Origin of the sequence: Mucilaginibacter sp. UYCu711 (genome assembly GCF_050433825.1) — a bacterium.
In the GTDB taxonomy this organism is placed as follows: domain Bacteria; phylum Bacteroidota; class Bacteroidia; order Sphingobacteriales; family Sphingobacteriaceae; genus Mucilaginibacter.
Window position 1 is genome coordinate 403,700 of sequence record NZ_JBNPWM010000002.1, and the last position, 57,671, is coordinate 461,370.

At 40.6% G+C, this 57,671-nt stretch carries 37 protein-coding genes (1 of these 37 cut by a window edge); 19 read left to right on the forward strand and 18 right to left on the reverse strand.

Going from position 1 to position 57,671, the window contains the following annotated elements; translation table 11 throughout:
• From ABIB50_RS05860 to ABIB50_RS05900, 9 genes are all read left to right on the forward strand, one after another.
• Window positions 1-145, forward strand: partial view of an SDR family oxidoreductase gene (locus ABIB50_RS05860; protein ID WP_429378050.1) — the end only. It extends 602 nt beyond the left edge of the window; the window shows 145 of its 747 coding nt (coding positions 603-747); its start codon lies beyond the left edge, outside the window; the stop codon is at window positions 143-145.
• Window positions 146-153: 8 nt separating this feature from the next.
• On the forward strand, window positions 154-3,378 hold the full coding sequence (locus ABIB50_RS05865) for a hypothetical protein (protein WP_429378052.1): 3,225 nt from the start codon (window positions 154-156) through the stop codon (window positions 3,376-3,378).
• 8 nt (window positions 3,379-3,386) lie between these two features.
• The gene (locus tag ABIB50_RS05870; protein WP_429378054.1) at window positions 3,387-3,848 is read left to right on the forward strand and encodes a hypothetical protein; all 462 of its coding nucleotides are present in this window, start codon (window positions 3,387-3,389) and stop codon (window positions 3,846-3,848) included.
• A 5-nt stretch (window positions 3,849-3,853) separates the two neighbouring features.
• Window positions 3,854-4,093, forward strand: coding sequence for a hypothetical protein (locus ABIB50_RS05875; RefSeq protein WP_429378055.1), 240 nt, complete (start codon window positions 3,854-3,856; stop codon window positions 4,091-4,093).
• 275 nt (window positions 4,094-4,368) lie between these two features.
• On the forward strand, window positions 4,369-6,351 hold the full coding sequence (locus tag ABIB50_RS05880; protein WP_429378057.1) for a hypothetical protein: 1,983 nt from the start codon (window positions 4,369-4,371) through the stop codon (window positions 6,349-6,351).
• A 173-nt stretch (window positions 6,352-6,524) separates the two neighbouring features.
• Window positions 6,525-8,831, forward strand: a complete 2,307-nt coding sequence (locus tag ABIB50_RS05885) for a hypothetical protein (RefSeq protein WP_429378059.1) — start codon at window positions 6,525-6,527, stop codon at window positions 8,829-8,831.
• Window positions 8,832-9,024: 193 nt separating this feature from the next.
• Window positions 9,025-11,043 (forward strand): hypothetical protein, encoded by a 2,019-nt coding sequence (locus tag ABIB50_RS05890; RefSeq protein WP_429378060.1) that lies wholly within the window; start codon window positions 9,025-9,027, stop codon window positions 11,041-11,043.
• Between the two features lie 534 nt (window positions 11,044-11,577).
• Window positions 11,578-13,299, forward strand: a complete 1,722-nt coding sequence (locus tag ABIB50_RS05895) for an ATP-dependent nuclease (RefSeq protein ID WP_429378061.1) — start codon at window positions 11,578-11,580, stop codon at window positions 13,297-13,299.
• A complete protein-coding gene (locus ABIB50_RS05900; RefSeq protein ID WP_429378063.1) occupies window positions 13,296-15,065 on the forward strand; it encodes a UvrD-helicase domain-containing protein in 1,770 nt (589 codons plus the stop codon). The genes ABIB50_RS05895 and ABIB50_RS05900 overlap by 4 nt, the downstream gene beginning before the upstream one ends.
• On the opposite strand, the gene ABIB50_RS05905 is transcribed toward ABIB50_RS05900, so the two are convergent.
• Genes ABIB50_RS05905 through ABIB50_RS05925 form a run of 5 tightly spaced genes read right to left on the reverse strand, consistent with a single transcriptional unit; the run spans window position 15,062 to window position 25,977 of the window.
• A complete protein-coding gene (locus ABIB50_RS05905; protein WP_429378065.1) occupies window positions 15,062-18,451 on the reverse strand; it encodes a TM0106 family RecB-like putative nuclease in 3,390 nt (1,129 codons plus the stop codon). The genes ABIB50_RS05900 and ABIB50_RS05905 overlap by 4 nt on opposite strands.
• A gap of 54 nt (window positions 18,452-18,505) precedes the next feature.
• Window positions 18,506-19,195, reverse strand: coding sequence for a M48 family metallopeptidase (locus ABIB50_RS05910; protein WP_429378067.1), 690 nt, complete (start codon window positions 19,193-19,195; stop codon window positions 18,506-18,508).
• Window positions 19,195-22,251 carry a type I restriction endonuclease subunit R gene (locus ABIB50_RS05915; protein ID WP_429378069.1) on the reverse strand — a complete coding sequence of 1,019 codons (3,057 nt, stop codon included), beginning with the start codon at window positions 22,249-22,251 and terminating at the stop codon, window positions 19,195-19,197. Before ABIB50_RS05915 ends, ABIB50_RS05910 begins: the two co-directional genes overlap by 1 nt.
• Window positions 22,252-22,291: 40 nt before the next feature.
• Window positions 22,292-23,524 carry a restriction endonuclease subunit S gene (locus ABIB50_RS05920; RefSeq protein WP_429378070.1) on the reverse strand — a complete coding sequence of 411 codons (1,233 nt, stop codon included), beginning with the start codon at window positions 23,522-23,524 and terminating at the stop codon, window positions 22,292-22,294.
• Window positions 23,521-25,977 carry a type I restriction-modification system subunit M gene (locus ABIB50_RS05925; RefSeq protein ID WP_429378071.1) on the reverse strand — a complete coding sequence of 819 codons (2,457 nt, stop codon included), beginning with the start codon at window positions 25,975-25,977 and terminating at the stop codon, window positions 23,521-23,523. The genes ABIB50_RS05920 and ABIB50_RS05925 overlap by 4 nt, the downstream gene beginning before the upstream one ends.
• Before the next feature lie 174 nt (window positions 25,978-26,151).
• Here ABIB50_RS05925 and ABIB50_RS05930 point away from each other — a divergent pair, with 174 nt between their 5' ends.
• Window positions 26,152-27,420 (forward strand): SMEK domain-containing protein, encoded by a 1,269-nt coding sequence (locus ABIB50_RS05930; protein ID WP_429378072.1) that lies wholly within the window; start codon window positions 26,152-26,154, stop codon window positions 27,418-27,420.
• Here the strand turns inward: ABIB50_RS05930 and ABIB50_RS05935 are convergent.
• The 4 genes from ABIB50_RS05935 to dinB form a co-directional block, all read right to left on the reverse strand.
• Window positions 27,417-27,863 carry a hypothetical protein gene (locus ABIB50_RS05935; protein ID WP_429378074.1) on the reverse strand — a complete coding sequence of 149 codons (447 nt, stop codon included), beginning with the start codon at window positions 27,861-27,863 and terminating at the stop codon, window positions 27,417-27,419. The genes ABIB50_RS05930 and ABIB50_RS05935 overlap by 4 nt on opposite strands.
• A 1-nt stretch (window position 27,864) precedes the next feature.
• Complete coding sequence (locus tag ABIB50_RS05940) at window positions 27,865-28,605, reverse strand: hypothetical protein (protein ID WP_429378075.1); 741 nt, start codon at window positions 28,603-28,605, stop codon at window positions 27,865-27,867.
• A gap of 667 nt (window positions 28,606-29,272) precedes the next feature.
• Window positions 29,273-32,215, reverse strand: a complete 2,943-nt coding sequence (dnaE, locus tag ABIB50_RS05945; protein ID WP_429378077.1) for a DNA polymerase III subunit alpha — start codon at window positions 32,213-32,215, stop codon at window positions 29,273-29,275.
• A gap of 5 nt (window positions 32,216-32,220) precedes the next feature.
• Window positions 32,221-33,378, reverse strand: a complete 1,158-nt coding sequence (dinB, locus tag ABIB50_RS05950; RefSeq protein WP_429378079.1) for a DNA polymerase IV — start codon at window positions 33,376-33,378, stop codon at window positions 32,221-32,223.
• A 145-nt stretch (window positions 33,379-33,523) separates the two neighbouring features.
• On the opposite strand from dinB, the gene ABIB50_RS05955 reads away from it, so the two are divergent.
• Both ABIB50_RS05955 and ABIB50_RS05960 read left to right on the forward strand, forming a co-directional pair.
• The gene (locus ABIB50_RS05955; RefSeq protein WP_429378080.1) at window positions 33,524-34,012 is read left to right on the forward strand and encodes a hypothetical protein; all 489 of its coding nucleotides are present in this window, start codon (window positions 33,524-33,526) and stop codon (window positions 34,010-34,012) included.
• A 3-nt stretch (window positions 34,013-34,015) separates the two neighbouring features.
• Window positions 34,016-34,825 carry an SOS response-associated peptidase gene (locus tag ABIB50_RS05960; protein ID WP_429378082.1) on the forward strand — a complete coding sequence of 270 codons (810 nt, stop codon included), beginning with the start codon at window positions 34,016-34,018 and terminating at the stop codon, window positions 34,823-34,825.
• A gap of 25 nt (window positions 34,826-34,850) precedes the next feature.
• On the opposite strand, the gene ABIB50_RS05965 is transcribed toward ABIB50_RS05960, so the two are convergent.
• A complete protein-coding gene (locus ABIB50_RS05965) occupies window positions 34,851-35,138 on the reverse strand; it encodes a helix-turn-helix domain-containing protein (RefSeq protein WP_429378084.1) in 288 nt (95 codons plus the stop codon).
• Between the two features lie 415 nt (window positions 35,139-35,553).
• On the opposite strand from ABIB50_RS05965, the gene ABIB50_RS05970 reads away from it, so the two are divergent.
• Together ABIB50_RS05970 and ABIB50_RS05975 are read left to right on the forward strand one after the other, a co-directional pair.
• Window positions 35,554-36,123 carry an RNA polymerase sigma factor gene (locus ABIB50_RS05970; RefSeq protein WP_429378086.1) on the forward strand — a complete coding sequence of 190 codons (570 nt, stop codon included), beginning with the start codon at window positions 35,554-35,556 and terminating at the stop codon, window positions 36,121-36,123.
• 89 nt (window positions 36,124-36,212) lie between these two features.
• The gene (locus tag ABIB50_RS05975) at window positions 36,213-40,901 is read left to right on the forward strand and encodes a sacsin N-terminal ATP-binding-like domain-containing protein (protein WP_429378088.1); all 4,689 of its coding nucleotides are present in this window, start codon (window positions 36,213-36,215) and stop codon (window positions 40,899-40,901) included.
• A gap of 103 nt (window positions 40,902-41,004) precedes the next feature.
• Here ABIB50_RS05975 and ABIB50_RS05980 read toward each other — a convergent pair whose 3' ends face one another.
• Window positions 41,005-41,694 carry a hypothetical protein gene (locus tag ABIB50_RS05980; RefSeq protein WP_429378090.1) on the reverse strand — a complete coding sequence of 230 codons (690 nt, stop codon included), beginning with the start codon at window positions 41,692-41,694 and terminating at the stop codon, window positions 41,005-41,007.
• A 247-nt stretch (window positions 41,695-41,941) separates the two neighbouring features.
• On the opposite strand from ABIB50_RS05980, the gene ABIB50_RS05985 reads away from it, so the two are divergent.
• The 4 genes from ABIB50_RS05985 (at window position 41,942) to ABIB50_RS06000 (ending at window position 49,602) form a co-directional block, all read left to right on the forward strand.
• On the forward strand, window positions 41,942-43,057 hold the full coding sequence (locus tag ABIB50_RS05985; RefSeq protein ID WP_429378092.1) for a FecR family protein: 1,116 nt from the start codon (window positions 41,942-41,944) through the stop codon (window positions 43,055-43,057).
• Window positions 43,058-43,219: 162 nt separating this feature from the next.
• On the forward strand, window positions 43,220-46,735 hold the full coding sequence (locus tag ABIB50_RS05990; RefSeq protein ID WP_429378094.1) for a SusC/RagA family TonB-linked outer membrane protein: 3,516 nt from the start codon (window positions 43,220-43,222) through the stop codon (window positions 46,733-46,735).
• Window positions 46,736-46,744: 9 nt separating this feature from the next.
• Window positions 46,745-48,130 carry a RagB/SusD family nutrient uptake outer membrane protein gene (locus tag ABIB50_RS05995; protein ID WP_429378095.1) on the forward strand — a complete coding sequence of 462 codons (1,386 nt, stop codon included), beginning with the start codon at window positions 46,745-46,747 and terminating at the stop codon, window positions 48,128-48,130.
• 14 nt (window positions 48,131-48,144) lie between these two features.
• Complete coding sequence (locus ABIB50_RS06000; protein WP_429378096.1) at window positions 48,145-49,602, forward strand: TlpA family protein disulfide reductase; 1,458 nt, start codon at window positions 48,145-48,147, stop codon at window positions 49,600-49,602.
• 41 nt (window positions 49,603-49,643) lie between these two features.
• Here the strand turns inward: ABIB50_RS06000 and ABIB50_RS06005 are convergent, their stop codons facing one another.
• The 7 genes from ABIB50_RS06005 to ABIB50_RS06035 all read right to left on the reverse strand — a co-directional run bounded on the left by ABIB50_RS06005 (window position 49,644) and on the right by ABIB50_RS06035 (window position 55,525).
• Entirely contained in the window at window positions 49,644-49,946 is a 303-nt protein-coding gene (locus ABIB50_RS06005) for a hypothetical protein (protein ID WP_429378098.1), read from the reverse strand.
• Between the two features lie 4 nt (window positions 49,947-49,950).
• Window positions 49,951-50,409 (reverse strand): MauE/DoxX family redox-associated membrane protein, encoded by a 459-nt coding sequence (locus ABIB50_RS06010; protein ID WP_428327902.1) that lies wholly within the window; start codon window positions 50,407-50,409, stop codon window positions 49,951-49,953.
• Between the two features lie 341 nt (window positions 50,410-50,750).
• The gene (gene mobC, locus ABIB50_RS06015) at window positions 50,751-52,706 is read right to left on the reverse strand and encodes a conjugal transfer protein MobC (protein ID WP_429378101.1); all 1,956 of its coding nucleotides are present in this window, start codon (window positions 52,704-52,706) and stop codon (window positions 50,751-50,753) included.
• A 10-nt stretch (window positions 52,707-52,716) separates the two neighbouring features.
• Entirely contained in the window at window positions 52,717-53,961 is a 1,245-nt protein-coding gene (locus ABIB50_RS06020) for a relaxase/mobilization nuclease domain-containing protein (RefSeq protein ID WP_429378102.1), read from the reverse strand.
• Window positions 53,928-54,338, reverse strand: a complete 411-nt coding sequence (locus tag ABIB50_RS06025) for a plasmid mobilization protein (protein WP_429378104.1) — start codon at window positions 54,336-54,338, stop codon at window positions 53,928-53,930. Before ABIB50_RS06025 ends, ABIB50_RS06020 begins: the two co-directional genes overlap by 34 nt.
• Before the next feature lie 216 nt (window positions 54,339-54,554).
• Window positions 54,555-54,818 carry a hypothetical protein gene (locus tag ABIB50_RS06030; RefSeq protein ID WP_429378106.1) on the reverse strand — a complete coding sequence of 88 codons (264 nt, stop codon included), beginning with the start codon at window positions 54,816-54,818 and terminating at the stop codon, window positions 54,555-54,557.
• A gap of 101 nt (window positions 54,819-54,919) precedes the next feature.
• Window positions 54,920-55,525, reverse strand: a complete 606-nt coding sequence (locus tag ABIB50_RS06035) for an AAA family ATPase (RefSeq protein WP_429378107.1) — start codon at window positions 55,523-55,525, stop codon at window positions 54,920-54,922.
• A 244-nt stretch (window positions 55,526-55,769) separates the two neighbouring features.
• Here ABIB50_RS06035 and ABIB50_RS06040 point away from each other — a divergent pair, with 244 nt between their 5' ends.
• On the forward strand, window positions 55,770-57,227 hold the full coding sequence (locus ABIB50_RS06040) for a HEPN domain-containing protein (RefSeq protein ID WP_429378109.1): 1,458 nt from the start codon (window positions 55,770-55,772) through the stop codon (window positions 57,225-57,227).
• The last annotated feature ends 444 nt before the right edge of the window (window positions 57,228-57,671 follow it).

Sequence of the window (57,671 nt, forward strand, 5' to 3'; positions counted from 1 at the left end):
TTTAGACCTTGAGGAGATATCCCAAACAGTTATTGAAATTGCCGAATTAAGTAATAATTTGGCTAACGGGAATGTCATTAATTGCTATAAATACAGTGATTCATACTACAATCAAGGATATTTTGAGCGAATTAAACAAAAGTAAAATATGAAATGAATGTTACTGCTGTACACAATATTCTTTTAATAGATGACAATCCTTATCCAACGGTTGAGTGTGTAAAAGTTTTGTCTGAAAAGTTACAGCGACATTTTGAAAAGCCAATTAGTGACTTTAAACTTAAGACCGCTAATGAGTTGACTGCTGGCGAAACAACCAAAATTTCTTTTTCTGATGATAACTGTTCCCTGTACTTTTATTTCTACAACGTAAACCATGATCGGGCTACCAATAATAAAATCATCCTTAAAATATTAATAGAAAACAACATAAATGTTTTGTGGATGGATAGAGGCCATTCTGCATTTATTGTCGACAATGACAATTTGTATGAAACAAATGGGTACACGTCAAAATCCGAAGAAATCTTTGACGATAAAACCATAGTTAAGCAGTTAATTAAAAATAAGATCCAGCAGATTGCTATTTATTCCTTTAACCCTTTGCTCAGGGAAGATGTAATTGATAATATTAAAGAAACAATTGCGAAAAAAATCTCTGATTGTGATAATAAATCTAAAAAGAAAATAAAGGATATTCATTCAAAAATTGACTTTTTAGAAACCTCTCCCATACTTAATTTGTATAATAAAAAGCTTACTTTATCTGCAGGAGCCGATCAAGATAATTATTTGGGACATATTTCTGCTTATGAAAAATATGGCAAGTTATTAGGTCAAATACTGTTTGATCTTTTTCTTCAGTTACCTGATTATAAAATTACACTGAGCAACAAAGCCAAACAATACAATTTTTTTAATAAGAATAATCGTCAGATACTTCGCTACATTAAATTTCTTAATGATCTCAATGAAAAGGAAGATAAGAATGAAAACAAGTTTAAAATAGGGTTGGTTTCATTTTCTACCAATGCCTTTGGAACAAAAAACTTTTTATTGGATGCGCCATATAAAGATTATTACGAGCAATACGACAATTTCCTTGAAGAAAGGAAGATTTTAGAAAATGTTTTTAATCCAAAATCAGATAAGCGTTTTATACATTACCAATATTTTGTGTGTAATGAAAATACTATCAAGTATTTAGTTAGGCATAACCTGGATACATTAAATGATGACCATATCATCGCTTTTTTGCCATTATTGCACACCGGCATTTTCTATGAACCTGATCCGGATTCAAATAAACCCAAAACTTTTGGGATCGAAAAAAAAAGCTCGTCCGAAAAGTTTCCTAATGATGCTGTCGAAATTTTTTATCTACTTAATTGTGTTAAGGTTGAAAATTTAGAAGGCCTACTCCATATTGCGTTTTGGCGTCGCACCGCGATGCTTAATACTAAACCGGAAAATACTGTAACAGAGTTTTGGCGTACCGAATATAAACTTATCGAACCAAAAGCAAAAGAAACTTTAATTCCAATCTTATTTAGTCAAATTAATCGTCAGGCAACTCGTGCAGCAGTTTCTCAGGTCAATGCTCGGACAACAAGCCACAACACCGGCAGTCACATACTGGCAAATGATATAGAAGTAGAAAAGTTTAAAGATTTAAGTGAATTTAAATATTATTTGCGTCAAAGAATGTTATATAATGCTGATTTGACTTCTAATATATCAAATGCATTTGCGCCTGCCACTTTTGGAAATGTCTTAAGTTCATTTCAAAAATTAGAGATTGTAAAAAAATATATTTCGGGATTGGAAAACAAGCGATTCAATAGCTTTAATGTTTCTAATGCAATTAAAAAAATAATTATTGCGATCCCTAATGATTCATTGGGTTATCAGGCGTTTTATATAATATTCGAGAATCTTATAAGAAACTATTTTAAACACGGAAAAAAGACTGGCGCTTTATATCAGAATAACAAATTAAACATCGCAATAAAACAACTTGACTTTGATAGCCTGTATTATTATTGTTTTGAAATTTCAGATGGGTCCCTAATTAATCAAAATATTTATGGAAGAATCCAAAAACTAATTGCTGATCCAATTTTGTCTAATGAATCATTAAGAAAAGAAGGATTAGGATATATTGAAATTAAAGCAGCGTTATGTTATCTTAATAATATCCCTCTTCATTGTATTGATAATCCAAACCTAAACGAATTAGGTAATCTTCCGATTTTCACAGTGCAACCTATTACTACGACTGACAAAACACTTAGATACAAGTTTTTCATAAAAAAGCCTTTTTTTTTAAAATTGTCGAAAAGTGACGTGCTAAATATCGATTTTCTAAAACAAGGAATTGTTGATTCAAAAAACCCAACTGAATTCGATACTTTATGCGGTTTTTATTCGGGTGATGATATTGAAGATAAAGATAAAGCATTGCTGACACCCCGGACAATTAGTGATTCAGATGATTTAGGCACTAACAAGTCAATAGAAACCTTAATAGATCTGTTTTATGATAAATGGATTTCCCCGAAAAAGTTTTCTATTTATAAAATTAATTTCAAAGATGCTTCCAATGAATTAAATTTCGACCGGATCAATTATTCGGCGGGACCTGATAACTTATTTGAAATCGTAGAAAACTCTACAATTGATCACCAATCCTTCAGTTTGTTTTTTGATGACCATAGCCTTAGATTAGATAAGGTTTTGGCATTAAAAAAAGGCCTAAATAGTGTTTTTTACGAGGATTATAAAAGTGATGTAGCTGCCGGTAAGATTATTAGAGATTTTACAATACAAAAAAAACCTTACCTACTAAAACAGTTTTACGAAGCAGCAAAAACTAACATTGTTGTTGTTGATGAAAGAATCCAACGGTTTGGAGATAAATATTATAAAGATGTAAATTCAAATTACAACAGCTGTAGTCCCCAAAGTAAGCTTACAACCAGGGAAGTTTTAGAATTGTCCTATATTTTTGTTCCGCATAAAAAAGATCTAAACCTAAATGTTGAAAATTTCAATGAAGATTTCAAAATAAAAATAAAAAACTATCTTACAAAAGCATTAAAAGACGATTTTTTTAATTTCATAGTAATTCATCTCGGCATTATTGAAAAACTAACCATTGACAAATCAAGCCTTTCTATATCAAATATCATAAGCAAAATAATTCCCAACGGTTTTGCGAATGATAGGGTCATTATAATTAGCGAACGCGGAACTCCCGACAACATAGAGCCGTATTATAGATTCTTACACTATTCAAATATCGCCAAACATATTATAGAAGAAAAATCAAAACTACATTTAGTCAACGCAATTTTCGATTCAAGGGCCTTAAAATAGATATCTCCATGAATACAATTATAGTCTTTACAAAAGCGGATGATACAACGAGGAATTATTTAAAAAATTATTTCTCGGGAGAACAAATTACTGATGAAGATTTCACATACCTTAGTGTTTGTTATGCAAATCAGGTATCTCCAGCGATCATCTTTATTAAAGATAACGACTTAGATAGTTTTGAGTATGCTTTAAGGGACTATCTCAGCAAATTGAGGAAAGCCAATAACTATTTTATTTATTACCACAAATCGGCGGATGAATACGATAAACATAAAAAGCTAATTAAAGAAATATTCCCAAATTGTTTTGAGTACAGAAAAGCAGATGTTCCAGTTGGGGATGAGGGCGATCATCATAATCGCGACGGTTTTCATTATTTACACGTATTAAATGCCTCATATTCGTTTAATGATAATAATGAGCAAGATTTTTTTTGCCATTTAAAAAACCTAACTAATCAAATATAATCAACATGGCCACTTTTACAAATGAGGCAGATAGGGAAGATTCTGATCTACTTGAGCTCAAATTGGAATTACTACACAACTGCCTCACTCTTAAAGAAGCGCAAAAGCAAACCCTGTCAGCTAAATTAGCAGCTAACAAAATTTATGCAGATGCATTTGAAAAATTTCAAAATGAACCTTTGGACGATCAGACCCATTCCAATAAGCTCAGTATCCTAAGAGATACCCTCCTTTCCGATTACTAACCTTTACTAACTATCGGTATCTTAACTTAAAATACTGTTCAATATTGACTTCCCTTTTGTAACACTGGAACTGATTGTATTAAACGGATCGGGCTTATATAAGTCGTGCTAATTGCAGACCAAATAGTTTCAAATCGTTTGCTAATAAAAGACTACTATTCGGGGTTTTCAATTATAACAAAGTTGAAAAATTTAGGAGATATTAATCAGCGCTCAAAAACTGCTATTAGATGTTAAAATATGTTATTACCTTTCATTAACCTTACCATTTGGCTATGAAGATTGTACTGTTATCTGATACCAAAATTCTATCCCGGTTTAATGGACTGGAGGTAGATTTTTTGGATACCAGTGGTCTTACAATTTCTCAATTGCTTTTTGGGTTAGAAGACGAAAATCCTAACTTAATTTTAATTTATTCTGAGTTGATTTTAAACGGGTCCAAGCGAATTGAATTCAAAGGGGCCGAAATTATAAAGCATGTTCGGCTTACCCCGTTAAAAGGAGATACCAACAATTGCCCCATCGTTTTTATCCATTGGATGCCCATCGAGCATTACATAGAACAGAATATCGAAAATCTCATCCTTTTTTCCCCAGGGATCAAACGAATTAAATTACCCATGAAGGGTTCACATATTGAATTACCGAATCCACTGACCGAAAATATCTGCCCATTTCTCTTTAATGTAGAAGGCGACAATGAAATAAGTGAACACCAGTTTAGAAATGAAATAGCGATTAGTCAATTCGAACAAGAAACAGAAACGGGGAAGGCAGAAATTAAACAGCAACCTGTTTGGTATAAAAAATTATATTATAGACAGGGCTATTTTTTTCAACCGGTACCTGGTCATAAAACCCAAATTAACGAAAAAATAAACATTCTTTTGATAGATGACCTTGGAGATAGATGGAAGTCGGCATTGTTAAAGCTAATGCCAAATGCGACTATTGATATTTGCTCAACTACCAGCGGCGCAGAAAAATTGATCGAGGAGATGAAAAGATCAATTATTAAATGCAGAAGCGACTTTAATAATTTTACCAATAAATGCATTGCCTTAAATGATCAGTATCAAGAACTAAAAGAAAACAAAAATACTTTAACAGCTCAAATACAGGTTGCTCAAAATGCTTGTGCAATCGCCAAGAAAAATCTGGCAACCTTTGAAAATGTAGTCATAACTAAAACCAACGAACTCCATAGTTTATTAAAAGACCTAATGAAGGAAAATGGGCTGTTGGAAGTGTTGATGTACTCTAAAACAGAAAATATTAATGCTCAGTCAAAACAAATGGCAGAGAAACTCACCGGTTTAATCACAAAAATAAGCAACGCTAAGGAAGAGATTAACATAGCAAAAACGTCTACTAATAAATCAGAAAAACAAATAGAGGAGTTATCAAAACGAAGGAAAGATGTCGACGATCAATTGAGAAATTTGATGAAAGATATTCAAATTGCAACAAAAAACGCAATGGAGCTATTAGAATCTTTATTTTCAGATCAATATGATTTTGTTCTATTAGACATGCATCTTTCTAAAGAATCTGAAAGTAAACAACCAAATGAGATGGATGGATTTTACGTGCTTAAGTTAATGCAGAATGCTGCTTTGGAAGTTCCTGTCCTTATATTTTCCTCTACAACTAAGAGAGTAGAAAAATTACATGAGCATTTTACCTTTATCCACAAGCGACAATTTATTAAAGGCCTTACCCATACACAATACCTCAAGGAGATCGTTGATCAACTGCAATTAGATTCGCTATCAAATAGAATAATAAATATTGTAAATGAGGTCAGTGTTTATCCTAAGTATAATAAAAGGATATATCCTGATTACCAATCCCCAAATTATCAGTTAACAACGATGGATACAACAACCCGACAACGGATAATTTTAGAGTTTAAAGCCATAAAGGAGGCGCTAATGATATATAAACAAACCCAAAGTAAAAAACAATTGGAAAATGTTGTGAAGAATTTGGGTAATATCTACGAAGCACGGATAACAGTAAAAAACCCTGAAAGAGGGCAGTCGCTACAATACTCAGCCAACGCAGTTTTAAATAGAATAGAATCCCAAGAGTTAACGTTGTATAATGCACGAAATTATGCAAGCCATTTTAATAGTTCGGATCAGAGAAAAAGGCAACAATACAACGATTGGTTTTTGAAATTAAATTTAGATGAGGTTGAAAAATATTTGAAAACGACATACAATATGCTCATGTTTGATCGACAACTTTAAAATTTTAAAGAATATACCAGTAGTCAATTATTTGCAGTTTACTGCTTTAATTGGAGCAATTAGAAGGAAAATATCAAAGAAACACAAAGAATTTTTTTCGTTCCTATGTGATGGCATGAGATTTACTATGAAATCAACTACACGATGTTCTTTGACAACAAAATAAATTAATCATGAATCAACTTATATTATGGAATAATCATGAATATACAAAGACCCTCACATCCTGGTTTGCTCATTCGGTGATCGTAAATTCTTATGACGACTTATTATTAAACTTATCGATTACAGACTTTTCATATATAGTGATCCTCTGCGAATTAAGCTGTCAGGAGAACGGGGCAACGGTGAAACTCCAAGCACTATACGGTATTGAACTTGCCAAAAAATTACGCAGGGCCGATATCAACCTGCCTATTATCTTTGCTTCTGTTTTTTCAAGAAAACAAGCTTACGCAAATAAATTAGATCGTGGCATAATTAACTCAATTGGCCACGGTTTTATCCAACTACCATTTTCAAAGGAACAACTATTGGAAGTATTCTCGATGGTTAAGCCGCTAAATGACCTGGAATTGTATGATGTTGTTCACAATTATTGCAGCCTGCCGGGAATGGTTAAAATGCTGCTGCATTCGTTGAACGGGCTTCAGAGCTCGGGCTTAGAATCGGGTGAAGAAAAAGACATTATCAAGGGGAAAATAAACAATGCGATTATTCAGATCTATAGTTTGTTCAGCCAAAAATCTGGCCAGGTTCTTCATGAATTTAACATCAGATTCCCGAACCTAACGAGAGAGAACCTCAATGATGCCATTCGCTTTGTTGAAAATATTGGCACTGAATTAATGGAAACATATGCTCCTTCTGAGCGATCTGGGTCTCTTGTAAAAGCAAAGGGTAATTGGGCATTGTTATTGTTAGACGACGAAATCACCAATTCACACACTATCGTTAAGAAACTCAAAGAAAGAGACGTTCGGGTATTTTGTGCCCAAACGGCTGAAGAAGCCCAATCATTTTTAATTTCTAAAAACAAGATTGTATTGGTGCTATCAGATTATCGACTCGAAGTTGAGGTGGATGGCTTAAAAATCCATCAACTGGTACAAGGCTATCAATTTTTAAAGGAGCTCTCCATTGACCGTCCAAGTTATTTGAGATTGGCGGCGCTATCATCCCTACCACGAAAGTTTCTAATGCAGAGTTTCAGGCATTATGGCATCAGGGTCGAGGTTTTCTCGAAAAAAGATTATCTCGAAAATTTCTCAACTATTGAAATTCTTTGCGATGACCTGGTAGACATGGGTAACGAAAATATGGAAGCAATAGTTCGGCTGCCAAGAATTACGTCTGACACCTGGGAGTTTTTCGAGCCTTACTATAGGCATCATAGAAATTCGTTTAACTATCAAACTGGTGAGGATTATGTAAACCTGCGATCAAAGCTCTATTGCGAAGGTATCGTTAAAAATGAGTACCCTTTTAACTTGAAAGGATATACTGCATTAAACTTTGATGCAAAAAAGGCAAAGGTCCAGCATTCACAAGATTCGATGGATGATGATCCACTTATTAGCGAGAAATACTACAAGATTTTTTTGGAAAAATGTATTTGTCGAAGGGTAGCAATATGGTATAGTCAATATAATCAAGATTGGCAGTTAAAAGACGTTTTGAAGATTATAAAAGGGAATGAATATACCGGGGACGAAAAGGAAACTACTGCCAAAAACCAAATTAACTATAACCTTGCTCTTTCACTTGCTGAATATCCCTGGAATATGACTGTCGAAGAAAAACAATGGCTGATCTACCAAATGAATATTAGGGATATTGAAGTTACTGAGGAACAGGAATCAGCCCTGCTTGGTCTGATCTCAGATAGTTTGGAAACATGGCTAAATATTCAGGAAGTATTAGATGAATTATTGAAAAACGAAGACTTTGATATTTTCTTTACTGGAGGACAAGGGAGATATAGTGCAAATTTTAGGATATTAAAGTCATTTTTACATCAACTTTATTTATTCCTGGTTGGTAAAGACGAATTAATTAAAAGCTTACAAAAGCAAATTATAGCATTACAGCGAGCAATACCCGATACAAAACATTCCGTCAACACTTCGCGATTTATTTCTTATTTGGAATTTTTCAGGACCCAGCTGATGTTCACGAAGTCAATAAAAAAAGATGCCAAAATCACCATCGGAAATATGGATGTTTTCTTTAAGGAAATCGTCCAAAAAGTAATTCAAAGAATCCCCGAGTACCAGCAAAAAGAATTTCCAGGAACGGCAGCGATCTTTTATGCCGAAAGATCTTCCCAACACCTCTACACCAGCAAGAATGAATGGGCGGAAGCCTTATTGAAGTTCCATGGCGATATGATGGGAAAGTGGTCAAGTTATGGCGTGTTGGAATATGACGAAAGTAAAGGAAGTAAAAAACAAGCCGGCGTGTATAAAGACGATTATTAGGCAATCCGATTTTGCTAACGCTTACCAACTCCATATCTGTAAAAGGTATGGAGTTTTTCATTTTATAACAGTTGGGACTTGAAACAGGAATATACCTGGTAAAAACATTATACAAAATTCCTAACTACTCATAACTCTAAAATTAATTAAGGCAAACAATTAACTGTATCCATTAATCTAAAATTATTTCAATATGAGCACTTTCTACAAATTCAATATCATTACAGCTATCAAGCTACGGAATGAGGCTAAACGTAATGACAAATTAGTATCCACTAAATCAGAGCAATTGCAGACTTCCTGTATAAACTCTTTAGAAAAATTAAACTATAAGTTTTTACACAAATTGCAAACTGCTCACAATGCCCTAAAAGCGCAGATAACCCGTCTTGATAATTTTTTGGAAGAAGGAGATAAATACGGCCGAAAAATCCCTATGCACTTTCCTATCTTATCTGCCTCGGAAATTTCACGTCATAGGAAAGCAGTAAGGATGAACTATCTATGGATGACCATGATGGTGTTAGCCGAAGTGGGATTATACTATATAGTAAGTCCCTTTTTCATACCAACCATTGGTGGCGAAACTTTAACTACCATATTACGGTTAGCCGCATCATTTGTATTTGCCATCGCAATTATGTTTGCTATTTCTATAGGATACAACCTAATCCTGGAATATATAGAAGCTAAACACCTTCATAAAAAGCAACTTATTGAAGACGATAAATTTGAAAATTTTAAAAGCCGGCAGCGTATAGGAATTGTACTTGTAGTTTTTGGTTTCGGTGCCATTCTTGTTATGGCCGTCATCCGCCATCTAATGTTAAAGTCTTCCGTCAACCCCAATTTGATATCCGATGATATTTTAAGAAATAGTACTATAAGAAAGGCATCTTCCGCGAGCTGGGCAGCAATATTTGCTTGTGCACTGGCAATCATTTTTGGTATTTTATTAGCCATATCAAAGAATGAAGCCCAGAAATATGCCATTTTATATAAGGTTATGCTTAAACATGGTAAAGAGTTAAAAATATTACATAAGCTTATAAAGGGAATAAATGAACAATTTGCCTGTTATAAAAAAGGGGTTTCAATCGCTATCAAAAAAGCGTGTGACCTGGTGCTACATTTAAAACGTTTAGCCAAACGCGATGTTGACGTTGAATTTAATGAGCTATCAGTGGAGTTTAATACTGAAAAAAGAAAATCAGGTTTTGTAGTTGATAAAGATGTTTATGGAAAATTCAGGGATATAATAAGCAAGGATAAAGATTTATTTTTATTTCCAATTCTTAATTCAGACAGTGATCTTACCAAAGGTAACCTGGACATAAAAGGGATTAAAGATGACTCTGAAGTTGAATACAAAAATGCTATCGCGCAACATTCTTCGAAGGGGAACAAGGAAGCGGCCGCCAATAGGTCACCGCTACCTGCAACTGCTTTATTTTTGCTGATAGGTTTTTTGTTTGCAGCATCTTCCTGTACAAAACCGGTCAAAAATCGTTTATTCCTGATGTTTCCGGATGCAAGTGGTAGCATTGATTACAATACCAAGATCGAATACAAAAACAATCTAAGACAAACAATTGCAGCTGCAAAACCAGGGGATAAGATAATTTTATTACCGATTGACGCCGGGACCGTAAATAATAGTACAGAGCTGGCCACCATTACAGTACCCGATCAGACTACATTTAAGGATGAAACTGATCCGCCGCAGGAAGCAGATATACTTCAAAAAGCGAGATTTGATTCCTATTTAAAAAATGAATTGGCCAAGTTCGATAGTTGCATTGTAAACTACTTAAAACGAAGCACGTATAGAAACGGAACCGACATTATCGGGGCCTTTGATGTGGCCATGTTATATAAGGTTGACACTTCAAAATTCATTCCTACAATCATTATAATGTCTGATGGCCTTAATTGTTCTCCGGAGTTGAATTTGGAAAAGGGATTTGGAATTACTCAACCAAACGCGCAGATTTTGGATAATCATAAGAATATTGACTTAAAAGATTGGCATGTATTTTTTCTTACCGGGAATAACCCTAAGATGAGTGCAAAAAGATACCTGTACGCAAAAACGTTTTGGTTAAATTTTCTGAAAGCAGATCATGCCAGAGAAGACAATGTATTTTATGCATCAGGAGCCAATACTGTACTCATTGAAAAATTAAAAGGCCTGGGGGAATCGCATTTATGAAAGATGAATTTGGGAAAGCCGCCTTAAATAACTTATAATATTTGAATTGTTAAAGTACGTCAATATAAATCAGTACGCCGCGCAAAGAGCCACAAATATGGAAAACATGAAGCGCCAATTAAAAGATAGCGGTTTGGTTCGGTCGCAGTCCGCCTCGAAGATCAAACGCGAAGGTTTGCTACACTTGAGCAAAAGCAAAGCAATAACCGATTTTGGGCAAAAAACTGATAAGTGGCTTTGGGTGTTTACAATTCAAAGACCTTGCAAGAATTTTTAAAATCAAAAGAATTGGCCGATTCTTTTGTATAGGTTCTATCACAAATACTGCCAAAGTCTTACTTCTCTGCACTTGGCATCCTACAAAATTGAGCGGAATATCTGACATAAATAGCATTATGCTAAGGTATCATGCTGCTCTATAGTACAAACTGAGTACTCCCAGATCTTTAGCTTTTTTTAAGCGGTCATTTAGGAGTATATTGCATCAATATTTAAGTAACCAAAATCATAATTAATTTTAGCCTAAACCGCGTTATGAAGATTCTCTCCACTGTAGTCAACAATTATCGCAACCTCGACCAGATTTCATTAAAATTCGATAGTGAATGCAATTTCTTGGTTGGGGAGAATAACTTGGGTAAAACGAATCTGCTCACTTTGTTAAATATTTTATTTACCTCCAGAGCCTTCCAATTCGATGACTTCTTCGACATTACCAAACCCATAGAAATCGCGTTTCAATTGTCTTTAGCCGAAGCTGAAATCGGGCATTTCCAGGATTTGTTTGACGCAGCGGACTATTCTCTTATCAATATATCGGCCGTTCAGGAAAGCCCAGAAGACTCCATTAGTTTTTACCACACCGAAACATCGACGTTCATTGCGCCCGCACAGCTTCGCAACCTAAATTTTATCTACTACAGTTCATTAAGAAACCCCGCGTCAGAAATCAATTTTACAAGCGGTAAGGGAATAGGAAAATTTCTGAGAAATATGATTGCGCAGCATTTGACGGATGAAGGTATTACCGATGCCGAATTCCTCGACGTAGCCAAGGTCAGCAAACTCTTGGTCGACATCAACAAGAAAGTATCAAAAATCAAAGCCTTCAAAGACTTTAATATTAGCGCACATGCAGACGATAACAAAGAAGATTTACTTTCAAAAATCATTGTATTTAACGATGACAAAGGAGACAGTTTAAGTAAGACAGGCTATGGTGTCCAATTCCTCATTTTGATCACGCTTTCCATTTTGGAAAAGCTGTATGCCATCAAAGAGTTCAGAGGCGAGAAGGGCATTTTCGTGGACGACGCTACAGGTAAGCGGACTATCTCCCTGGTATTAGGTCTGGACGAACCGGAGATCCATTTACATCCGTATATGCAAAGGTCATTGATCAAATACCTTTGTGCCTTAGTCGATAATAAAAATGAAGGATTCAGCGAGTTAGTGAAAGAGCTTTTTGATGTTGATCAATTTACCGGGCAGGTGATCGTCGTTACCCATTCCCCGAACATTATTCTTAATAATTTCAAGCAAATTGTTCGTTTTTATAACGATGACGGTAAAACACGTATCGTTTCAGGTAGTAACATAACGCTAGACGCGCAATTGTCAAAACATTTGTTGATTCATTTTCCGTTCATCAAGGAAGCTTTTTTCTCCCGTTGCGCGATATTTGTCGAAGGGGCATCAGAAATTTCATCCTTTCCGGGATTTGCCAGCAAATTGTCCGTTGACTTGGATGAGTTTGGTATTTGTGTCATCCAGGCCGGCGGCGACGCGGTTAAACAACTCATGGACATAGCGGCGAAATTTGCGATACCTTCTGTTGGGATCAACGACCGCGACGATAAAACGGGCGTGAGTACGGTCCCTGATCTTTTTTGGACCGATAAACGCAATTTTGAAGACGAACTAATTACCTTAATTGATCAGGGAAAGGAAAACATCCTGAGAGCTATTTTGGCTGGCCGTGATTCAGAAGGTGCTGAACGCATCATGGAAGTTGGCGCGTTGAATAAAAAGGCCATTGGCACTTATAAGATAACAGCTACACCGTTCACGGCCCCACTTAAATTAGCCGACATAGCTGCAGGTGATAATATTGTGTTCAAGTGTTACTATGCCACTTGGTTTACGATTAATAAGGGATTTCCGCTGGGTCTTCTCATAGGGCAGCATTTGGGCGAACCAGAAATCCCGACAGTTTATAAAAACTTAATCGCACTTGCTAAATCCAAAGCGATATGAACACGCAGATTGTTCAAATGATCAAAGAGCGGATCGAAGCGAAGCATTCCGGCGACGCGCATCAACTGGACGTTATTTTTGATCCGGTTTCAAGATTAATTGTTGAAGCACCTGCCGGGTATGGCAAGACAAACACCATGGTGAGCAAAATCGCCTATATGATCGCAACCGGACAAATCCCAAATCCCAAAAAATTGCTGGCGCTAACTTTCAGCGTAAATGCGGCTTACAAAATTAAAAAGGACGTTGCGCTTCAAATACCCATACTATTAAAGGAAACCGGTTTACATTTTATTGTTACTGACAAAATTCAAGTATCGAATTACCATGGATTTTCAAGGTCAATTTTGAGAAAGTACGGCCGCTTGTTACATACAAGCCTTGCAGCAATAGATACCATCAAACCATTTGATGATAGTGCTGCCACCGCGACAATGACTGCGGTAAACGGCCTTACCTATGAGGATGCTAAATTCATGGAAGATTTTGCAGCGGGTATTAAAAGTGCGGTAACAATTTCCAGAGCAAATTTTGATAGGTATTGCTCCATTTTGATCGCCAAAGTCTTACCGTTAGGATTGATAACTTACAGTGGCATCATTGCCTTAACCATTAAACTTTTTGATACACAGCCTAACATCCTTCAATTTTACCATAAATTCTATACCTGCGTCCTGATTGATGAGTTTCAGGATACTAATTACTTATGTTACGTACTCTGTAAGCGCCTCATTACGCTCGACCGAAAGGCCATATTAATGGGTGATCCTTTACAAAGGATTTATGGATTTATCGGTGCGGTACCGGATTTGATGAACAAAGCGCAAGCTGACCTTCAGTTGGATAAGAAGTTTTTGGTTAAAAATTACCGCTTTGCTTCAAATCCTCAAATGTTGCAATTGGACCAAAATATCAGAAGAAACGCGGAAGCACCCCGAGCGCCGATAATCGATAAAGATGCGATCGTAAATTTGACTGTTCTGCCTGACCATGACACGGAAACAATCGCTGTAATTAATCAAGCAATAACTTTGGTTCAGCAGGATAATGCCGCAAAAGTCGCAGTTTTATTCAAGCAACGCGGACCGAACGTTAATAGGCTTATGGAGAATCTCGTACACAATCAGATTCCTTTTTTCAATGGCTTATTTACGGATGATGATGCCCGATATCTAAGATTTCATAAAGAGTGTCTGTTGGTATTTTTAGATTTACTGAGGACGGGCCAACGGATTACCAAACGTTTCGCCACGCAACTCACGGACAGGGTTAAAGCTGTATATAAAGAAGAGAACGATGATTTATTTGATTCACTTTTAAGTCTTCTGGAGGTTTTTTGGCAAAAGTTTTTTGTGGACTATGTCCAGGTGAATAATGAAGAAAGAATTGATCTTGCAAGAGATATGTTTGAAAACAATGGTTTGAAGCAATACCTTGAATTTGTACAAGCATCTGTTGTGCTTACAACTGTACATGCAGCGAAAGGGCTGGAATGGGAATACGTTATTATTCCGGATATGGAACAGGACTCTTTTCCTAATTACAACGGTGGGCTTTGTGCGCGTGGCCAATGCGCTTTTAGGGCAAATTGCCAACTCGTGGTTAGTGCAACAAATGAACGGAGCTTTTTAGAAGAACTCAGTGTTTTTTATGTTGCCATCACGCGCGCCCGCAGAGAGGTCTATTTCTTTGCCAGTAGTCGGGATGCCCGCAGTTATCCAAAACCCTTAAGTTGTTTTATGAAAATCCCCGGAATCAAATACTAATGTGCCATTTCGAGGTAACGGCAAAATGCGTTGGCCAATTTCATTTGTTCAGGGTTCCGGCAATCGGGTTCAAATAATTTTGGGCTGGCCACCAAGATAAAGACCGCCTTTGCTCGGGAAACTGCCACATTCAGCCGGTTAGCACTGTAAAGGAAATCCATTCCCCTCGGAGCGTCTTCAGGATTTGAGGTTGCCATCGAGAAAATTACGACCGGGGCTTCCTGGCCCTGAAATTTATCAACTGTTCCTACAGCTATTCCATTTAGCGTTTTATTTATCGCATCGACTTGTGCATTATAGGGTGCGATCACTTTGATATCCGCATTGGTTAATTGGCGGATTTTACCCTGGTTATCATTAAACATGACCTGGCCTTGTAGCAGCTCATTCACAATCGCTCCGACCGTGGCCGCTTCTTCGGGCGAGTTACTTTGGTTGCCGTCATGGGTAACGGGAACAAACCATAGGCCCGAACCTGAGAATTTAGGATGACCTGTTAGCATTTGTTGTTCCAGACCTGGTCTTGAATTCAGCCGACTATCATAAAATAATTCGGAAACAAAAGCGCAGATCGAAGGGTGTAGTCGCCAAGTTTCGTCAAGGAATACACCTTTGTCCGCCGGAATCGTTTGATGTCCCTGCAGGATATGTTCGAGCGCGGAAACTTCAGTTCCTTCCGGATGGCTGCCTTGTAGCGGTTGCTTGAGTTGCTGGGGGTCACCCAGCAAGACCAAGCTATCTGCCGATTCTGCAATCGCCAAGGTATCGACCAGTGAAAATTGCCCTGCTTCATCAATAACCAGTACATCAACGGTTGCTTCCATATCCTCTCGTGACCAAAGCCAGGATGTACCGGCAGCTATTTGGGCAGTTCCGGATCGCAAAGCGGCGACCACTGCGCCATTGTCTTTTGTTTCGGTTAAGCCCACCTTCGTAAACTCGCCGGGTGCGCTTACTTTCTGAATACAGTTCAACGTGATACCTTTTTGCTCCGCCATTTCCAACACTTTATCCAATAAGCCGCGGATTACTTTGTGGCTCAGCGCAGTGATACCAACTTGTTTGCCCGCAGCGATCAATTCGAGTATCATGAGCGCAGCCGTATGGCTTTTTCCTGCACCTGGAGGTCCTTGTATTGCCAAAACACCGTGGGACAAATGATTGGCCCATACAATGGCTTTTTCTTGAGCGTTAGCTGTTTCGGGAAATACCGTACTTGTCCGTGGGGGTAGGCCTAATAAAAGATCACGGGCGGCGCGATATTCAGGGCCGGGATGATCGATCCCGTTAGCCAGTACCCAGTTTGCCAGCCGAATAATGGCCGGTGGCTTATTTTCATCGGTAATAAAATCGAAATTGAAAACCGCGTAAGGATGTATGGCTTCAATCTTGGGGCCCTTTTTGATCGACACCAACCCTAATTCCAGGTCGATAGCTACCACCTCTCCGAAACTCTCGCCATCGCCTGTCTTCAGACTATCGCCCGGTGCAAGGTCACTGTCCTGTAAGGGCATCCGGTATTCGTCAACAAAACTCCTTTTGACAGTTTCCCTTGTCCCGGTAAATTCTAAACCGGCCAACGCCACTTTTTCGTCGAGCATTTCATGATCTGGCATCTCGCAAAGCCGGAAATATTCCCACCATTTAGATTTGTTTTCTCTTCGATGCCAGTCCAGCATATTCGCCAATAGCCATAAGCCTTGTTGCAATGGATCGCGCTCTTCCCGGTTAAGGGAGATGCCATTCATCAACTGCCTGTAAAGTTCGAGGATCATTAACTGATGTTCGCTCAAGGCTTCACTGGCTTCACCCGACCGCGGTTCAGGCCTTGAAATATCAGTGCCATTAGTTATAAAGCCTGACCGAAGGTCTTCCAGCCAACCCCTAAGCCGCCGGGTTGACAGGCAATCCTCCAGGTTATATTGGGCAACTGCTGCAAAAACCTCTTCTGGAATGTCATCCGTTTGGTTCCTTTCCAGGAAGCGTTCCATATTTCTCAGATTCAAAGAAGCCTGCCGCAATTCCATCTGACGCTCGAAAGCATGAAACACCTCCAATTCTTTTAGTGAATAAGCCTCAATTCCTGCGCGCAATGCTTGTTTGGTCACGCTATGCAAATCAATAAAGACGCCACCCCGCAGCAGCTCATCCAATTCTTTTTCACAACAATTATATTTCCCCATCAAGCGCTTCAAGGCGACCGGTTCATAAGGCGAATAATGATAAATATGCATATCCGGGAAGCCCTCCAGCAAAGTGCCTACGGTCCCAATGAAAGTTTCAAAAGCTTCCTTTTCAGCCTGGGCGTCTAATGCCCATATCGCATGATAATCCTGTTCACTTTCACTGGCCAACTGCCAGCCGAAGAGATATTCCATACCACCTTTGCCGGCAAAGGGATCGCTCTCCAAATCAAAAAACAAATCTCCCGGAGATGGCAATGGAAGCCGGGACAATCCAATACCTTCCTCAATATCCAATAGTTCGTAAACAGGTGCCTTTGTATTCCTTGCCTCCAACTGCACCCTTGCTTGCTCGCGAAGCCTTAAAAAGGTAGCAGCTGACCCTCTTGATGGTTTGAAACCAGCCGGCAAGGCCTGCTCGCCTAAGCCAGCTAATGTTAAAATATTTTGGCGCGCCAGTTCCGTTCGCTGTCCGTTAGACAGGCCGGCCACCAGGGAAAGATGGTCATCGGCTCTCCGGTGACTATCGCAATGGTGCCACCAGTTACAAATATTACAATGTGGCGTTGGATGAGGATAGGTTTCCTTTGATGTTGTCCCCGTCGCGATCATTTGCAGCAATTGCTTTTGGACCAACCGGTGATAAGCCATGAAGTCATCCACTCGGTAGGTCTGCAAAGGAGCTTCTTCGTCCGGTGTGATCACATACATGAATTCCGGCATTACGCCCTGAATCTTACCGATCAGCTGCGAATACAAACAAAGCTGCAAAATAGTCTCTGCGCGTGTTTCCTTGGCCAATTTAGAATCCATCACCTCGTAAGACCAGTTACCCAATTTACTTGGGCGGTCCACTTTTTTTAGAAAATCTGCACGGCCATTCCAAGTTCCGTCATCCAGCGTGGCCTGGTAAATATAATCTTGCCCCTGCAACATGGAGCGCGTCGTCCGCGCGAACCCGGAATCATTGCCGCTTTCAAACTCGTCTTCCACCTGAAAGCCATCGGCTTTTAATTGCGCTAAATAGTCCGCCTCGAAAGCCTGGCCCCGTTCCTGTAAAATTGCCAGTAAGGGATCACGATACTCCGGCCTTTCCAGCAAACCTTCGAGAGCAGATAACTCCAGGAAACTTAAATGATGACAAGCGATATAATTGGAAAGGTCGGTCGCTGACAATTGCAGCTGACCATTGGATTTTCTCATAATTCGGCTAAAAGGTTAACCAAATGTAACTAAATACTTATTGAACAGTGCTTTTCATATAGGCAGTTCGTTCAATATTTTTTTCTGGACACGCCAGCCAGGCAGGTAACGGTCCATAAGCAGAATGAAATTCTTGTTATGATGGCGTTCAATTAAGTGTACGAGTTCATGTACAACAATATATTCGATACAATCTAATGGCTTTTTTGCCAATTCAATATTGAACCATAAATGTTGGTTACCGGTAACGCAGCTGCCCCATTTCGTTTTCATTTGACGAATGCCATAAGCCGGTTTGGTGAGGTGCATAAATTTGCAGTATTGATCGACATACCGGTCAAGCTGTTTACGTAATTCCCTACGGTACCAGCTGTATAATATCTTACGTTTCTCGGGAGCAGTAGCGCTTTCTGGAGCTAATAATTCAATTTTTGAATGTTTAAGCCTTACTTTAATATGCCTGGCACCGTCGACTTTTAACAAGTACCGCTCACCTAAAAAGAAATGGCTTTCCTGAGTGATATACTCTTTTTGGGGTTCTCTTTCCTGAGCAGTGATCTTTTTCTGTTCTTTTTTGATCCAGGGCAATTTGGTTGCCGCATACACACGGATCTTATCGAGTGCAATATGCTGTGGAGCGGAGACAGTCACTTTGCCATCAGGAGGGTGAACACTCAAATGCACATTACGGATCTCTTTAAAACTGACCTCTATATCAACATTCCCAACCCTGATCAATTCCATTATCTGTAATCTTCCTTATTAGCATCTACAATCTGGTAAATTTCCACCACTTTCTCCTTATCCTTAACGACATCGTAGATCGCCTTTTTTAATAAATTTCTTTTGGCCAGGTTATCCCGAAAGCCATCTTGTTTATAGTGCAGTATAGCTGAATCACAAGCAAGTGCTAGCGGCTCGTTATCCAAAATGTTAAAGATCGCTTGTTTACCCCGCGTATTCAACGATGGTGGCAGATCGTTGGTACGGCCGGTGTTCACGGTCTTAACAAATTCAACCATCTTTTTCAAATACTCCTGGTACTTGATGATGCCTCTTTTACGCTCTTCGATCAATTCCATCAGTAAGGCACTCATGCGTTCAAAGTATTTCGGGTCCAGCAAATGTTCCTGGATCAGCTTGGAGCGAACGTTATTTTCAATGGCTTCCGCCACGGCTTCCTCGCTACCGCGAATGGATTCCGGCAATGATGCCAATGCGTGATCGAGATCAGCCGCGATCAACTCCAATAACGAGATATCATCAAACGGCGAAACTTTTTGTGCGTCTTCGGCCTGGATATAATGGTCGATCAGGAAACGCATATCCGCTTCGTAAGCTTTCAAGTCCAGCGTTTCGCCGCTGGCAATACGTATGGTTTCACGTAGGTGCAAGTAAAACTCCAGTCGCTCGTCGAAGCGTTTGATTTCTTTTCCGTTGTACCCAGCTACTTCCATTTCGGGTTTAAGATTGGTGTAGGACCGGATATAGGCGACTATAGCTTTGTATAATGCGACCCGTTTATGTTCATTCGCTTTAAGATCACTTTCGATCTCCGTATTACCGCAAAAATAATGGATAAACTGCAGGTCCTTTCTGGGATTTTCTACCGGTTCGCAAAGTGCTTCTAAAGTTTCCAGCGCGACATCTAATTGTTCGCGCATCATTTTCAGGCGGTCCTTTAGAACGACTTCAACCTCTTCTTTGGTGAACCCTTCGCTATCCAATTCGGAAGTATATAGATTGATCGAATCCGCTACGTTCCCAAACAGTTCCATATAATCGACGATGTAGCCAAATTCCTTGTCCTCGGTATCGAGCCGGTTCACGCGGCAAATCGCCTGGAACAAAGTATGGTCCTGCATTTTTTTATCAATGTAAATGTAGGAGCATGGCGGCGCGTCAAAGCCAGTCAGCAACTTAGACACGACGATCAATAGTTTCATGCGGGCCGGTTCTTTGCGGAACTTTTCCTTTGCGTCCAGCTCGTAACTCTCGGTTTTGGTTTTATTCGCCCTGACAGTAACGTCTTTTAATAATTTCTGGTAAGTACTGTAAATAAATTCTTTATCAGTTTCTGTATTGGCGCCGGTGTCTTCTGTTGTAATGTCACCGGTCTGCGGGTTATAGGAAGTGATTAGTCCCGCTTTGCCTTTCAATTCCGTTTCTTCGAATAACGTATAATATTTACATGCCTCATAAATACTGGAGGCTACGAGGATCGCATTGCCCATCTGCGATGAAAGCCTCGGCTTGGTATTAAAATCGAATATGATATCCTGGACGATCTTTTCCATGCGGGATTTACTACTCAGCACGCGCTGCATAGTTCCCCATTTCTTTTTTAGTTCGTTTTTCTGGAAGTCATTCAAACCTCGCGTTTTAGCATCAAACCACTCATCCACGCGGTTTTGCGAGGATAGTTTTTGCACGATATCGCGACCTTCATACATAAGATCTTTCACAACACCATCCGCCACGGCTTCGTTGAATTTATAGGTATGAATATACCGGCCAAAAACTTCAACTGATTTTTGCTTATCCTCTTTCAGCAGTGGCGTTCCGGTAAACCCAATAAACACTGCATTTCCCAAAATCGCTTTCATCGTTTCGTTAAGTTTGCCGCTTTGGGTGCGGTGACACTCATCTACAAATACAAATATATCCCCTTGGGTCTGCAATGGGTTTTCCTTCAGTTCCTTAATAAATGAATCATAATCCGCCTCACCCTTATTCCCAAATTTATGGATCAGCGAGCAAATCAAACGCGGTTTGGTCGCCGTCAGGTACTCGATCAGCTCCCGCCCGGATTGCGTTCGGGCAATATCTTTTTCACCGGCATCATTAAATACCCGTTCGATCTGTTCATCCAGTTCAGTGCGGTCCGTCAGGATGACTATGCGGGAATTATCTATGTTTTCCAATATCCACTTGCCCAGCAAAACCATCATCAGGCTCTTACCACTGCCTTGGGTATGCCAAATAATTCCGCCTTCGCGCCGGCGCACAAATTGCTGTGCTTCTTTTAGGCCGTGATATTGGTGCGCACGGGGTAGCTTTTTTACGCCTGCGTCAAAAATAACTCCGTTATAAAGCAGGTCGATAAACCGCTCTTTGTTGCATATTTTTTTGAGGTACTTATCCAGTTTATAACCACTATTGTCCAGCTCATCCTCTTTCCAGGCGAGGTAATATTTTTCGCCGGTTTCAATCGTTCCGTAACGTAAGCCCTGGGTATTATTACCGGCGAAAATGAACTGGATACTGGTATAGAACAATTCATTAAAAGTTTCCCTGGAGTTACTGATGTTTTGCCTGATACTTTCCGCAATATCAACGGTTCCCCGCTTCAATTCAATAACGCCGATGGCTATACCATTAATATATAACACCAGGTCAGGGCGACGGGTCAAATTGCCGTTTAATGTTACCTCTTCAGCGATACCGAAATCATTGTTTTTCCAATTCACCCAATCGATCGGGTAAACTGTTTCAAATTGTTCTCCTAATTCGGGCCTAACCTTAACTCCATACCTTATTAATGAATAAAATGCTTTGTTCCGGTCATAAATATTCCCCGATGAAGTTGTCGCAAGCAAAGTAACTTCGTCGATGGCTTTCTGCAACAACGCATCCGTGTAACCCTGTTTTTTTAAAAACGCTTTGAGATACTTGCCTTCAACGTTGCAGTTTTTCTCCCGCTCCTCCCAATTTCCATAATACACATAACCCAATTGCTGCGTGAACAAAGCGATAACGCGCTCCTGGGTAATACGTTCTATTGGATTGATTGCGTTCATGATTAAAGTACAAGTTATTGTAAATCTACCTCAATTAATTTTATTCATTATTAATCGTTAAAGAATTAATACCTACACGTATTTTTCCTTTAAGTAATTGCCCTGTCATTCCTTGCGAAACTCGACGAGCCTTAAATAATTGATTTTCTAAAGCATCAATTTCTTCTTCCATTTCTGATAAAATCTCTGCGATGTTTACTTGTTCGTTTATAGGTGGTAGGGGGATCTCAACAATTTTTAGTGAAGACTTCGAAAGGCTAAAAACTTTCAATCCAGTCGCTAGTGCGTCGAATTGTCTTTTAACGAACGAGCTGTGAGGAATAAAACCTTTGAAACCGGGCGCGAAATACCCTACTTCGTCACGCAACAAAAACGTGTGCAAACCAGCAATAATCTTTTCTTTAGTTAAGTTTTTAACTTCAACGCTTTTGCCTATCCCATTGTAATCTTCAGAAGCATCTGCCATCACGAGGTCTCCATTTTTCAGAAATTGGCAAGATTTTACTTTATCTAACGAAATTGTAGGAAAGACAGACTTTGGCAGATCAAGATGGAAGGTCCATTTGGTATGAATATCACCGTAATGAACGTATCCAATTGATTCATCCATCGACAATTGAGCTCTTGAATAGGAAGCGGTACTTAGAAATCTAAAAGCCTCGTCGAAAGTGATTGTTTTCCAATGCTTCTTTGGAGTAAGCAATCTTTGCATTACACCGTTTTTTACACGACGCTTCTTATCTATTAATGCTTCTAAACTTTCAATCCAGCAATCGGTATCGTAAAGTATTTTTGCGATTGCCTTCTGTTCATTTTTGGGCGGAATGGGAATTGCCATTTCGGAAATCATATCCATACGAACACTATCAACTGATGATTTTGCGGTCATTTGCATTATGCGTTGATAGAAGTTATTTTGAAAATATTTAAAAAGAAAAAAACCATCTATTTCATTTTCAAAATGGGATAACCTATAGACCCTTTGGTGACAATCAAATTTACCATTTATATAGTGGAAGACTTTTCCTACGCCTACACCGTCTCCGGCGGTAAGAATGGCTTCACCGTCATAGGAATAAGAATCAATTCGTTCAATATTTTGCGACCTGACGAAAAACGGATAAATTCCATTTTCTTTTTTATCCTGGGTATTCTTTCCGCCAGTTTTGATTTGCGAGATCTCCTTAATCTTACTGACATACCAGTTCTCCGGTAATAATCCAAGCTCTGTACTTTTTTTACTTTCGCCAGCAATAGCATTGTTTATTGTCATAAGGAGTTTTTTGTAGTTGTCTCGAAACCCATGCTTTCGAGGTGCATTTTTACTTTCTTTTCAAGCACGTTTGCTGCATCTTCCAAATCGGGAAGCGGTACACAATAATTGTCAGCAATGTCAATTATTCGCTGAGCCAAGTTGCGACTGATTGTAGATTGCAGTTGATTCAATGAAGATTGTAAGCTTGCATTCCACTTTCTATTAATCACCACTTCTTTGATTTCCTCTTCGCTTAACTTGGGATATAAATCAATCACTGATTTTTCTATCGTTAGCTTAGCAAACTTGATCAAATTTTCAATATTCTTAATTGCTTCATTGACATTGATGAAGTTTTCAATAACATTGATTTCTTCCTTCGGCGCTTTTTCTTTTTTTCGTTGCTTTAGCAAATTTTTTACTGTGGTCAAATTCACCTTATCCAGTTCTATAAAAACCGTGTTCTCTAAGTCATTTTCAAGCTCAGAGGACTGTAGCTGTGCCTTTAGGGTCTCAATTTCTGCCTCGAAATTCTTAACCGTATCCCACTGCTCCCCAAGATAAACCTCAATCAATAAATTGGGGCTAATCATCCGCCCGACTATTCCCTCAAGCCCGTCAATTACTTTTTCTTTGCCTACTTTTCCGTCTTTGCCTTTTTTGCCTTTTATAATTAATCGCTCCCAATCATTACCAGCTCGCCAATCATCAAGCGAAATGCTATACATGTCATCTTGCATTGCTGCTGCCCAATAAATCATAAGTTCTTCGTAAATGTCATACGCGTCCAACAGTTTGTTATTAGCAAATGTTGCCAGCAAATCGTCGCACATTATCTGTAGCGTCTCTTTGGGATGAAAGCCTGGTTTCAGATTTTTCCACAGGTTTGTTTGCTTATTGGACCATTCGTTAAATTCGATCTGAAGCGTTTTATTAAAAGCAATGAATTCGCGATGCTCGAAAATGTTATTTTTTATCAGCTCGGAAGGGATGTTGAGCTGTAGATAGCCTGGCCGGATTTGACTAAACAGGTCACTTCTTAAATTAGGATAAACTTTCCAATATCGATGCAAGCTGTCTATTTCAGAAATAGGAATTCCTCCGTGCAAGTGAGCCATTATATCCTGCAAATCTTCGTCATCTTGTACTTCAATATACCGGGGAATATTTAAGTTATAGTCGTTTTTAGGTTCCGCAATTTCACTGAGCGGCACAATACGACTGTATTTGGGCAGAGGTTCCATTGTTTCGAACACATCCGTGATTTTCCGAATATCTTGCTCGCGAAGGCGGTTTTTATTCCCATCTTTTTTAAATTCCCGGCTTGCATCGATCATAAAAACTGCTTTACGTGACGCAGCATTTTCCTTATCTAAAATAATTATGCAGGCGGGAATTCCTGTCCCATAAAACAGATTGGGCGGCAATCCAATTATTCCTTTTATATAGCCCTTTTTAATTAGGTTTTTACGTATTTCTCCTTCAGCATTACCACGAAATAAAACACCGTGTGGCAATACTACCGCCGCCTTTCCCGTTGATTTTAAGGAGCTCAAAATGTGTAAAAGGAAAGCAAAATCGCCATTCTTTTCTGGTGGTACACCATATTCGAACCGACCGAATTCATCATTGTCCGTTGACACTCCATTACCCCAGTTAACTAGGGAAAAAGGCGGATTTGCGACGATGTAATCGAATTTTTTTAATTTGCCGTCTTCTTGTTTATAAGCAGGTTTGCTAAGTGTATTATCGGCGACAATTGTTGCTGTTTCGGCACCATGCAATATCATATTCATGCGGGCTAAGTTGGCAGTCGCCGACTCTTTTTCTTGGCCGTAGAGGTCGATATTTTTGCCTGCCTCCAGCATCACTTTTAACAGCAGCGAGCCCGATCCGCACGTTGGATCATAGGCCATTGTTTGGGTTGTAGAATTGCGCTGGTTGATGCCGATCACCTTAGCCAGCACCCGGCTAACCTCGGCCGGGGTGTAGAACTGCCCCTTGGATTTGCCTGATTCGGTAGCGAAATGCCGCATCAGGAATTCGTAGGCGTCCCCTAAGATATCATCGCCCTCGGCGTTGTTACCTGAAAAGTTTAGTTTTGGATCATTAAAGATAAGAACCAGGTTACTAACCGTTTCGATCAGGTCCTTACCTTTACCCAATTTGTTCTCATCGGCAAAGTCAGGAAACTCATTAAGCTTATTGGCTTCCTTAATCGGGTTAAGAATCTTTTTATTGATAGAATCGCCGATCTGCGGTTTACCAACAAGGGCGACCATATCGTCAAAGCTGGCACCTTCCGGGACAGTTATCGCACCAAAGGGCTGGTCTTTGTATTTGTCGGAAATATACTTTACAAACAGTAAAGTTAAGACGTAGTCTTTATATTGAGAAGCATCCATGCCACCGCGCAGCTCATCACAACTTGCCCAAAGCGAACTATATAATTCAGATTTCTTTATTGCCATTCAAATAGGTTTCGGAATAATTTCGTTAAAAATATTGAAAAGTAAGGGTATAAAAGATTAAAAAATGATTATGGCCCTTTGGGCTCTGCCCAACCTACTAGGAATCAGTATTGAACATATTCTAAACCGTCGCTTTTCCAACAAATTTTTTAATTTCGCTTACTTAATAAACCCATGACCAATAGCCAGCGCCTTTTTGCCGATATCAGTCGGGACATCGCTATCCTACGTGTCGAGATTAGCCAGGCGGGAAAGCGGGGGCTGACGGATATTCATAAACGGTGCGAAAACTTGATGAAGCACATGCTTAACCGGGTTTATGGGCTTCAGTTGATTAATCTGAATTGCAAGGTCACGAATTTTCAAGGGCTGGATCTGGGCGACGACGCAATGGGTTTGGCTTACCAAATCAGTTCAGAGAAAACCAGCGCGAAAGTAAACGACATGCTCGAAAAAGTGCTGCATTATGCGCACTACGGCAAGTTTCCGCACGTTCGGTTATTCGTGCTTGGCGACAAACAAAAGACCTATGCCGTCAATGTACAAACAACTCCATTTTTCACCTTTGACTGGAAACAAGATGTGCTTGATTTCGATGATCTGTTAAAAGTAATTGAGGACCTAGATTTAGCGCAACTCACGGAAATTTACCATTTATTAGACGCAGAACTGCCTTACACGGTCGGGCAGCTCAGGGAGGATCAAGCAGCGGCTCCCAACAAAATTCCTTCGCTCATTAATATTGATGCGGGCCTCGCACAATCAAAAATGCCTTACTACCAGCATACCGTGATCAAATTGCGGTTCCTCGGGCTTTCCTTTTCGCCAGCTGACCTGTATAAAGGGCTTGAAAAGTTTTACGCGGAAGGTAATAAAAGAGATAATCTTTACCTGTTCGATCCTAATTATCGCAAACCTTCTACGGCGCATCAAATTGATTTTTACGATAAGCTTTACAGCAGCACTGCTGATTACTTTAAAGAAGGTGCTTTGCGAATTACACCGAACCAAATTGTATTTGAAACTGCCAGTTATAGCTTGGAAGAGCTCAAGTTAACACCACTGATCACCGAAGTGCTCGCCCTAACTACACTTGTCCTCTTCTGCAAACAACTTTACGGGTATAAAAAAATCCAGGCACAATTGGATTTTGAATTGAGTTCCACTAATAAGGTCTGCCTCATCCCGCAGAATTCGCACTTGCACCTGATCAATTCTGGCAGTTTTCCCATCCTAAATCCATCACCACTGGTTTTTACCAGATCAATTACTGATATCAGTAACGATACCCTTAACGGTATATACAAAGCCATTATCCACGGCTTTGTAACCGAAGGTAATTATAGTGAACCTTTCGCCGACCTAAACGAAACCGCGCAAAATCCGGTTAACGACTGGTTCCGCAACTACTTCGGACCCACACTACAAGATTTGGATGACTAAACGAAGCAGGCTTTAATAAATGCGATTTCCTCGCCGGTGAAATCTCCGCGTTCATTATCGTTGATCGAATAATTTTCATCAGCTATATGATGCTGGCATCTTTCTTCGAGTAAGGAGATCAAACTTTCCATATTAGGTTCAACCTCCTTAAAAAAGATGGACAAATACAAACTGGAGACGTCACCCTTACAGCGGACATTTTTTACAGGCAAATCCAATTTCTTGCCGCTCCGGATACCGAAGATCAAATCATTTATCGTCAAGCAATAATTCAGGTAAACCTCGCAATCACGGCTCTCCGCAATTTCGTTCACGAGTTCTGTAATTCCTTGCCGGGTCGCCGATGGCGGCAGGTATTTTTGGCTGCCTATGATAAACGGGATCGTTAACCCATCGTGCCCTTGTGACCGCCAGGTTTGAAGTAAACTGTGCCAATATTTCATATTATGCTTCAACGTTATTCACCTTATTTTGATTACAGGCATCACAAAAATACCCCAGCGGTATGCGCTCAAATTTTGAATCGCCAAATTTGGCATCCTCAAGATGTTCATGGAGGTAATGGTTTCCCGTCAATTTTTGACAGCTTGTGCAGGTGTTGGACAGGTAGCTGTCACGCACAACACTGCTGTAGTTAGTTTGAATAAAGGTGCCTTTTTCGCGGGCGAGAGTTAGTTCATCGTCGCTGAATTTGTCGGGTCCGAAGCACTGGCTGCCGCAGTCAATAACGGCCACTTTCATCGGCTTTGCACATTTCCAGCAAGATGAATCAATAATGAACAAGTTTTTTTCGCACTGGAAGCTATTACATGTTTCGCATTTAGGAATGAGGCAGGCGTTGACAAAAAACGGGTGTTGCATACTAGCAGCGGAATCGTCGCCGGGCATCAATTGTAGGTAGATGATATTTTGTGTTTGGTAAAACGCAGCAACTTCGGTAATCGGCCTTTTGTTTTTGGAGATGTGAATGGCTGCGATAAGTTGATTAAGGTCATTAAATAAGCCGATGTCTGCTTTCCAAGTTCCGGTAAGGACATCTGTTTCAAGCGAGGCTGCGTCCTGGAAAAGATTGGCCTCATGTTCCTTTCGGCAATGCACGCACTTCCAATGGACCAGCAAGCGGTTTTTGTTGGTGATATGCGAATGCAGTAAAGTAATTAATGACTTTTTAAAGGTGTTCGCCATTATGCAATATAGTTAAAAAAGAAATTTAATAAGAAAACAGGGCTAGCTCCCTAGTCTAATTAAAAATCAATTCGCTCGCAAAAACGAATTGCGTCCAGGCACTTGATAAATAAGTTTGAATCTACCGGCTGATCTACGATCCAAAACATCCGAAATTCATTCTGCGATTCATGTTTTTTTAATTTGAGAAACAGTTAACGCTCACATGTTGAGTTCATTAACTCATTTCGAAGTGAGGTATAATCAAGATAATTGTCAGAGGATAGCATCTCTCTCATTTTGTAAGAATAGCCGCGATACACCCGACTGTCGGCATAAATACAATGCCCTTCAATGCCCTATGATTAAGATTATACTTCGCTGGATTCTTTCCACTTTCAATATTATTGAAGCCCCCACTGTTTTCGTCGTTAAAAAGGATCAAATATGGCCGTGAGTTTTTAGTTCCGCGTTTATTGTATTGAGGTCAAGTTCGGTATAGTAGGACGTACCTAAATGCTTACATGTGCTATTTTTTTGACATGATATATAACCTTTAAAGCATCCTCCTTCGGTAATCATAAAACATGGCCCCGTCTCGCCTGGCATCGCTTTTTTATCTAACTGTAACCCCGCCTCCCGACCAGCGATTAAACATTTTAAATTTATTCTATCCATAATATTGTGGTTAAGAAATTACAGGATTAGGTAAGATAGGCAACTTTGCAAATTTCAGTACTTCCAAACTGGCAAACCCAAACTCTGCGACTACCTTACCGAGAATTAAATAACAGCCCGTTCCCCGAAAAGGATAAGCCGGTGTTCTGTTTGGAAAATGTACGGTATCAAAAGTATTGCCTTCGACGTCCAGAAAATTGCCGAACCACATTCTCTGATTGTTTTTGGTGTGCACTGTTTTCTCACATATATACTGTCCGACCATTTTTACGACCTGTCCCACATGGTTGATCAAGTCATTGGCACCAATTTCGCCGCGATAATCGGTCTGCAACAAGTCGAACATGGTCATACTAAGGGGAAAGCCGAGTAATTCCAATTCATGGTAAGCATTTTCCAATTGGGTATTGACCAATACTGGCAGGGAATAGTTTTTTGCCTCCAGGCAAAATAGTTCCGCAACATTATTGGGTTTAGCTTTGGCTCCCAGCAAAAGATGTATGGCCCACAATAATTCCTTTTTACTTTTCCCGGTAAACCGAAGTGCACCTACCCGGATAAGGGTAATCGAGTGCTCCAGACCCATCCCTGTTCTTTTCACAAAATCCTCCAGGCTTTGGTAAAGCCCGTTCTGCCTGCGTTCTTCAGGGATCAGTTCAATGAATCTTTCATTCAAACCGTGGATACCTACAAAGCCGAGGTAAACATCTACACCAATAATATTGACAATGCTTTCGCTGTTATTTACACAGGGCAGATGTACGATCCCCCCTGATCGCTGCAACTCCTGCACATATAGCGCCCGGTCATAAAATCCCCCGTAATTGTTTAATACCGCCACCATAAATTCCCGTGGGAAATAGGTTTTCAGGTAAAGGCTTTGGTAGCTTTCCACGGCGAAGCTGGCAGAATGCGCTTTGGAAAAACTGTAACCCGCAAATGAAGATACCTGTCGCCATACTTCCTTGACCGCATCCTCCGGACGGCCCAAAGCAATAGCCTCCTGATGAAATCTTTCCACCAACCTTTCAAATTCTTTTTTAGACCGGTATTTACCGCTCATTCCCCGCCTTAAGATATCGGCATCTGTCCCATCCATCCCGGCAAAATGGATACAAACCTTGATCACATCTTCTTGGTAAACCATGACGCCGTAGGTTTCCTTTAATATTTCTTCCATGACCGGGTGAAGGTATTTCACCGTATCCGGCTCATGATGATATTTGATATAAGTTCCCATCATTCCCGAACTGGCCACGCCGGGCCGGATGATGGAACTGGCGGCGACCAGTATGAGGTAACTATCGCAACCCAGTTTGCGGTTTAGCTGGATCATCGCCGGTGATTCGATATAAAAGCAACCTTTGGTATTCCCAATTTTTAAATTGGCATTGACTGCCGGGTCTTTCATGAAGTTTTTGACCTGATGGATATCGATTTTGCGTTGCTGGTTTTCTTCCACCAACTTTACCGCCATCTTAATATGGCCAATACCCCGTTGACTTAGAATATCATATTTATCAAAACCGATCTTTTCGGCTTCATACATATCCCATTGTACCGTTGCCATTCCCTTCGGCGGCAGGTCAAGCGCCGTATAATAAGTGATCGGTTCTTCGGTGATCAGTACGCCACCGGCATGGATAGAGCGCTGGTTCGGCATATTGGCCATGCGTTCATGAATGGCCACGATCTTTCTGAATGTATCGTTGTTTTGATTAACCGCTGCCCGCGTCTGGTCAGTGAAGCCGTCGATCTCGGACTTAGGCAAGCCCATGACCTTACCGATCTCCCGGATAATGCTGCGGTCCTTAAATGTGGACATCGTACCCAGCAAGGCGGTATGCTGACTACCGTAACGCTTAAAAATATAATCCTGCACATCTTCGCGTTCATCCCAGGAATAATCAATATCGAAATCGGGCGGTGAAGTGCGCTGCGCGTTCAGGAACCTTTCAAAATACAGGTCCAATTCAATTGGGTCAACATCCGTTATTTTCAAACAATAGGCGACAATGCTGTTCGCGCCCGAACCCCGGCCCACATGGTAATAACCCTGCGAACTGGAGTAGCGGATGATATCCCAGGTAATCAGGAAATAAGCGCAAAAGTCAAGTTCATAAATGACTTTCAATTCATGTTTTACTCGTTTTTGGGCTTCCTTATTGGATTTACCATAACGATACTCCATACCGCTAACCGCCAGTTTTTCCAAAAGTTCGCGGTCATTTTTCTTGTTGCCAGTAAACGTTCTACGGTTTAAATTAATCCTTCCTTTGGGATAATCCATTATGCAGCGGTTCATCAGGTTACGTGTGTTGTCCAATATAAATCCGTATCTGGAAAACTTTGCTTCCAGTTGGCCGGGTGCCAGGAATTTATCAGTCGATGCGCATTTATCTTCAGCGGCAACTTCTGTCAGTACCACGTTCAGATCAATCCCCCGCAGGTATTCATGTAAGCGGTATTCAATTTTATCAGCGACAAAGACCGGCTGCAAAGCCAGCAGTTTTTCTTTGATTGCGCTAAGGTCCTTGTTAAATAAGCTATTAAGCTGGCTATAACGGATGCCAAGGTATTCGTTTTCTTTCAGCGGCTCGTCATGCCCGTAAGGATAAACGATAAAAGCATTTACAAATGCCGGCGCGAGATCAGGTAAGGGCTTTTTTTCCAGATTATGCTCCGTCAGGAAATCATTCAATTCCTTCATGCCTTCTTTATTGCGGGCGATGCCAAAGTAGAGCAGGCGCTTATCCCGCCTGAATTCCATCCCGGCGATGGGCTTAACACCTTTTTCATCGCACTCGCGCATGAACTCCATGATTCCAGTGGAGTTGTTAATATCGGTCAGTACCATTTGAGTTACACCGCAGGCAATAGCTTCCTCCACCAATGCCGGGATCGACATAGTGCCATAACGGAGGCTATATTGGGAGTGAACATTCAGGTACATGATACTTAAAGATTGAGATTGATACCGGAAGCCAGTTTGATGGAATCAGGGCCAAAGCGACGGCGAATCTTATCCATGGCCTGGCATAAGCTATACTGTTCTTCAGATTCTGAATAAAGGTCGATCTGCTCAAAACCGTTGACGAGGTTAGATAAGCGAACGCCTACTAAGCGGATCAATAGCCTTTTTTGATAGGCAAGTTTGAAAAGGTCTTTTACCTTTTTGATCAACGGGCCGTCCAGCGCGGTGTAGGAAATGCTGGCTTGCTTAGTTACATCTTCGTGCGTAGAATAACGAACGGTTACGGTAACACAGGCGGTTTGCTTTTTTTTCTGACGCAATTCGAAAGCAAGCTCCATGACCATAGAGGTCAGCAAATAATTGATAGAGATGAGGTCGATACTATCGTTATTGAAAGTAGTTTGCCTGCCGATGGACTTTTGTTCCCGGTAGGGAATGATCGGCGAATCATCGATGCCTTTCGCTTTTTGTAGCAACCAGATACCGTTCTTCCCCAATATGCTATTCATGTATTCAGGATGCACCTGCGAAAGTTCATAGATCCGCTTAATGCCCATGTCGCTCAGCTTGACAAAGGTTTTGTCGCCTATACCGGGAATTTTGCGGATGGATAAAGGATTTAAAAAGGGTTGTACAACCGCCTTTTCAATATTCAGTTCGCCGTTAGGTTTACATTCGTTAGTAGCCATTTTGGAAACCGTTTTATTGACGGAAAGCCCAAACGAGATAGGCAGAGATGTTTCCCGCATGACTTTAGCCCGTAACTCTTTAGCATAAAGCAGGGTGCCAAAATGCTTGTCCATTCCGGTCATGTCGATATAATGTTCATCGATGCTGGCTTTTTCGATGAGCGGCACATTTTCCTTCAAAATTTCGGTGATCTCATGGGAAGCTTTGGAATACTCGTCCATGTTTCCCCTTACCCAGATGGCATGAGGACATAGCATCCGCGCCATTCGGGCGGGCATAGCGGAATAAACACCAAACTTTCGTGCTTCATAACTGCACGAAGCCACCACACCACGATCCGACAGACTGCCGATGATGACCGGTTTGCCTGTTAATTGTGGATTTTTACGGACTTCAACGGATACAAAAAATGCGTCCTGGTCCATGTGGATGATCTGGCGGTCTGCGCTCATTATGCCTCGGATTTGTTATTAAAAAGATCAGTGTTTAATCATTGTCGTATTTTGCTTTTATTCGTTCAGAAAACGGATAACAAAACTAATACTAAAAATATTAGCATTTTGTTTATATTTGAAAATAATTTTAGAGCCGGGCTAAATGACTGATAGCTTGTATTATAATCCATTTCTGCGCATTAAGGAAGACACCCTGAAGAAATTGATGGGTGCAGGTAAACCTTATGTCGTTATTCAGCGTTTTCAATGGCCGGGCCAGCCCCTTCAAAAGACCTTTTTATTATCTGCTTACGCGGATGAGCAGGAAGCGCGCTGGCATGAACAGGAATTAAGGCCTAACGAGGGTAAAGCACAAAACCTGCTGGACCTAAACCAGTACCAAACGGTTGTTACGCTTTTAAAAAACGAATCCGGCGTTACGATGTTCTTCAATAAAACGATAGATGTCCGTCATGAAAAACGGCTACAAAAAGCTTATGTGAAAAACGTTTCTGCATATATCCATTATATCAGCATGAAAAAGGAAGATCACTATGATGTACGTATATTTGTTGAGCACGGTCGTTTAAAAGCGGAGATCACCTCGGGTGAGCAAAGCCATACGGCCTTTTTTTACGATATGATCAAATAGCTTATGTGCAGAGATATCAGCTTTCATTCAGAAATTCAAATTGTGACCAACGACTTTCAGGGAATCAAACTGGCTCCAAGCTTGGCACATTACCCGGAAAAGATGGTTCATGTAACCTGCGAAATACTGCCAACGCACCCTATTGTGGTTAACCGCAATGCTTTGGTACTGGCCAATATGAGTTGGGGCGTTGTCCCTACATACATTGACGATCCCAAGCAGCGGGAGATACAACGACGAAATATGGTCAACGCGAGGTCGGAACGAATTATTGATGACAAGAAATCCTATTGGTATAGATTACGAAAAAATCGTTGCCTGATTCCTGTTACAGGAATTTATGAACATCAAAAAGTCAAAGGCTTTAAAAATAAAATACCTTACCATATCAGTATTGCCGGTCGTCATGGATTTTATGTGCCGGCGCTTTATCAGGTCAGCCAGGAAGTGGACCAGTCAACGGGCGAAATATTTTCCTTTGCTTCTTTTACTATGATCACCCGTGGGGCGAATGAAAAGATGGCCTGGATACACAATGATGGTGAAAACAAACACCGGATGCCATTATTCGTTACGCCCGAAATGGAACATGCCTGGGTTTTGGATGATCTGAGCGATGACGACATGACCGAAATTTTCAATTACAGTATTCCATCAGATGAGATCACTTCTCACCCGGTGTTTTCTATTCGTGGCGGCAAAGAGCAGCCAGAGGGAAAAGAGCGCGACGCGTATTATGATTGGGGTGGCAAATTGCCTTTGTTTGGAACGGATTCACCACTAACTGAAACCGACCAGTCATCTTTATTTTAATGCTTGATAATTTGCGCCCGAATAATTATGTTTTGCTTTTCGCCTTTAGCTCTTTTCTTAACGGGGAATGTTTAGGAATAGCTACCTCAAAATTAAATACAACCGACGGCTGAATTTCCAAGGCTTGACATACCGCAATAATGTGGCTTACTGATACATTATTCTTTCCCCTTACTATTCTATATACTTGGCTATAACTGAAATCGGTTCTGTCTTGAATATCTTCTAACGTAATGCCGGTGTCTTGAGAAATAGCCCATAGCGTAGCGCGAATTTTTTGTAATGATTCTACATCTATATACTGTTTGGGCATGAAACAAAATGAGTTCAAAAACCCGTCTTTTATTATTCCAAATTTGGAATATTATGTGTAAATGTTTAGGTTTGTTATTGATGTATAAGGTTATTGCAATCGGATAGAACGTGATCAGCCTGTATAATACATGAAGATTATTACATTTGCAGTACTCAAAAAATAATAATAGAGCACTGCTATAACGAGCTTCGCCGCCAAATCTTAGTAAATTCCAAGCGAGGTAAGTACAGCATCTGTTCCCTATACAAGTGATAGGGTACGGTGCTTGCTTATGTCTTTACTTGGAGCCGTACCGTAAGGTGTGGTAGGCTTACTAAGAGCCAGGCGGTAAAGGATTGCAAGTTACCGTGCCCTATTTCTTTCGGTTATCCTGCTATCCATCGGCTCATCATTTTAACGAAATTGTGGGTCGATGCTTGATTACAAAAAGATTTCGGATAGTGAACTTATCAACCTCTTAAAAGAGTCTGACCACTCCGCCTACAATGAAATTTACCATCGTTACTTTTACCTAACCTACGTAAATGCTTATAAAAAACTCCGTGACGAAGAACAAGCAAAGGATATTGTTCAGGATGTATTCGCCAACCTTTGGTTTAAAAGGGATTTCAATTTACCACAGTCAAACCTCGCAGGTTATCTATTTACGGCCGTAAGAAACAATATATTTGACCTGTTCGCCCATGAGCAGGTAAAGCAAAAACACCTGGAGTCCCTGCAGGAATTTTTTTCGGCAAAACCAGTCGTTTCTACAGATAGCCGGGTACGGGAAGCTCAATTTCAAGTCTATATTGACAAGCAGATCGAAAAATTGCCACCAAAAATGAAGCTGATCCTTGAAATGAGCAGGAAGCAACAGCTATCCCACAAAGAGATCGCACAAGGGCTGGACACGACAGAAAACAATGTATCAAAGCAACTTAACAATGCCTTACGGTTGCTGCGCACACGGCTTAGTTCGTTATTGCTGTTTTTATTTTAACAGGGCGACGGAAAACGCCGCAAGAGGCGCTTGACCGCGACATCAATGTATGATTTTTTACTTATCTTGAGCCTCTATAACCTCTTGTCGTGATTGAAGAAAGTATAATTGCAGGATCTGGAATTTTAGAAACCGTTGATCTCGCAGAGATCATTAACCAGCTTTGGCTGAAGCGCCATAGCGATTCCGACGACGGCCTTGAAAACCAAGCTCATTCAGAACATTATCTTCAGGAGGCCTACACGGACCGGTATCTTTTCGAACTGATCCAAAATGCCCGGGATGCCGCAAAGGCAGCGAATGTCCAGGGCGAAATATTAATCAACCTCACTGATAAATGCCTTAGTATCACAAATAACGGCATGCCGTTTAATGAGGAAGGCATCCGGGGCGTAACGCTTATTGGTGCCAGTTCCAAAGAAAGCGGTGAATTCATAGGATTTAAAGGCATCGGATTTAAAAGTGTACAAGATGTCACCAACCAGCCCAGAATTGTCACCGCTTATGGCACCATCGTATTTGACCGGCAACGTTCATATGCGCTATTGTCCGAACGCTTTAAGTCTGCGGAAGACTTGCCTTTGTTTTTCCTGCCGCATTACGACGCCGAAAGACTCAGTGTTGCTGAACGCGACGCCGGGATGGTTACCCGCGTTGATCTTCCGTTAAAAAGAGGCGTCACTGCCGCTGCTATTGAAGAAGCATTCAGCAAAAAGATATTACGCAGTACTGTCTTACTACTTGGCAGCATCAAAAAGATCACCTTTATTTCTCCCGGAAAAAATATTGTTTTCGATATTACCCCAAAACCGGCGCATAAGATAGAAGTAGCGCTTAACGGGAAGGCCTACGCTTACAAAGTTTTCAAACCAGGTAATAAAGCGCGCATATCCGCTGATATCCTTTCCCAACTGTCGGCAAAAGAAGAAGCAGTATATGGCAAAGACCCTTATGTAGATATCTCCGTTGCGCTCCGTAGTGATGAGAAAAATCACCTGATGCAAATACCAGATTGCAAATTGTATCTTTATTTCCCGCTACGAATCACTTCTGGATTCCCGTTCATTATACACAGCCATTTTGTCGTTGATCCCCAGCGCACCGCACTGAGGCCCGGCCCGCTGAACGAATTCATCGCCAAAGAGATTGGCCGTTATCTTGGCGGAGATTGGTTTAGGGCTTTTAAAAAAGACCATGCGGGCAATGTTCTTAATTTTTTGGCTTTCACCCGGAACCCCGACGAGCCTATACTCGATCTGCTTTATGATGAATTGGTATCGCAGTTGATGCCGCAAGCCTTCATTTACGACCATGAAAGCCGGAAATCACTCCGCGCCGATCAGGTTATGATTGCAGCAGATGCAGACCGGAAACTATTTCCTGGCAACAAGCTGAACAACAAGACACTGGTGTACATCGAAGATGACCACGTTTCCGATTGGTTGATTGATGAGTTTGATGTAGACGTGTTGGAACCTCAGCATATTCTTCAGTATATTGAAGCGGAATGCGCGCGACAAGCCCGATTAAAAAATGTGGAATATTTCGTTGATCTCTATAGCTACGTCGCGCTCCGCAGGGATATTAACCTCCGCGAGTACAATGTTTTAATCGACGAGGAATTCCGTTTATTTAAAGGAAGCGATTATGTCTTTAACGGTATGGAACGTAGCGAAGGCATCCACCTGAGCAAGACCATCTTGCGCCATATTCATATTGCACACCCGAAAGTCAGAAACAGTTACTCCAGGGAAATACAAGATAGACTGGGTTTTACCGAATTTGGCAGGGATGCCTTGGTGCGCCGGCTCCTCGAGCTTTATGAACTTAGCAAGCCCCCATACCGCGACATAGTGGTGGCCCTTCTTTCTTCAGGCAGTTCACTTACGGGTCTTATCCGCCGAAACATCCGTGTTCCAGTCATCTCCGCCGGCAGAACAGAATGGATATCTGCATTGACCAATCCAGTTTACTTGGACACAACTGACACTCGAACGACTTATCCTAATGGGCGGTTTGTCAATATGCGGGCGCTTCAAAACGATTACCTGTCTGCAGATAATCTTGCCAGTGGCCTGGCCAAGCTTGGCGTATGGCAAATACCTGCCATGTATTTCCGCGAAGGCAGCAGAAAGGTATATCCCGGAGAACAACCCTATGAAGAAACTCATGCCGCTATCTATAAAACAACACCGTTTTACGATATCAGTGGCGACTGGCTCATAGATCAACCTGCAGCGCCTAATGCCTGGTTCTCGCAGTCCATAATAGAAAACTGGGAGGGTTACCGGCGTATCACCGAAGAAACCGATGGTTTACGTATCCGCTACCAATCGCAGCGGTCAGGCCCTCTGCCATATCCACTTGAACTGATCTTCAAATCCAGCAGTTTTTTTGAATACATTGTGACCCAAGTCTGGCTTGTCACAGAGCAAGGGCCAGGTCAGCTTCGCGATGTACTCTTCGCCGGTCCAGGTGACAAAGGGCAACGCATCACCCAGCTGCGCAATTATTTCCGCGTGCTGCAGCTGGATTATTACCGCCACGATCGCTTTGTCCGCGACACCCGAGCACATCATTTGGATCAACCTGATTTCCTCAGTTTCCGGCGGATGCTTGCCATGGTCAACCGGCTTTACCCGGATGTCGGCCGGATGCCCGAGCTCTTCAGGAAGGCGTACCATGTGATCCTGAACAAGCTTTTCGATCTGTATGCCTCCGGCGCTCCGGAGCGGGATACAGAGATCACCAAATTCAAATCCAGTATTTTTCTATGCCGCAATGATTACGAAGAAAGCTTCGGTTGGGCAAAAGGAAGCCAAGTTTACTTTGTCGAGAACCGTATTGCTTTTGAAGCCTATCCTGTGGCTGTGCAGCAGGTTATACAACCACAGTTCACCCTCATGGACAAAACGCGCTTCGGCCAGATGGCCCGCAGGATTGGCGTCAACTACCGTGAGCAAATCGAAGAGCAACTGCAGCCCTATGAAGTTGAGCAAGAAATTCCTTTAACCGTCTATGTCAGGAGCCTTCCTGAATGCTTGGCTTTATTGGAAGTGAAGTCCGAGACCATGTTGGTTAATAACAGCACCGCCAAACAACTTTCTGCACTGCAGGTTAGTAAATGCCGGTCGCTTACAGTTGAATTCTACCACCAGGCCCAGCTTCTGGACAGCTACAACCCGCATTATAAAGTCACTAATGCCAAAAAAGCGTTGACAATACTCGTCACTGAGCCTTTAGCCGGGATGGAATATCAGTTTTTTGCCGGGCTGGTTTGCAGCATTGTCAACGAACTTCAGGACAAAGATTTCCAGGCCTATGAAAATAGTTTACAGGATTTTTTCCTTTCGCCTGATGGCAAAGGCTATCTCAAACGAAACCATGTAGATGCTTACCGCATTGAAGAAATTTCCGAACTATTGCAGGACTTGGTCCTTAATGAAAGGCAGTCGTTCTGGGATGCTGTTTGCAGGATCCGGCCCGGCATTAGCCCTATGGATTGGTCGGCACCGGAACAAGAACTTTCTCAACTCGCCGGACGCCTCCACATCGATGAAGCAGATATCCTTGAATTTGATGCCGCAGCTGATATCAGCAACCTCAGCGCGGGCAGCAATATCCCGCTTTTAGCCAAACTAATCAAATCATTAAAGGTCAGTTTTGAGACCTTTCGCCAGCGCAGCATGCTGCCTGTTTCATTTTTCCTGTATCATCAGCAACGTTTTGACGCTTATCGCCAATCGCTGAAGGCCACCTATGAGTACGATCTTTTCCATTATCTGCAAAAGGGTGCGGAAAAAGACCAGGAACGATTTGCGCAGCTGCTGCTGGATTATGACCGGGCCGTTTATAACGGAACGGATGGTCTCCAGGCCGATATTCAACGTTTGTTAAAGCAATATGTAATTAGACTTTTTCCCAAATTAAAATTCGCGTTTATTAAAAATAAAAACGCCGCGGGCTTTATTGCGGGCGTTTACAACCAAAATTTCAAAACGCTAACTACGCTTTTGAACGGCCGCAAAGCTGATCTGACGGAGCTGAACCGTTACCTGCTATTTAATAAAGAACGCAGCCTGCTTTATTTCGGCCATATTCAAGAGATTGCTAACCGCTACATCCTGTGGCTCCAGAATTTACGGCACCAAGGTGGCGGCCAATCCACCCGGGATCCCGGAGGCGTTGATTTATCTAGGTATCAAAACCTGGCGGGCGCAACGATCGGTACTGCTGGCACGGTTTCTGTGCCTGTGCCTGGTGGACAGGCACCAGCAGCACCCAATAATACCAACAAAGGCGGTGGTGGAAACGGAAAACGTTTTGACGCTGACCTCAGCCAGCAAAACAATGCCATGACAGGCTTGGTCGCCGAATACATGGTTTACCAAATGTTGCTCGCTAAAAAAGCGCATGATTTGGACTGGATATCTGCTAATGCCGCTACCGCAGGAATTAATCGGGAAGGAAGAGACGACAAACGCTACGACATGACCTACAATAGCGATGATGGTGATCCCCAATACATTGAGGTCAAGGGTACCACCGGCGGAGACAACGCATTTTTTATTTCAAAACAGGAAGTTGATTTCGCCCGTGATAAAAAATTAAGCTATCACCTGGTCTTTGTGCGTCATGCACTGGATAATGATCATCGTGAGATCGTAGATCTGGGTAACCCCTTTTATATCGCGCCAGGCGAAACCCTCTTGCATAACGGGCGATATACTGCGGTTTATGATACATTGAGGATCCTATTTGATGTTGCAGACCCATGATCAAAGAATAATGATAAATATGAATTATACTGGCATACTTCTATAGGATACACAGCGAGCAGCCCAGGCCCGTAGGCATTTTCAAAGTAAACAACCTCAGTTGTCAACACCATGAATGTCTTTCAAGTTGATATCCTTTATCGCTATCCCTAACTTGACGCTCGGAAAAATCAACATTTCCACTTTGATATATGATATTAAAGTCCGGTGTAAATTCCTCATCTTTTTTTTGTTGTTTGAATTTTTTGCCGCCAATATCTGTCTTATTAAAAAGAACAAAGAGTCCGTATAGCTTATTATGACTGTTGCTACGCTGACGAACAATATTTTGTAATTTAAAAATCTTACTGATGTCCGACTGGAAACGTAAATGGTCGCCGTCAGTAATGCCATTCCTATTACGGCAAAACTTGAGTTCAATAATTAGCATATTTCCCCCGGCTTCATATTCCTTTCGAGGCAGTTTGCCATAACCGGAACTTTGAGTGGTTTCAACACCAAATTCTACGCCGTGAAAAATACTTAAGTGCCGGGTATCAAGTATTGTAATATCAGGAATCAGAGTAAGCTCCTGATTCTCATCATAAAATTTGACTTCAGTATGTATAGCAGAACCGAATACATCTTTGTTAATCGTTGGAAGATTAGCCGGAAAAAGTGGTTTCAAACGCGCGAACAGCTGACATTTTAGATCATCTTCAGTAAGGATCATTCCCTGATTCGCGCGGTATTCATCGGCCAACTGCTCTATCTCTTTAATAACAACCGGGACAAGTGAATCATTAATTTCCATTTAAGCGTTGATTAGTTTAAAACCTCTAAAATTATATATCTAACCGAAAACAAACCAGACGGGTTAGAAAGCAGACGGCAGATTTGCTCAATAATCCATTTTCGCGAATTTAAACATTAGTCAGAATGAGCTAGTGCAGAAAACTACCCAAACAATCACTTTTCTGAAATAAATAAATTTTTATTTAGAGTTCCTTTTTACCCAAGCTGTCCCGTCATAGTGTTTTACAGCATTTCCCAGCGAAGCTATGAGAAAACAAGAATTAAAAAACCTCTTTAAAAAGTACCACGAAGGCAAATGCACCGAAGAAGAAAAGGCTTTGTTAGAGGCTTGGTACCTGCAATTCAATGAGCATGATCTGGATATCACGACTAAGCGGATCAAAGCGATAGGCAATAATATCCTCAGGGAGCTTCCGGGAAACCATACTTTATTCAGGAAGATCGGCGTAAGACTGGCAGCGGCAGCGATCCTTATCGGAATTATCCTGACGGTTACACTCCGGCTTTCCTTTCAGTACCAGCCTCCTAAAAACACGGCCTATAAACCTGATATCGCTCCGGGTACCAATACGGCTACACTTACGCTTTCCAACGGGAAGAAGATCAATTTAACCAATGCGGTTAATGGCAAACTTGCCAATCAATCAGGCATACAGATCATCAAAACGGGCAGCGGACAGATCACTTACCAACCCACTGCCGAACCAACCGGAGCAACTGAAACTCAGACCAACAATATTTCAACACCCAAGGGAGGACAATGGCAGCTAACCTTACCTGACGGCAGTAAAGTATGGCTCAATTCAGCATCCGTTCTTACTTACCCATCCACCTTTAAAGACCAAAAAGAAAGGACCGTTCAATTAAGCGGCGAGGCTTATTTTGAAGTGGCAAAAGACAAGTTGCATCCCTTTATCGTAAAAACGGATCAGCAGAGTGTAACGGTTTTGGGCACCCATTTCAATATTAATTCGTATCCGGACGAACCTGCTGTTAAAACAACGTTAGCCGAAGGTCGCGTAAAGGTATCAACCCGTACAGGCGATACCAAATTCCTAATACCGGGTCAGCAGGCTGTATTAGAAAAGGATGCCCTTCATGTAAAAGAAGCGGATATAGAAGAAGCCCTGGCCTGGAAAAATGGCTATTTCCGCTTTAATGATGAAAGCATCCAAAGCATTATGCGAAAGCTTTCCCGTTGGTATAACATCGACGTTCAATATGTCCCCGATGTTTCTAAAGATGGCCTGAACGGGAAAATATCCCGCTTCAAGAACATCAGCCAGGTATTAAAAGCCCTGGAAGCAACCCAAACAGTTCATTTTAAAGTGGAAGGAAGGAGGGTCACCGTATTGAAGTAAAAACAAGATCAGTTAGTTAATTACAAAGCCAGGGAACCGAAACTCGGCGACCTGGCTTTAAGCTCGGACCAATTAACAATAATTAAATTATTAATGAACAGCGAAGCGCCCCTCGCATCTTGGAAAATGAATAGGCGCAACGCATAAACCATGCTCAAACAAATGTACAATTTTTACTCAAAAAAATTGGTGCAGCCGCTTGGCTGCGCTCCTAATATCCTGTTGGTTATGAAGCTGACGACGATCATTTTAATTACCGCAATTCTCCAGGTGAGTGCCAGCACTTTTGCTCAAAAGATCAGCCTGACCGAAAAGAACACCCCATTGAATAAAATCTTTGAAAAGATCAGCGACCAGACCGGTTACGATTTCCTGGTATCAACCGAGAATTTAAAGAAGGCCCGGTTGGTTACGATCAATATCCAAAATGAAGAATTAAAATCCGCTTTGGATAGAATATTTACCGAACAGCCTTTAAGTTTTGTGATACAGGAAAAAATGGTGGTGGTGTCGAAAAAGGAAGGGACACCCTTAAATAAAATTAAGGGGACTTTAAGTAACCCTGTTATCATAACAGGTAAGGTAACCGATACCACAGGCGCTGTATTGCCTGGTGCAACAATAAAAATCAAAGGTACAGCTAAGGCTACTGTAACCGATTCTCAAGGCGTGTTTACAATCAATGCAGAAGATGGAGACGAAATAGAAGTTTCATTTATCGGTTTCGATGCAGCTTCCTTTAAAGTCAAAGCGGATCAACCGTTTCAACGGATTATGTTGCATACTTCGGCTTCCAAATTAAACGCAGTTACAATTGTTTCAACAGGCTACCAGACAATCCCAAAGGAAAGAGCGACAGGAAGTTTCGTTCATATAGACAGTACATTAGTAACACGAAGAGTTAGTACAAATATACTCGACAGGTTGGATGGCGTTGCCAGTGGTCTGCTATTTAATAAAAGTCTTGGTAACGGAAATAATCCAGCTATCAGTATCAGAGGCCGGAGTACTATTTTTTCAAATCCTGACCCATTAATTGTGCTCGATAATTTCCCCTATGAAGGCGACCTGAATAATATAAACCCGAACGACATCGAAAGCATTTCGATTTTAAAAGATGCAGCGGCGGCAAGTATATGGGGCGTTAGGGCAGGCAATGGCGTAATTGTAATTACAACCAAGAAAGGTAAGCGATCAAAAACGCCACATATAAGTTTTAATGCGAATACGACGGTTACAGGCAAGGTTGATTTAGGCTATCAGCCTCAAATAAGTTCGTCTGACTTTATAGATATGGAACAGTATCTGTTCCGTCGGGGATATTACGACAACACAATAAGTGATGGATACAGTGCAATCTCTCCTGCTTTAGCGATATTTCTTCAAAAGCGAAACGGACAGATATCCGCATTGGACTCCGCAAGTTCTGTGAATAAATTGAAGACCTACGATATTAGAAAAGATGTCGAAAGATACATTTACCGTAGGGCTGTTAATCAACAATATGCCATTAGCATTGATGGTGCCAGTGATACGCATAGCTATTACCTTTCGGCAGGTTACGACAAGAATCTAACTAATATCGTAGCAAATAGCTATGACAGGTTTACGTTAAATGCAAACAGTACTTATCAATTGCTTGACAACCGGCTGCAATTGTCCGCAGCTATAATGCTTACTACAAGCAAAACAAATACAAACCACGATGCCTATACTAATCCACTTTACCCATATGAACAACTCGTGGACGCAAACGGGAATCATCTCTCTATAGTACAAACCGGGGGGCTAAGAAAACAATATACGGATACCACCGGAACGGGAAAGCTACTGGATTGGAAATACAGGCCGCTGGACGAGAACACCAGCAATAATTCAACGACATTAACTGACTATAAGTTAAATGCCAATTTGAAATATAAAATTGTAAAAGGCTTGGACTTCCTAATAAACTATCAGTATGAAAAAGGCCTAAATCAAAATACGCTACTACATGATGGCGATTCTTATTATACCAGGAATCTTATTAATTCCTTCAGTCATATAGATCTGTCAACAGGTACAGTAACAAGGCCCGTCCCTCTTGGTGCAATAGAAAACATAGGTAATAACAGCTACACCTCAAATTATGTAAGAGGTCAGATTAACTATGTAAAAAAAATCGGAAAACGACATGAATTAAATGCACTGGCCGGGGTCGAAACAAAAGATTATCAAGCAACGTCAGTTTCAAATACTCTTTATGGGTTTAACACTTCCGATGATTCCTCGGTACCTGTTGACTTTTTAACCTATTTCCCACAATACTATGGCTTTGGGTCAAATAGAATCCCTTATGGTGCTCAACAGAATTATTCCGTTGACCGTATTCGGTCAGCATTCTTTAATGGCTCATATACCTATAACGGATTATATACAGTGTCAGCCAGCGCAAGGCGTGACGAGTCAAATATCTTCGGTGTAAAGTCAAATCAAAAAGGAGTACCATTATGGTCAACAGGGTTCCTGTGGAATTTAAGTAAAGAGAAATTCTATCATTTCGATCTCATCCCTGTCTTGAAATTACGGGCAACATATGGCTATAACGGAAATGTCGACAAGACAACGTCCGCGTATCTTACCGCTCAAAACTCAGGGACCAATTATTGGAATAACGCTTACAATGCGATCATTAATCCACCTAACCCCTCCTTGAGATGGGAAAAAGATCGAAATGTCAATTTCGGACTCGACTTTGTGAGTAAGAAGAATTTGTTTTCCGGTAGCATCGACTATTATATAAAAAACGGAATTGACCTGATTGGGAATAGCCCTATTGCACCGCAAACAGGAATTGTACAGTTTAAAGGGAATTCTGCTGATACCAAGACTTCAGGGATCGATTTAATTTTAAATAAAAATAGTGTAAGTGATTCTAAAATGAAATGGAACAGCAGTTTGTTGTTCAGCTATAGTAAGGATATCATTACCAATTATAAAGTAAAGCAGGGTAATAATGCTCAGATAATTAACGGCAACTATGTCAATCCGGTAGAAGGGTACCCTTACAATGCGATATTCAGCTACTCTTATAAGGGCCTTGACAATCAGGGCAGGCCACAGGGAATGTTAAATGGGGTAATCAGTGAAGATTATGCAGCAATTCAGAATTCCACCGATCTTTCCAATCTGGTGTACAACGGGTCAGCAACCCCGCTTTTTTATGGATCATTCAGAAATACCTTTTCATATCAGGAGTTTGATCTTTCCTTTAATATAACCTATAAGTTCGATTATTACTTCCGCAGGCCTAACGTTTTTTCCGGAAGTAACAGCTTCGGAAGCTATGGCTTCCTGGCTGCCGATTATGACAAAAGATGGCAGAATCCGGGAGACGAGTCACGTACCAATATCCCGGCATTATCGTACCCGGCGAATAATGCCCAAGATGGGTTTTTCCAGGGGGCAAGTGTTCTTGTCGAGAAAGCAGATAATATTCGACTTCAGGATGTTCGCCTGGCTTATCATTTCCGGTCATTAGCAGGAAATCCGATTTTTAGAAATCTCCAAATCTATGCCTATTTGACCAACGTTGGAATACTTTGGAAAGCTACCAAGCAGACAACTGACCCCGATTTTGTTTATTCCAGCTATGTTAACCCTAAAAGTCTTTCAATAGGCCTTTCAACAAACTTTTAATTAAACATTATGAAAAATGCCATAAGAATTTTACTCTGTGTTGCAATCATATTGCCGTCCTGTAAAAAAAGCTTTTTAGATGCCAAGCCTAATTCAAGCATCGTTAATCCAATGTCACTAAATGATTATCAACTGCTTTTAGATAATTTCAGATCCCTTAACACTACCGGGGCCTTATCCCAAATGTCATCTGACGAGTATTTTATCAAGGATAAAGCCAGTTTTGACGCTTTGGACCAACAAACTTATAAAGGGGCTTATTTATGGGCGAAAGACTTATATGGGGGTGAGATCAATATACTTGATTGGAATCAACCATATAAAGGCGTGTTCTATGCTAACAGTGTATTGGACGGAATTAAACAAATTGATCAAACAAACTCAAACCAGGCTGATTATAATAATATCAAAGGCGAGGCTTTGTTCTTCCGATGCTATGCGTTTTATGATCTCGCGAAGGGCTTTTGCTCCGTGTATAACCAAACTTCCGCGTCAACGGACCTTGGCTTACCTTTAAGAACATCATCCGGTATTGATGTGACATTGCAAAGATCCAATTTAAAGCAAACGTTTGATCTGATCATTGCCGACTTACAACAAGCCACTGTTCTATTACGCGAAGACTTTTCAACGCTGAATAGAAACCGACCATCAAAGTGTGCGGCCTTTGCCATGCTGGCAAGAGTTTACTTGTATATGGGCAATTATGTAGAAGCCGGAAAGGCAGCAAATTCAAGTTTAGCGATCTATAATAAACTCATAGATTATAACAAAATCAGTAAAACCTCGGCTACCCCATTTTCTTACAGTTCGGATGAGACAATTTTTTATTCCAGCCAGGAAATTGCTTATACTTTGACAACAGGCTATGGTACTTCAATCTCTACGATCGGTGTTGACCCCAATCTCCTTGCACTCTATTCAAATGGCGATTTACGCTCTTCCATCTTTTTCGCGAAAAATACATTCGGTAATTTTAATGTAAAGCGGGGTTACGTTGGCGGTGGATTTTATGCTTTTACAGGACTTGCAGTGGACGAAGTTTTGTTGGTAAGTGCAGAGTGTGCAGCCAGGCTAAACGATCCGCAAACCGCCGTTAACGCGTTAAATAAGCTGTTGGTGAACCGGCTCTCAGCCTCATCATTTACGCCGCTTGTTGCATCCACACCTGCCGCTGCACTCTCAATGGTGTTATTGGAGCGGCGTAAAGAACTTGTTTGGCGCGCTTTAAGATGGTCAGATATTAAAAGACTGAATAGAGACGGGGCAAACATTATTTTACAGCGAATCCTAAACGGTGTTACCTACACCTTGTCTCCGAATTCGCCCTTATATACCTTCCCGATACCCTCCGATGAGATTGCGCTTAGCGGCATTGAACAAAATAACAGATAATTATTACCAAGACCATGAAAAAAAAAATATATCAAATGTTGGCCCTTTGCAGCCTTTTATATTGTGCCATTCCAAACGTGTGCTTTGCAGAGAGTGTAAAAATAAGCGGGCATATTTCCAAGTCTTATATTGAGACATACTTTCACGATGACCAGCCCTTCATCACTTACTATGATCATTACAACCAGGAAGACCCATCCAATGCCCAAATAATACCATTAAATATTAAAAATGGTTCATTTTCAGTGACCATTGAATTGAAAGGCCCGGTTGGTTATTTCAGCTTACAGAAAGGCAGTTTAAATTCTATAAACGACGGCTATTTTATAATACAAAGAGGGGATGAAATTGGAATGGAAGTTGAAAGCCCTCAAAAAGTGCGGTTTACCGGAAAAGGTGCTGATAAATTAAATTACCAGCATTGGGCGTGGAGGCTGCTCCTTATTGACCAAAAAAATTGGACGAAGGAAGATAAATGGCAAAACATGATGGTCAGTTATAAAAAACGGACCAATAAAATTTTAGCTATCGCACTTGATAGCCTAAATAGGGATAAAAATATTGATCACGATTCCATTAAGGATATAATCCGTTTAAATCTAACAAGTGCAGTAAACTGGGATTATGTTTCAAATATCTATAAGTTTGAATACCTATCAGATACCGCCTACAGTGCTTACGTAAAACAAGAGATCAATTATCAAATTACACAACAAAATGGTTTACAGCCATCCGATCCCTTTCTGATTAAAAACGCATTCGTTTATACCCATTACCTTTTTTATTTGAATGGAATAGTCGCATCGATAAGAAGCCGGCAATATCGCCCACCATTTAATTTGGTTTACAATAATTTAAAAACTGAGTACGAGGGCGCAATCAGGGATGAAGTGTTGCCTTATTGCTTTCTTCAAATGTTAAAGCGTAGCCCTGAAGCCATACAATCGTTTGACGAAGCCATTGGCCTAGTTAGGGATAGCGATAACCGGGCGATTATCGAAAGAGTCAAAACAGCAAAAGGAATAGGTGCAAGGGCTTTTAATTTTGATCTGGAAACATCGAGTACCAAAAGGCTCCGGTTGAATGATCTAAAGGGCAAGATCGTAGTCTTAGACACTTACTACAATGGGTGTGTGCATTGTGTCGAACTTTCCAATGCAATGCGCCCTATAGAAGAGTATTTCAGTGGTAAAAACGATATCATATTTGTTAGTTTTGATGGAGTAGCCCATAGTTTTGAAGATTTCATCAAAGGCGTCAGAACGGGCCATTATGGATTAAAGAAATCTATTTACGCTTGGACCGGGGGACTTGGGGAGCAACATCCTTTATTGAAATATTATCAATATACCTCTTATCCAAATTTGCTTATTATAGGAAAAGATGGGAAAGTTATTTCAGCAAACCCTGAAAAACCATTGACGGATTCCAGCAGAAAGAATTTTATTACCTTGATCGAAAAAAATCTATAAAAATGGAACGGTGCTTAACACACCGTTCCATTAAATATATATTATGGGTTAACCCAACCTGGGCCGCTTACTGATGTTGAACCTGCGGGTATACTGCTTGCGGAAAAGCTTGCACCCTGGTCGGATGGATAGCTAATTGTGCAATCTTTTAGGTTAGATTGTGCGGTACAATCGTCTGACGGGTCAGCTACCTCCCTGGTGTAAGTTGTACCTGCATGGTTTAATCCGTAATACACGGTTGCAAATTTTGCCTTGTTCACATTTTTTGCGTTAGTAAACGCACTGAATCCGATTGCTAAAGCACCTATCATTAGGCCAAAAGCTATTTGTTTGAAGTTTCTCATTTCTTTAATTTTTTAAGATATATTTTTTTGTTTTTATCAGCCAGAGCGCAAATAAGGCAGCTAAAATATATGCGAGATTAAACCAGATGTGCTGGCTCCAGCTTAGTTTTTCGATGGCACCTCCACAATGACATGGAAGCTTCTGTTCCCAAATCAAGACGCTGACTATGTAGCCTGTGAATATGGCCATCAGACCAACAAAAGCATATAGCCCAAGTCTTGCCGTTTGAGGGATAAGAATTAACAAAGCAATAATGATCTCGAATATTGGCACCATATAAGAAACGTACACGGCAAGTCCATTGATGATGTGCACTCTTAAAAGACCATTTAAAAAACGTTCGTGGTCAATTATTTTGGCGTATGCGGTGTAAATAAACAAAGCCATACAGGTAAAACGCAAGGCAATGACTAACGATTCTTTTAAAATCCCACTATTCTGAAATACTACTTTCTTACTCATTACATTTTCCATAGAACATAGAGGTGTTGTCATCTGAATAAAAGGTAACTACAGTTACCGGAGGGCGCGTAACCCGCCAAATTGAAATTTCCTGTTTGCCACTCAACTCCTTTCTTTTTTTCTTGCTCCGGGGAGCAAGCGGTTAATGATTAATTTATAAATCAAAGTAACCGCTTATAAGAACCTCAAAACAGTAGCAAAAGGGTAGCAATAAAAAGGGGCATTAATTTTAAATAAATGACAGGACTCCCTAATATATTCTATGCGCTAATAAACCATGTTCGATTTTATAGAGTTCCTGATAAAATAATATACAACCCTTTACTCCCCATGGTTGTAATTTATTCGCCTGCCGTTTCTTTCGGCGTAAGTTCTTTTTGGATGATCGAATCGATATCCTTTTTGATATTAAGATAATTGGCCATGATCATATCGCTGTCGATCTGCCGGACTACCGGCAATTCTTTATAAGCGCCCTCCTCATCTTTTATCGCCTGGTGGTCGTTGATAATTTCGTTATGAAATACTTTCAGATCAATTTTATTATCCGGATCATCGGCAACCAAACCTACAAACTCTCCTGATGACAAGGTTGCGATCTTGGATGCTGGTACTGCAAACTCTAATTGTGTTGATTTGCTTATCGACGTGTCCTGGCTATTGATGGTGATGCTCTGACGCTCCTGCATGATCTTACCGAACCGCTCGCTTAACTGCTTGGCTGTATCTCCGGTAACCTGCCCCGATAAAATATTACCCACAATATTCATGATCACCTCCGCCTGCTCCCGGCCATAATCCTTTTTCAACTGGCTATAATCCTGTACCGCTAAAGTAGTGGCTACTTTATTGGAGCGCGCGGTCGCGATCAAACTGTCAATATTATTAAAGTATATCGTAGGGAACTCATCAAAGATCAGGTTGCATTTTAGCTTGTTTTTCTGATTGACCAATTTAATAGTGCGGGAAATGTAGAGGCTTAATACCGCGCCATAGACCTGCTGCTTTAAAGGGTTGTTTCCCATACAGATGATCTTCGGATCAAGCGGATTATTGAGGTCTAATGAAAAGTCATTACCCGAAAGCACATAATAGAGTGATGGAGATACCAGCCGGGCCATACTGATCTTAGCGCTGGCGATCTGGCCCTCCAGTTGGTCGTAGGCCTCATTTTGCCAAGCGGAAATAAAGGGGTTGATCAATACTTCTATTTCAGGTTCTGTTCTCAATAACGCAAACAAGAACTTATATTCGACTTGCGCCAGTTCTATCGCGTGGGGTAAGGTGCAAAAGATACCTCCTTCATATTTTTTAAGGAACCAGATCAAGGCGGTTACAAAGTTTATCGGTGATTCAACAAAAAAGTCACCTTGCTTTTTGATCCATTCCCTGTTCAAACCCAGCATGAATGTCCTTGACGACTCCATCGCATCCGTGATATCCCACATACTGGCCGGGTCGAGAGGGTTACAGCGATGCGACCTGTTGAGGTCTTCAAAATTAATTACATAGAATTTCGGCTTGACTTTATAAACCGTGCTATTATTTAATAAAGTGTTATAAGCGATCCGGCTCAGGTCATCATATTTAAAATCGTAAAGGAACATGGTGAACCCTTTTTTAATATGCTGGGTAATGATGTGCCGAATAACAAAATAAGACTTACCGGCTCCGGGAGTACCCATGACCAATGAACCGCGAAAGGGATTGATGATATTGATCCAGCTATTCCGTTCCTTTCTTTTCAAATAGTATTTCGCGGGGAGATTAATGGAATATTCGTTTTCCAGTTTGCGTTCCTCCTGCGGAAAGGTTTCATTTTCATCATTGAATATATCCTTGTTCAGGTTGACATTGATGATGCGGTACATCATACTTACCCCAGTTAAGAAAAACAAAAAACCGGTAGTCGTTACCGAAATGTACAAGCTTGCTATTAAAAGATAAGAAACCTGTAGTTTAAATAAAATGCCACTTGTATAATACAGCACGAGTCCCAATAGCGAATAGGTCACACCGGTCGATAAATTAATCTTCTCATCTTTTTTTCCTTTAGTCCCGATCAGGGAAACGATCAGGAATATGATGGCGACCGATTTGGCGATCAACATACTTTTGAAAATGGAGAACTTGTAAATATTTACCAGTATCCTATTCACGATAGGATAGCTGAGGTGCATTTCACTGAACGCGCCATAGCAGCTAAAATAGAAGTGTAAGATCAAGATAAGGATTCCTAAAAACCTGGTAAAGTCGATGATCTTTCTTAATGCCTGTTCGTTTTCTCCGGTTTGCATAAGTTTAATTTTAGAGATTTAATTTTCTGCGTTTTTTCCTTTTTTTCTTCGGGCCGAATTGGTTTGGCAAAGTGTCGTTTGGGTCGAGCGGATTCAGCAATTCATCTAATAATCCATTCGCCCGCTGTTTTATAAATGGTTGATCCTGGTTTGGCGATGCACTTGTAGCTTTTTTAGCTATGTTATCCGCAGACGTTGCTACATTACCGGTTGGTTTATATTGCAATGATTCAATAATAGAAGCAGCACTATAATTCTTACCAAGGTCGCTGCCATTGAAAATGGCCTTATTTACCTGGTCGATGTAGCTTAGACCATAAATTCTGCCCTCACTATTTTGTCTTACGATAACCGTTACATTATTCTTATTCAAATTATTTTTAAATTGCTCCAGTGAAATTGCCTGCGACCTGACTTTATCAATCCGAGCCTTTAGGTTCTCCTTAAATGGCTTCCTTAAAAAGTCATTTAAGGAGAACCTATCTTCCAATAATTTCAAGATCGGCTTTGTGTAAATGCTGCTGGCCTTAATAGGTACCCCGATCTTATTGCCATTTTTGTCGAGAGCCCAATAGCGTAACCCGCCTTTATTGAACATGACCGATTCTTTTGTACCCTTATCTGCCGATACGTTGTATAAGTTCAGGATAGCGTTCAATTCCGGTAAGCTGGTGAACTTATAGGATTTGGTGACCTCGTTAACAATATTAGTTATTCCCCTTTTAGTGTCTGCAGCCCCATATTCAAATGGTTTGATATCCAGTTTTTGTATCTCTTCTTTCTTCTTGTCACTTGCCCTTACCAATCCAAAATCAATTTCGATGGCTTTACGGGCGGGCTCGGATACTAATTTGCCGATATTGTTGAGGCTGATCCTCTTACCGTCAGCCTGGATATTTGTGGTGACAATATGAATATGCGGATGCCCCGCATCAACGTGTTGGTAGACCAAGGAAGGCTGAAACTCAAACCCGATCCGTTTCATATAATCATCAGCTATCGCCACCAGCCGGTCTTTATTCATATGCTCACTTACATCGAAATTTAGGGAAAGGTGTACAGTGTTTGTTTTAGTCCTTATATTTCTTTCGGCCAGATCGGTTAGTCTAAAAAGCTTATCAAAAAACGATAGCGCTTCGTGGTTTTTCATATAGCCGCTCGCCGCGATCAGCGTTGCTTTTCCGGCCTTAACTTTGTTTTCGTTATAGTTCAAAGCCCCTATCAGGCTTTTTCCACTTTTAATTTTTGCGACCATAGATCAGCATATTTGTTCATTCGCTCCTTGATTTGAGTTATCGAAGGCTCCAGCTTTCCATTGATAATGGTTAGGAGGTTCATCCATAACCGGGTATCGGGAAACCCATGAGCACTGTTGATATTCCTAACCGCCTGGTTCAAGTTATTGCCGATAATGTTTAATTCCCGCCGGAGTAAGATCAGTTCCTCCAAAACTTCATCCATTGATTTGTCGCGGTGGATGATCGTAACCGGTTTACCCAATATCATCGCCCTTCCAAACTCACTTACATTTTGAAAAGTGGATTTTTTAAAGCGTTTATTTAGCAAGATTTCTTCGCTTGGTTTTAAACGAACCTTTATCCATTTTGAACGGTTTTCGTTTTCTGCTTCCATATTATATTAATTTAATCAAACCGACTTCGGAGGGTTTGACTATGGCCCCGAACCGACTTCGGAGGGAAGGGCAAGATCCGTTTGTGGTACAAACGTACATCTTGCTAACTGCAAAAAGACAGCAGTTTAAGTCCTCCGACAGGTCTTCAACCCTTGTCAAATCCTCCATTATTAAATAATTACGATCTTGTTCTAATACCCATATAACAATGGCTTTCAGGTTTCAACCTGCGGTGCTTTTGCATCGAGAAAGAAGTTAAGGGCGAGTATGTTGATCTCCTTTAAGGATAAATCTTGATCAATGCCATAGGACTTCATGCGCTTTAACAAGCCTTTCGGTATCCATGTATTTAGCTGGGCCTCTTCTTCCTTTTCCACCTCCCGCAGTTTTACCGGATGCACTTCCTGAATAGGCGTTTTTGGCGCATCCGACTTTAATTTGGTGGCCAGGTTTCCCAGCTTGTTTTTATATTCTTCCATGACTAAGTGACTATGATGTAATTACATATTTGCAATAAACTGTATTTACACAATTACATAAATGCAGAAACTTGTAAATGCATAAAACTGTAATTATGTATTTATGCACTGATATAGTCAACGATCTCTTCGGCAAGGGAAGTGATCTCTTCTTTGGCTTTTACATCCGCTGACTGGAGTATGCCGGAGGTCATAGAAGACCGTGTGATACTTACACGGTCATGAACCATCGTTTTTAAAAGCGGAGTTCCAAGGCTCTGCAACAGCTCCTTTATATCTTTGGTAATAGCAGACCGTGGTTTGATCATGTTCAATACAATGCCTGCTTTTAACTGTGGATTTTTTGCCTGCGAAAATTTGATCAAGGCGAGCGTTGACCGCACCGCCATGACATCAAAAAAACCGGCCTTCGTCGGAACCAATACAAAATCTGAAAACTGGAACAACTCCGTTAATTTGTTTGATAAGTAAGGTGGGGTATCCACAATTACCAGTTCATAATCCAAATTGGGAATATCGCTGATCTGCTCAGCAGATAAAATTGCTAATCCGGGAAAGTCATCCTTTACATGATATAGACTTCCCTGTAAATCTGAATCAACTAAGGCCACCCTTAATTGATCTTGGAAGCACAATGCCAGATTGAGTGCCATCGTGCTTTTTCCTACGCCACCTTTTTGGTGAGCTATTGTGATGATCTTTGCCATACTACATAAATCTAAATTGCTGTAAATACACATTTATGTAATCCTGTATTTTGAGAATTACATAGCAAAGGTGAGGGAAAGGCTTGCCGAATTACTCCGATATTCTCCGACTCGGATAACACTTTTCTTGTTCTTACGCAAATAGGTTGCGTACAAAGGCTATTGCTTTGCCACTTTATTAGGGATATATTTACGATAGCGCGGGAATAGGTGCCATCTCAAAATTATTAGACAATTAAGTTAAATGGGCAATAGCAAGTTATTTGGTAGTTGGAGTATAACCAATTGCAAACAGTATCCCGGAGAATTAGAAATAGATGGAGAAGCCGGAAAGGCCACCTTATTACTATACACTAAAGAATATCTTGATGGTTCAGTCATTAAAATTGCAAGTGATCAGGTACCGCATTATTTGCAATACATATTTGGTGATTCATCTCCTATGGGGAAAATTACATTGTATGATAGTAATTGGGCTGGGACATCTATGATTGGACAGGATCTCTACCTGACTAAATACCATGTTAAATACATCATCTATGGTGCCCATTTATTAGAGAAGGAAGATTTTCTAATCAAATCCGGGAAATTTAGTTTTCCTTATTTGGACAGCTTCTATAATGGGTGGGAGCATGCATCGCTAATGGCATCCGAATTCAATTTTGAATTAATTGATAAACCGACCATTCAGGAACTACAAATTAATGACGAATTGAAATTGATCTTTTATTCTATAATCACCCGCAACGTGTTAGAATTTACGGTTAGCTATACCATTGAGGCCAATTCATATTTGTTTTTCGAATATACCAAGCCTGTTACGTTTTCGCGGCTATTAAAAGATGCCGCAACATTTCGAAAACTTGTAGAGTTTTCTTATGGCGAACCTTCAGCGCATAAAATTCATGAAGTTCAAATAGCGCATGATCAAATCTCAAATAAAATAGATTTGATATCGCCAAGAGATTATACCAGATTTTCTATTGGCAACTTTTCGCTGCACAAAAACAAGGATATTAGTCGAGGTAGTTCTCATCAAAACCATATTCTGATTAGTAAATGGAAAATGTCGAGGGAAGCACTTGATATAGTAATTGTCAAGTGGTTTAGCAACGTTGATTTTTACAATATTTATGAATATTACCTGGATTCAAACAATTGGTTTCAAAAAAGCAAAGATGCCATCTTAAGCATCACGATGTTCAATAACCGATTTTTGAATTTAATTCAGGGCTTGGAGGACTATTATCGTGAGGTATTTGAAACCCCGAAAACAAAACAGGATAGGCTGGATTTTGAAGCAAAAAAGAAAGTTGTGTTGGGCCTTTTGAAAAGCAATCCAGAATTAAAAAAATGGGTAAACGATAAATTTAAGACACCACAATATGCGACCTTAGAGGAAAAGCTGCGTTTTATTGCAGGTCAATATTCAACTACGATACATCAGGCCTTCCATCCAATTCGCTGGGTTGACTTTCCAGACTCAGCTAAAGATTTAAGGAATAAGCTTTCACACGGATTAAATAAAGAAATCAATCTTGGTCAGCAAATTCATTTAGATTATAAAATTGCGCAATTGCTGCTTTGCATCTGCATACTTAAATCCCTGGAGGTTCCAGAATTAGAGAAAATGATTAAACTTAACTTGAAGCTCCAAAGATTGGTGCAAGAGATATTATATCAACAGCAATATATCCACTGATCTATAATTATGTAATTACAAATTCATGTAATTACAGATTTGCATATTTATGTATATCATCCTGCATTTGTGATTTATAGTTATCCTTATTAAAGATCATCGACTTATAACGTAAGTTTAAATTTATTACTGGCAATTCAAGTCATTTTCGTATATTTGAATTAACGAAAGTTCTTTAAAACAACTCAAATTACCTCAAGTTATCCGGTGTCTTAATCGGTGACTAACAGTTTTTAGATTTTATAAATACCTGTTGTTTAGCGTTATATCGAAATGGTTCGGGTCCCGTCCATTCCGCTGAAAACAATGTCAAAATTGCCTAAAAGCCTGTAAATCATCGATTTACAGGCTTTTTTATTTGGCTGAAAACACCAAAATATGCATATTTTAGCATAAAAAAGGTGAGCAATTCGGTGAGCATATTAAAGCTAAAAAGATGCTCAC

Coding starts and splice junctions, on each gene's coding strand:
- ABIB50_RS05865 (WP_429378052.1), top strand. CDS start 154: ATGAATGTTACTGCTGTACACAATATTCTTTTAATAGATGACAATCCT.
- ABIB50_RS05870 (WP_429378054.1), top strand. CDS start 3,387: ATGAATACAATTATAGTCTTTACAAAAGCGGATGATACAACGAGGAAT.
- ABIB50_RS05875 (WP_429378055.1), top strand. CDS start 3,854: ATGGCCACTTTTACAAATGAGGCAGATAGGGAAGATTCTGATCTACTT.
- ABIB50_RS05880 (WP_429378057.1), top strand. CDS start 4,369: ATGAAGATTGTACTGTTATCTGATACCAAAATTCTATCCCGGTTTAAT.
- ABIB50_RS05885 (WP_429378059.1), top strand. CDS start 6,525: ATGAATCAACTTATATTATGGAATAATCATGAATATACAAAGACCCTC.
- ABIB50_RS05890 (WP_429378060.1), top strand. CDS start 9,025: ATGAGCACTTTCTACAAATTCAATATCATTACAGCTATCAAGCTACGG.
- ABIB50_RS05895 (WP_429378061.1), top strand. CDS start 11,578: ATGAAGATTCTCTCCACTGTAGTCAACAATTATCGCAACCTCGACCAG.
- ABIB50_RS05900 (WP_429378063.1), top strand. CDS start 13,296: ATGAACACGCAGATTGTTCAAATGATCAAAGAGCGGATCGAAGCGAAG.
- ABIB50_RS05905 (WP_429378065.1), bottom strand. CDS start 18,451: ATGAGAAAATCCAATGGTCAGCTGCAATTGTCAGCGACCGACCTTTCC.
- ABIB50_RS05910 (WP_429378067.1), bottom strand. CDS start 19,195: ATGGAATTGATCAGGGTTGGGAATGTTGATATAGAGGTCAGTTTTAAA.
- ABIB50_RS05915 (WP_429378069.1), bottom strand. CDS start 22,251: ATGAACGCAATCAATCCAATAGAACGTATTACCCAGGAGCGCGTTATC.
- ABIB50_RS05920 (WP_429378070.1), bottom strand. CDS start 23,524: ATGACAATAAACAATGCTATTGCTGGCGAAAGTAAAAAAAGTACAGAG.
- ABIB50_RS05925 (WP_429378071.1), bottom strand. CDS start 25,977: ATGGCAATAAAGAAATCTGAATTATATAGTTCGCTTTGGGCAAGTTGT.
- ABIB50_RS05930 (WP_429378072.1), top strand. CDS start 26,152: ATGACCAATAGCCAGCGCCTTTTTGCCGATATCAGTCGGGACATCGCT.
- ABIB50_RS05935 (WP_429378074.1), bottom strand. CDS start 27,863: ATGAAATATTGGCACAGTTTACTTCAAACCTGGCGGTCACAAGGGCAC.
- ABIB50_RS05940 (WP_429378075.1), bottom strand. CDS start 28,605: ATGGCGAACACCTTTAAAAAGTCATTAATTACTTTACTGCATTCGCAT.
- dnaE (WP_429378077.1), bottom strand. CDS start 32,215: ATGTACCTGAATGTTCACTCCCAATATAGCCTCCGTTATGGCACTATG.
- dinB (WP_429378079.1), bottom strand. CDS start 33,378: ATGAGCGCAGACCGCCAGATCATCCACATGGACCAGGACGCATTTTTT.
- ABIB50_RS05955 (WP_429378080.1), top strand. CDS start 33,524: ATGACTGATAGCTTGTATTATAATCCATTTCTGCGCATTAAGGAAGAC.
- ABIB50_RS05960 (WP_429378082.1), top strand. CDS start 34,016: ATGTGCAGAGATATCAGCTTTCATTCAGAAATTCAAATTGTGACCAAC.
- ABIB50_RS05965 (WP_429378084.1), bottom strand. CDS start 35,138: ATGCCCAAACAGTATATAGATGTAGAATCATTACAAAAAATTCGCGCT.
- ABIB50_RS05970 (WP_429378086.1), top strand. CDS start 35,554: ATGCTTGATTACAAAAAGATTTCGGATAGTGAACTTATCAACCTCTTA.
- ABIB50_RS05980 (WP_429378090.1), bottom strand. CDS start 41,694: ATGGAAATTAATGATTCACTTGTCCCGGTTGTTATTAAAGAGATAGAG.
- ABIB50_RS05985 (WP_429378092.1), top strand. CDS start 41,942: ATGAGAAAACAAGAATTAAAAAACCTCTTTAAAAAGTACCACGAAGGC.
- ABIB50_RS05990 (WP_429378094.1), top strand. CDS start 43,220: ATGTACAATTTTTACTCAAAAAAATTGGTGCAGCCGCTTGGCTGCGCT.
- ABIB50_RS05995 (WP_429378095.1), top strand. CDS start 46,745: ATGAAAAATGCCATAAGAATTTTACTCTGTGTTGCAATCATATTGCCG.
- ABIB50_RS06000 (WP_429378096.1), top strand. CDS start 48,145: ATGAAAAAAAAAATATATCAAATGTTGGCCCTTTGCAGCCTTTTATAT.
- ABIB50_RS06005 (WP_429378098.1), bottom strand. CDS start 49,946: ATGAGAAACTTCAAACAAATAGCTTTTGGCCTAATGATAGGTGCTTTA.
- ABIB50_RS06010 (WP_428327902.1), bottom strand. CDS start 50,409: ATGAGTAAGAAAGTAGTATTTCAGAATAGTGGGATTTTAAAAGAATCG.
- mobC (WP_429378101.1), bottom strand. CDS start 52,706: ATGCAAACCGGAGAAAACGAACAGGCATTAAGAAAGATCATCGACTTT.
- ABIB50_RS06020 (WP_429378102.1), bottom strand. CDS start 53,961: ATGGTCGCAAAAATTAAAAGTGGAAAAAGCCTGATAGGGGCTTTGAAC.
- ABIB50_RS06025 (WP_429378104.1), bottom strand. CDS start 54,338: ATGGAAGCAGAAAACGAAAACCGTTCAAAATGGATAAAGGTTCGTTTA.
- ABIB50_RS06030 (WP_429378106.1), bottom strand. CDS start 54,818: ATGGAAGAATATAAAAACAAGCTGGGAAACCTGGCCACCAAATTAAAG.
- ABIB50_RS06035 (WP_429378107.1), bottom strand. CDS start 55,525: ATGGCAAAGATCATCACAATAGCTCACCAAAAAGGTGGCGTAGGAAAA.
- ABIB50_RS06040 (WP_429378109.1), top strand. CDS start 55,770: ATGGGCAATAGCAAGTTATTTGGTAGTTGGAGTATAACCAATTGCAAA.